This window comes from Brucella daejeonensis, from assembly GCF_014199265.1.
Taxonomy (GTDB): domain Bacteria; phylum Pseudomonadota; class Alphaproteobacteria; order Rhizobiales; family Rhizobiaceae; genus Brucella; species Brucella daejeonensis.
The window spans coordinates 1-56,655 of the sequence record NZ_JACIJG010000003.1 but is presented as its reverse complement, the minus strand read 5'-3'; the positions used below and the strand labels follow the sequence as shown (position 1 = coordinate 56,655).

Below are 56,655 nucleotides of genomic sequence, written 5' to 3'. Positions count from 1 at the left end.
CGCGCCGAGCGCACCGATATAGAGCAGGCAAAATCTGGTGAGTTCCTCGGTCCAGACCGGCGCGCTGCTCAGGAACGTACGCGCATAGACCTGCAACAGAACCGCACCGATCAGCACGAGAAATGCCGCAAGTATCAGAAGGCGGCATAGGCCTTCCAGCCCTTTGAATGCTTTTGTCATGGTATCCTCGATGGAGGAACTGCCGGAGCGGGTCCGGCAGCTCCGCTATCTCAGTCGTTGAAAACCTGCTCGACCAGCGGACGGATTTCCTGCGGTACGGAGGCGATGACGGCGTCACGCGCCTTGGCGGCGAAGGCAGCCTGATCGACATCGACAAATTTTACGCCTCGGCCTTCCAGATCGGCGACCAGCGATTTTTCGTCGGCGACGAACAGTTCGCGTTCATAAGCCTGCGTGACCTTGGCAGCTTCCTGCAACGCGGCCTGATCGGCCTCCGACAGCTTGCTCCAGCTCCGTTCCGATATAGCGAGATAAATCCAGGAGCGGACGTGTTCCGTTTTGTTTATGACCTTCTGGACTTCATAGAAACCGCCCGACTTGAAGAGGGCGAGCGGGTTTTCCTGCCCCTCGATAGTGCCATTCTGAAGCGAGGTGAAAACCTCCGAGAAGGCCATCGGCGTCGGGTTCGCCCCGAGCGCCTGCCATGCCGCCACGAAGATCGGCACATTCGGCACGCGAAGCTTGAAGCCCTTCAGGTCTTCGGGCTTGCTGATTTCGCGGTTGGCCGACAGATTGCGGGGGCCGCGCGCAAAATAGGTCAGCGGACGGATACCCGCCTTCTCGATGATTTCCGCCTCGATCTCTTTGCCGATCTCGCCGGAAGCGACCTTGTCCATGTGTTCAAGCGATTTGTATGCATAGGGCAAAGCCAGCAGCGCCGCCTTCGGCGCCCAGTTCTGCAGGCTTTCGCCGGTAATCGTCATATCGGCTGTGCCAAGCTGCATTCCGTTGATGACGTCGATTTCCTTGCCGAGCGATTCATTGGGATAGACTTCGACGGCGACGCGCCCTTCGGTACGCGACTTGACCTCGTCCGCGAATTTGAGCGCCGCCTTGTGCCAGATGTTTTCCTCATTTGCGAGGTGGCCGAGCTTGAGCGTGACCTCCTGTGCAAGCGATGTGCCGCCCATGACGGCAAGAACCGCGCAGGTTGCCGCCAGACGCGTAAGACTACGAAATTTCATTCTTTCCTCCTCCCGATGATGTCTTTGCTGTTGCTGTGTGCCCTACAGGAAATATTCGGCCCGAACGGCATCGCCTTGCGCGACAGCGCGATCAGGGCGCAATGCAGCGTAAAGCTGATCCACCACACTGATGTGCTTCTGTCGCAATGATGGGCTTTGCATGAACTGACTCCTCATCAACCTGCTTATGCCATACTACCATACCAGTCAACATCGAAATGCGCGGACTTCAAATCAGACAGGTTGCCTGGCTGGAGATTGCGTTACGCTGAGGTGTAGGGGATCGATGTGCGGCGCCTTGGTACAAGGATGCGGAGGCCGCTCCCGTGCCTGGGGGCGTGCCTTGGGGGCGGCGCGGCAGATATGCGCTCTATTCACATGGTTTGATGTGAATGGGGACGGCCTCGGCCTTGCCCAGTTCTATGCATTTCTGTTCGGCGCAGAAGGTCCATCCCCCGCCGGTCTTGCCGGATGCTGCGAGAACGATTTCCTTCCGGGGTGGAATGTTCGGGTGATAGCGGTACCAGCCGTTTTCGAGAACGGCATCTTCTGGCGGGTCCATGCCGGCGCCAGACCCTTTGATGCGCGCCTCGGCAAGAACCAGCCCCTCATGCGTAACGCTCCAGTATTCCTGCCACGGAATTTTCTCGACGCTATGGGTCCATGAGAGGATGAAGCTGGCGGCAGCTATCTTCATGATGCCGCCAGCCGTTGCAATACAGACAGGCATCAGTCCGCCGCCGTGACGGCGGACTGACGCGATTTCCAGAAATGCCAGGCAAGGAAGGCAGCGCAGGCAGCGAAGCCCAACTCGTCGCTGTATGGATAGGTGGCAAGCATGAGCGCTATGGCAGCAAAGGCCCAGGCGCGCTCCCACAGCTTGAGCGGCGTGCGCAGGTGGCCGATAACCGATGCCCCCCACAAGAGAATGCTCAGCAGCGCTTTGATCAGCATATAGACGAAGGCCAGCCAGAAACCGAATTTTTCGGCCAGGGGGCCGCCTTCCTGAAGCATGATCACCGGCTCATAGACAGCCATGAAAGGCACGGCAAAGCCCGCCACCGCGATGGAGATTGCCTGTACCCCGATCTTCATGCCCGATTCCCGCGCGATGGGTGCTGCGGCGAAAGCAGCAAGGGCGACCGGCGGCGTAAGGTCGGCCATGATACCGAAATAGAAGACGAACATATGCGAAACCAGAAGCGGCACGTCTAGATGGAGAAGCGCAGGTCCGGCTATCGAGGATGTGATGATATAGTTCGGGATCGTCGGGATGCCCATGCCGAGCACGAGGCAGGCAAGCATGGTGAGGATCAGCGAGAAAAACAGCGAATTTTCGCCAACGGTGACGATCACACGGGCAAATGTCGAACCCGCGCCGGTCAGTGCCAGAACCCCGATGATAACGCCTACAAGGGCGCAGGCGACGCCCACCGGCAGCGCATTCTTGGCGCCTTCTCCGAGGCTTTGCAGGCAAAGGTTCAATGTCTCGCGTCCGCCGCGTATCACGAAGTTTATCGCTACGAGGAGAGCGACGAGAACGATGATCAGCGTAATTCCGCGCAATGCATAGCCGAAGACGTTGAATGTGGAGCCGAACGCGGCAGCAGACATCACGCCGAGCGCGACCCAGAACAGAACTCGCAAGGGCAGCGACATGCTGCCGGAAATCGGTACGCCGAGAATGATCAGCGCGGTGAGACTGAGGCCGACGGTTCCCGCGAAAAGCGGCGTATAGCCCGAGAAGAGGAGCCAGACCAGAGCAGCAAGAGGCAGGACGAGAAACCAGCGCTTGCGGATGGCATCGAGCGCACTTGGCATCTCGTTCTTGTCGAGGCCCTTCATCCTGAGGCGGCGCGCTTCCAGGTCAACCATTACAAAGACGGTGATGAAATAGAGAACTGCCGGAACAATCGCGGCCTTGACGACTTCCACATAGGGAAGGCCGAGCGTTTCGGCCATGATGAAGGCCACGGCGCCCATGACGGGCGGCATGATCTGCCCGCCCATCGATGCCACTGCCTCGACACCGCCGGCAAAGGCGGGACGAAAGCCGGATCGCTTCATGAGCGGAATTGTGAATGCGCCGGTCGTCACAACATTGGCGACACCGGAGCCATTGATCGTTCCCATCAGGGCGGACGAAATCACCGACACCTTGGCAGGTCCGCCGCGTGAGGAGCCGACCGTTCCCATGGCAATGTCGTTGAAAAGCTGGATCATGCCTGCGCGTTCGAGAAACGCACCGAACAGGATGAAGAGGAAAATATAGCTCGACGAAACATAGATCGGCGTGCCGTAAATCCCCTCGGTTCCAAGAAAGAGAACCTCGACCACCTGTTCGAAATCATAGCCGCGATGATTGAACGGGTGCGGCAGATATTGGCCGAACAGGCCGTAAGCCAGAAAAATTAAGCAGATGAGCGGCAAGGTCCAGCCCATCATCTTCTTGCCTGCCCAGAAGACGAGCGCGACAACGAGAATGCCGATGACGATATCCGGCGTATTGGGCTCGCCAGCGCGGATCACCAGATCTTCGTAGAAGAACCAGTGATAGAGACTGAGCGCGAAAGCGATGACAGCGGCGCACCAGAAGACGGCGCGCTTCGCGAAAGCCGTCGACGCATTGGCGTAAAGGCCGAACAGCAGCAGAAGAAGAAAGCCGACATGAACGGAGCGAACGACCTGGCTCGGCAAAGGCGAATAGGCTGAAGTCCAAAGCTGGAAAACGGAAAATGCCACAGCTATGGCGAACAGGATTCTGGCGCCATAACCTGCGCCCCAGCCGGGGATATGTTCAGCCGATTCTACGGCGGAGTTCTGGCTCTCACTCATAAACGAACTTTCGTCGGGTCAGTCATCTGATAAAAATCGAAGAGCGCCCGGGTAGGTGCTACCCGGGCGTTTGCCGTGTGGACAGGCAACAAATCTCTCGGCACATGCCGGAGATTATTCGATGCCCTTTTCCTTATAGTAACGCATTGCGCCGGGATGGATCGGAACCGGTGAAACGATCGTGCTCTTGTCGAGCTTGATCGCCTTGGCCGATGCATGAGCGGCAGCCAGCTGATCGAGATTCTCAAACAGGCGCTTGGTCATCTGATAGACCAGCTCTTCGTCCATGTCCGGACGCACGATCAGATAATTGATCACCGAAGCGGTCACGACGTCCTTATCCTGCCCGCTATAGGTGTTGGCGGGGATCGTGTTGACCTGATAGGGAGAGCCGATTTTCTCGATCACCTCTGCCGGAACCTCAACCACATTGATATCCACCGAATTGGCAAGATCGCGCAGCGAGGCGACGCCAAGGCCCGAAGATTGCAGGGTGGCATCCAGTTGCCGGTTCTTCATCAGTTCGACCGATTCCGCGAAGGGCAGATATTCGATCTTGCCGAGGTCGTCGTAGGAAAGCCCGGCGGCTTCAAGTATGGTTCGCGCATTCAATTCGGTGCCGGATTTGGGCGCTCCGACGGAAAGCCGCTTCCCTTTCAGGTCGGCCAGCGTCTTGATGCCGGATTCCTTCGAGGCAACGATCTGGACATAGTTCGGATAGATCGCGGCCAGAGTGCTGAGATTGGTGAGCTTCTTCTTGAAACCCGCCGCCTCGTTGCCTTCATACGCATTGCGCAGGGAATCCCCGAGCGTGAACGCTACTTCTCCACGTCCACTGTTGATCAGGTTGATGTTTTCAATCGACGCTTTGGTCGCCTGAACCGACGGACGCACATCGGGGATGTCCGAGTAAATCTTCTCCATGGCAACGCCAAGAGGATAATAAACGCCGCTCGTGCCGCCCGTCAGAATATTCACGAATTCTTCGGCCTGCGCCTGAGCCGCACCGAGAACGAGCCCGAGCGCTGTCGCCAGGGACACCGCCACTTTCCTGTTAAAAAAATACATGTTTCCTCCTCACTTCAATAGCCGCTATCGCAGCGCAATGGCTATGGCAAAGCGGTGAATTGACAGACCGCCTCTTCACCGAAACCCCCATATATCCGCCTCCTGAATCGGCTGAAACCTACAGCATGATCCTAAGAATCCAAAATGTTTTTGGGGGTTATTATTTTTTTCCGGAGAATCCTTCAAATGCTGGCGAACGGGAGAAGAAAGGCTTCGGCAAGCGCCACGAAGTCTGAGTGCCTGTTCCAGAAATCGCCATGAGTGGCCGCAATTGGCAATCTGCTGCCTCCCGGCACCCGAAAATCACCATTTCGCATGCATAGGCCGCTTTTCGATTCAGGTTCGGGGTTCCTGCAATGGAGTATCGGTTCGTGTGAACAGAATTTTGGTTGACCTCAAGAAAGTAGTGGCGATTGATTTTTTATAATAAGTGATGCCTAAATAAAGAGATTATTAAATATATCCACATTTTTACAATAACAATATGTATTGATGGTGTCTAATGTTTATGATAATTTTTCAATCCTGTCTTTTTTATAGGATATGCAATCCATTGAGGGATTCGGCTTTAGAGCCTGAATCAAAAAGCGGCCTATGTGTGCGAAAATGGTGATTTTCGAGTACCGGAGCACAATGTACTGGACGTACATGAGCACCGGAACGCAAGAAATTGCCATTGCAGCCACTCATGGCGACTTTCGGAACAGGCTCTTGTATCTGGTGAATTGGTGAGAACTGATAGCACCGCTTGATTGGAAGCGGCGTTACATTCCTGCCCGCAAGGGGAAGGAAACTGTGCGGGAAGAATTTTTACTGCGGAAGGTGACTTCTATTATAGTTGAACAAGATTGGCGCGCCGTATTTGCAGTGAGAAAATTCCGCGCAGTTCCTCTCTCGGGGTGAACCGTGCGGGCTGTCTCCATGTCGTCGAGAACTTCCTGAAGGAGCGGAAGTAACAGATGGCAAACCAGATAATATCTTCCCGGCGAGGGAGAGTAGTCATTATCGGTTTGTTGCTCGCGCTGGTCGGGACCGTGGTTCCCATGGCTACGATGAGCTGGGTCTCCTATCACCTTGCAAGTCAGAAAGAACTGTCTCTTCTTTCGCAGATCGCTGAGCGAGCAGTTTTCCGCGCAAGGACGACCTTTCAGGATGCCCGGCAGGTGATGGAGGTGATGATACATGCGGACTTGCCTCCCTGTTCGGGAGAGCACATCGCGCTGATGCGCAGCCAGACGATCAATACCCCGGCCGTGGAAGAAATCGGCTATTTCGAAAATGGTCTTCTGAAATGTACTTCATGGGGCGTGACAACGCAGCATGTCGAAGGCCTGCCGGCCGACTTCACTACCCCGGACGGCTTGGGTGTCGTCTTGCGCGTAACGCCGGATGCCAGTCTCGGCCAACAGACGACGGCAGTGGCAATGGGAAGTTATAACGTTCTCATAACGCCATCCTATTTCATCGATCTCGTTATCGATGACGAAATCGCAATCGCCCTGCTGAACGATCGTGGCGAGATCATCAGTATGCGCAACAATCCGGACCGTGATCTGGTCGCATCGCTTGCCGCCAACGAGAAGAGCGGTATTTATGCTTCCTCATTGGCGGGCGTCGCTCAAAGTGACGGTCTGTCGGCGGTGGTAATAGAACCGCGTGCCAGACTTGTTCCCCGCCTGTGGCAGGAATTGATCGTTTTCCTGCCCGCCGGAGCACTGTTGTCGCTGCTTCTGCTTTGCGCGGTCTTCTGGCTTTCGAAGCGCCGCCTGTCGCTTCGGGCGGAACTCGATCTGGCGATCAGCAAACGCGAGTTCATGGTTCATTACCAGCCTATCGTCGATCTGAAGACGGGAATATGCGTCGGCGCTGAAGCACTGGTACGCTGGAAGCGGCCCGACGGCTCTCTGGTCAGGCCTGACCTGTTCATACCGCTGGCCGAAGAAACAGGGCAGATCGCGCCGATTACGGATCTCGTCATCGACGCGGTCATTGCCGATATGAGCTCGTTCCTGGCAGGGGACCGGACCCTTCACATCGCGATCAATGTGTGTTCTTCGGACATTCAATCGGGCAGGATCGTCGATCTGGTGGCGGAAAAACTGGACCGAACCGATATTCGCAAGGAGCAGATCTGGCTGGAGGCGACCGAGCGGGGGTTTCTCGACGTCAATTCCGCAAGCCACACGCTTGAAAGAGCCCGCAAGGCGGGCCATTCCATTGCCATAGACGATTTCGGCACCGGCTATTCCAGCTTGCAATACCTGCAAACACTGCCGCTGGACGCGCTCAAGATAGACAAATCCTTCGTCGATACGATCGGAACGCAGGCCGCGACGAGTTCCGTCATCCTGCACATCATTGAACTTGCCCATGCGCTTGGTCTGTTTTCAGTGGCGGAAGGTGTCGAGACGGAAGAACAGGCGGCCTTTCTTAAGGAGCGTGGCGTGCATTTCGCACAAGGGTGGCTGTTTTCCAAGCCGTTGCCGGCTGTGGATTTCATGCGCTATCACATAGAAATCAAGCAAAGTCGCGGTGCTGCTCCGGAAATTCTGTCGGCTGGAAAACACGCCTTGTCGGCCAATAAAGCTTAATAATATCGAGGCTCGGAGCGCCCTGCTTAGAGCATTTCCAGCAAAAGTGGAAACCGGTTTTGCGCCCGGAAATGCGTAAAAACAAATAGATAGAGCGGTTCCAACGATTCCATTTGAACCGGAACCGCTCTAGCCGGCATCGGCAAGGCTATCCCGCATGGCACTCAGGATTATAATGGCGGAAGCCGCCCCCGGATCGATATGCCCGAGCGAACGCTCTCCCAGTCGCGCGGCGCGGCCTCTGGTTGCGACCATGGAGCGGGTCGAATCCGCGCCCTTTTCCGCCGCATCGAGTATCCGGGCCCACATTTGCGAGCCGGAAAGACCGGACGACCGCGCTTTTTCCGCCGCTTCCGCAGCCGGTATCCAGGCATCGAGCATGGTCTTGTCGCCGCGCTGTCCTTTTCCGCGGTCCTGAATGCCCTGCGTCATCGCCTCGATGATGGCAACCTGTCCTTCGGTGTCCAGCGTCTCATGCGCTTTCAACGCTTTGGAGGCGCTGCGAAATGCAGAAGCGTATAACGGACCTGTCGACGCGCCCACGGCATCCAGGAAAGCCGAAGCGGCGATGGCGAAGATTTCAGAAGGCAGGGTCTGTTCCAGATCGGCCTTGGCAAGCGCGCCGGTTACAGCCGAAAAGCCGAGCGCCATGGTAATGCCGTGGTCTGCATCGCCGATGGCGCCGTCGAGGTCGGACAGGCGTTCCTTTTCCTCCTTGATGGAAAAGGCGATGAGTTGGAACATTCGGCTAAGGCGACGCGCTGCAGTTTCCTGCATTTTTACCTCCCAGACGATCTGGAATTCATGAAGCCGCCGGGGCGGCATAGTTCAGTTGACCCGAAGAAAAGCGGTATCGCAAGGGTGTGACAGAAGATCGGACAGTTCCTGATCGAGATGCATGATGGAGATGGACGCTCCATTCATATCAAGCGATGTGCAGTAATGCCCGACCCAGTTGGCTTCGATCCTTATCTGCTTGGCGCTCAGCCGCTGTTCGACCCGCCGGAACAGAATGTAAAGCTCCATCAGTGGGGTCGAGCCGAAGGAGTTGACGAGCACCGCAACCCTGTCTCCGGGCGAGGCATTCATTTCGGCAAAAATCCGGTCCATGATGTGATCGACGATGGCATCCGCGGGCATCATTTTTTCGCGGACGACCCCGCGCTCGCCATGAATACCCATGCCGATTTCCATTTCTTCGGCCCCGATCTCGAAATTGTGCCGCCGCGTCTGCGGCAGGGAACAGGGTTCGAGGGCGACGCCCATCGTATAGGTGCGCCGGTTGGCCTTGCGTGTCACCGCTTCGCACGCTTCCAGCGACAGACCGCGATCGCAGGCCGCACCTGCTACCTTGAAGATGAAGAAGTTTCCGGCGACGCCGCGGCGTCCGTCCCGGTCCTCTACCGGAGAGGAGGAGATGTCGTCGGTCGTCAACACTGTCCGTGTCGGTATGTCGGCTTCCTGCGCCATTTCGGCCGCCATTTCGAAATTCATGACATCGCCGACATAGTTGCCATAGACGAAGAGGATGCCTTCGCCGCCGGAAGCAGCCTTCGCGCATTCCAAAATGGGGGCGGGCGGAGGGGAGGAAAAGACATTGCCGATGGCCACCGCATCGGCAAGCCCTTTGCCCACATAGCCCAGAAAGCACGGCTCGTGGCCCGAACCGCCGCCGATCACCAGCCCCACCTTGCCCGGACGGGGACCGCAACGCGCGACAAGGGCGCGTTTCGCCCCGTTGATCGGGGTCAGGTAGGCTTGATGGGCCTTGGTGGCGCCGTCGAGCATTTCCTCTACCACGTCGTCGGGGCTGTTCAGGAACTTCTTGATGTGGGTGCGATAATGGCTGGATATGTTTGCCGCCGGCTCGGGGCGCAGTTTCTGGGACAGCTTGCTGTCGATCCCGGTCACGCCATCGGCATTGAGGATGCCCCGGCCTGTTGCGGCATCGGTAACCAGCACATTGATATAGCCACCGCGCAAAGCGGCGAGAATTGCCGGAACCTTGTCGAAGCCACCGGCGACTGCGATGCGCATCGAGATTTTATGCAGCATGTCGAGCGTTATGCCGATGGTCCTGTCATCGAGGGGGCCTGACACGGGTTGTCCGTAAGCGTCGATGAAACGCCCCGCCACGACACCGACGGCATTCTTGGCCAGATATTCCTGTATCGAAACATTTTCAAAGAAGCCGCTCGTATGGATCGTCGAGTTCGGGCGCAGCGAGGAAATCCCGAACAGCGCCTTGTTGGCGTGGTTCAGCGCTTCGAATTGCTCCGCGATGATCGGTTCGTCGAGAATGGCCGTCTTCAATTCGGGGCTGGATACGATGGCGGGGGCCGCGATGTTGACGAGACGGGCGTTCGTCGCCCGTGCCATGGCTGCTGCGCAAAGTTCGGGCGTATAGCTGAAACTGGCGCGTGTGCCGCCCGTCGCCTGCACGATGGTCACGTCCTGCAGGTTGGATATACGGGTATTCTCGGCAATGGAGAGAACAGTACGTCCCCAGGCGACGGCCAGCGTATCTCCTGATTTCAGGAGCCTGGAAATCGCCTGCGCGGCGGCTGTTCCAAGCCGGTCGATAAGCGCTCGCGAACCATCATCGTTCGGCACCACAAGGCAGTCGCTCAGCCCGAAATGGCGTTTGAGTTCCTGCGCGATGGCAAGGGAACTGAGACGTGCCGGTTCGATGGAAATATTGACGATGCCACGGCTGCGCGCATCCGCGAGATAACTGTTTACGGTTGCTCGCGATATGCCCATGATTTCGGCGATTTCGCCCTGTGTGCGCCCGTCTTCATAATAAAGCCAGCACGCCCAGACATAGGGATCGTCACCATATCGCAGCGGAATGCCTTCGGCCGGTTCTGCCTGTCCGGCTTTGCCTGCGGTTGTTTTTGCTGGTGACGCCATCTCGTTCGCGCTTGTCTCCCTGGTCTTTCTTCTATCGACCGGCTGGCCCCGCAATACAATGTTTTTGTTTGCGTCTGGCTGGCGCTAACTCTTTGTCTGGGCATGATCCCCAAAACGGCTCCCGCTTTTGGGGATCATGCTCTGAGTGTCGGAGAACCGGAAGGCCCTGCGATGCGGGCCTTTCGGAAATCTATTGCAGGCGTTCGCGTGCGCCGTTGGCAAGTTCTGTCAGAATGATCGCGCAGGAGGTCGCCCCTGCATCGAGAACGCCCAGCGAACGCTCGCCAAGGCGGCTGGCGCGGCCGATCTTCGCAACCAGGTCGATTGTGGAATCGCGGCCTTTTTCAGCCGCGGCAATAAGAGCCTGAAGCGCTTCTCCAAAGGACTTTCCACTGGCGTTGGCCTCATCGAAGGCTTCGACTGCGGGCACAAGCGTGTCCAGCAGGGTCTTGTCGCCCACCTTGGCGGAACCGATTGCCTGAATGCCTTCCAGTCCGGCATGAAGCATATGGCTGAAGGCGGCGGGGTCGATATTGTCCACGCCGTCGATTTTCTCGGCAAATTCGGTAAACATCACTCCGTAAAGCGGTCCCATCGAGCCGCCGATCTCGGTCATGAGCACGGTTCCGAGCGTATCGAGGGATGCGGAAAGGGTTTCGTTTTGCCCCTTCAGGCGTTCGGCGGCCATGTTGAAGCCCTTGGCCATGTTGACGCCGTGATCGCCGTCGCCGATCTTCCCGTCGATTTCGCTGAGATAGGCGCGGTTTTCGACAATGCGCTCCGCCATCGCCAGTACGATATCTCCGGCTTTCGCGTTATTGAGTGTTTGCACGGGTTCTCTTCCTTACAGAATGGCGGTGCACTTTACTTCGACATCGAGCAGTTCCTTCAGCTCATCGTCAAGCGCCATCACCGTCAGCGTGGCTCCGACCATTTCAAGCGAGGTGAAATAATTGCCGATATAGGTGCGGTGAATTTTCAGCCCGCGCCCACTGATTTCGGACTCGATCGTATCGTTGAGAATATAAAGCTCGTTGAGCGGCGTTGCGCCCAGGCCGGAAATGAGGACGGCCACTTCCGTGCCTTCGGCAAGCCCATGATCGTCGAGCACGATGTGACACATATCTCTGGCCACCTCGGCTGCCGATTTGAGCGGTTCGACCCGCACGCCCGGCTCGCCATGATGGCCGATGCCGACTTCCATCGTTCCCGGTGCGATCTCGAAATTGGGATGTCCCACGGCAGGCAGGGTGCACGGTCCAAGTCCGACGCCGATCGAGCGACAATTGTCGATGGCTTTTTGCGCCGTCGCGCGAACCTCATCGAGTGTGGCGCCTGTTGCAGCCTTCGCGCCGCCTGCCTTCCACATGAAGATTTCGCCCGCCACGCCACGACGTTTCTCGCGCTCGTCGGCCGGAGCGGAGCAGACATCGTCGTTCGCGACGACCGTCGCCACTTCGATACCGTCCTTGGCGGCAAGCTTGATCGCCATCTTCACGTTCATGTTGTCACCGGCATAGTTGCCGTAGAGAACGATAACGCCCTTGCCGCCGTTGGCCTCGCGGATGGCGTCGTAGAAGCTCTTGGCGGTTGGCGAGGAGAACAGTTCACCAACCGCGACGGCATCGAGCATGTTTTTGCCGGTATAGCCGATGAACGCCGGTTCGTGCCCCGAGCCGCCGCCCGTAACGACGCCGACCTTGCCTGCAATCGGCGCGCCTGTAGCGGCAATCACGCGCGGGTTTTCGGCAAGCCGAACGATGTCGGAATGAGCTTTGACAAAACCCTTGACCGTGTCCTCAACGACTTCGTCCGGATTGTTGATGAAGCGCTGCATGGTATCTCCTGTAAGATGAATGAGCGCTAATGTGGTGAATCTGAAATTCGTATCACTTTGGAGCAGTGTTGCGAACGAATTTCGGGTTCAAAGCCACACTAGGCTCAAAGAATGGTATAGCCGCCATCGATCAGAAGATCGGCGCCTGTAATCATATCGGCTCCAGCAGATGCGAGAAACACCGCGGCTGCCGCAATCTCTTCCGGGTAGGCAAAGCGGCCGGCGGGGATGCGCTTCCTCGCCGCCTCACCCTTTTCTCCGGCCCAGGCCTTTTTACCAAGTTCGGTGAGCACGATGGTCGGAGAAAGCGTGTTGACGCAGATGCCATATTTGCCCCATTCTGCCGCGAAGGTCTTCGACATGCCGATGACGCCGAATTTCGATGCACAATAGGCGACGTGTTCTTCGATGGCGACCGTTCCGGCCTGGGATGCGAGATTGATGATCTTGCCGCCTTTGCCCGCGGCGATCATGGCGCGGCCGACAGCCTGCGTGACAAGAAAGCTGCCTTTGAGATTGATATCGATCGTCTTGCCCCAGGAATCGAGCGAAATATCTTCCGCTGGAGCCAGATAGACGACGCCCGCGCTGTTGACGGCAATGTCGATGGAGCCGAATTGGGCGACGGCGGCGGCGATGGCTTCATTAACCGAATGCTGGCTGGACACATCGCAGACGAACGGTCTGGCGTTTTCGCCAAGCTCCTCGGCTTTGGCTTTCGCCATGTCGGCGCTGATGTCGAGTACCGCGACTTTGGCTCCCTTGGCAACGAAAGCCTTGGATATTGCGGCGCCAATGCCGGAAGCGCCTCCGGTCACGACGGCCACTTTTCCAGAAAGCGGGAAATTCAGGTCAATTTGGGGAGCTTGATCGGACATTTTAGCCTCGAATGTACAGATTGTGGGCTGACGCCCCGGTTCGGCGATAAGGCGCCGCGCCGGGGCGTCGGGGCATTTACTTGCGGCTTTCCAGGAGCTTGTCGACGTTCTCGGCGGTTACAGGCGTCCATGGAACATTGTAGTTCTTGTCCTTGCCGTCATTGAACGGCATGTCCGGGTACTGCGCCCAGATGTCGGCCTGCGGCTTGTAGTCGCCCTTTCTGGCATGGAAAATCGCAAGGTCGAGAGCGCCTTGCGCCTGAGCGTTGGCGTCCTGCAGAATGGAGGTCATCGTACCATCCTTGACCGCATGGAGAGCATCGGTGATGCCATCGATCCCGGCGATTGCGAAGTCGTCCACCTTGAGATTGGCGGCTTTGATCGCTTCGATTGCGCCAAGTGCCATTTCATCGTTCTGGCCGATCACGCCGTTGATCTGACCGGGATGGGCCGTCAGCCAGTTCTCCATCAGTGTCTGGGCTTCGGCACGGGACCAGTTTGCGGTCTGATCTTCGAGGACCTTCACATCCGGGCATTCGGCAAGCGCCTTCTTGTTACCCTCCAGACGGGAAATCTGCGCGGACTGGCCGATAGGCCCTTCAAGAATAACCACGTTGCCCTTGCAGCCGATCTTGTCGAGCACGGTCTTGGCTTCCATGTAGCCTGAAACCGTGTCGTCCGAGCCGACATAGGCCGCAAGCAGATCGGAGTTGACGCGGGTATTCGAGCCGACAACAGGGATACCGGCATCGCTTGCCGCCTGAACGGCGGTGGCGCCGGCTTCGATATCGATGGGAACGAAGATGATCGCATCGAATTTCTGGGTGATCATCGTGTTGAACTGCTCTTGCTGGACCAGCGCATCGTAGCGGCCGTCAAACACGGTCAGTTCAACCTCGCCGTTCTTTACTGCCGGGTGCTGCTTGAGAGCTTCCGACCAAATCTGCATGAACTCGGCGTTCAATCCATAGGGCGCGGCGCCAATCTTGAGCTTCGCTTCCTGGGCGAGTGAAGACGTGGCGAACAGTGCGGATGCCGCTGCCAGTGTGATCAAGAGTCTTTTCATTGTTATCTCCTCCTTGGTTGATGCGGCTAACCGACTGGCGCGCCGTTTATGCAAATGATTTGAACCGGCGGCGATCAGGCATCCTGATTGCGTTTCTGGTCGAGCATGACCGCGCCGACGATCAGCGCGCCCTTCAGGACCTGCTGGTAGTAGGACTGGATGCCCATCAGATCGAGGCCGTTGTTCATGACGCCGATGATGAGTGCGCCGATGAGCGTTCCGGTAATGCGGCCCACACCGCCGGAAAGACTGGTGCCGCCGATGACGACCGCCGCGATGGCGTCGAGTTCGTAGCTGATACCTGCTTGTGGGAGAGCCGAGCCGGTGCGTGCTGAAAGGATCATGCCTGCAAGACCGGCAAGACCGCCCGAGATGACATAGACCGAAAACCGGACCCGTGAAATGTTGATGCCCGATGTATTGGCCGCATGGGGATTGCCCCCGACGGCATAGATGTAGCGCCCGAACCGCGACCGGTTGAGCACCCACCAGGACACCAGAAACACGATTGCGAGCAGGACGACGGGGACCGGGATGCCCACAATGTTACCGGTTCCGATCCAGCGAAAATCCGGGATGAGCGCGGGCACCGGCTTGCCGCCGCCATAAATGAGCGTCAGTCCGCGTGCGGCCGACAGCATACCCAGCGTCGCGACAAAGGCCGGGACCGAAAAGCGCGATACGATCATGCCGACCAATGCACCGCAGCAGATGCCGACCAGCAGCCCGACGGGAATGGCCACGAATGGCGAGTAGGGCGCGCCCGCAATGCCCGCGGTTGCGGATGTGGTGGCGAAACTTGCGCTGACGATGCCGGCCAGGGCGACGACCGAGCCGACCGAAAGATCAATGCCGCGCGTCAGGATGACGAAGGTCATGCCGATGGCGAGGATGCCGTTGATCGAGGTCTGCAAGAGGACGTTGGAAATATTGCCCGCCGTCAGGAAATACTGGTTGGAGAATGAGAGGATCGTGGCCAGCAGCAGGAAGGCTATGAAGATTCCGTATTCCTGGATGACCAGTCTGCGGCGTTCGGAGCCAAACCAGTTCGTCGATGAATTGTTTTCGGTGGTGGACACTTGCTTTACCTCTCTAGTGGTCTGATTCCGACATTTGCATCCCTCTGATATAGTTGCCGAGCAAATGTCGGAATCGAAAGACCACTAGCAACTTCATGCATCTAGTGGATTTTTCGAATTTGACGTTTGAAACAGCATCTCATTCAGTCGGGATTCAAACGTCAAATTCAATCCACTAGAACCGGTTCCGCCTTTTTGCGGGCGCTTGCGGTCCTATCTCCCTGGTCTCGAACGAAACGCATTGCCTTCGGGCCGTTTCTCATGTGGAAAGATGCACGAGCGACTGCGCGTCCGCTTCCTGCCTGCGATAGATGCCTGCCGACTGTCCGCTGCGCATGACCATGATCCGGTCCGACATGCCGAGAACTTCATCGATTTCCGAAGAGATCATGACGACGGTGCCGCCTTCGGCAGCGAATTCGCAGATGATGCGGTAAATTTCCTGCTTTGCGCCAACATCGACACCGCGTGTCGGTTCATCGAGCAGCAGGACCTTCGGCTTCCGCAGGAACCACTTGCCCAGAACGACTTTTTGCTGGTTGCCGCCGGAGAGACCGGAGACAGCCATCGTGTCCGTGGCGACCTTGATCCTGAACCGTTCGATCATTTGCTTGCTGGCGGACATTTCCTCACGCCGCTTCATGGCGAAGCGGGGGCTCATTTCGGGAAGGCTCGCCAGACAGATATTGTTGCGGACGCTCTCGTCGAGATTAAGACCGGTGAGCTTGCGGTCTTCCGTCACGAAGGCCAGTCCAAGCGCCATCGCATCCGACGGGCGGCGCACGGAGACAGGTTCGCCTTCGAGGTGGATGGTGCCGCTCGAGGCTTTATCGAGGCCGAAAAGACAATTGAAAATTTCCGACCGCCCCGATCCCATCAATCCGTAGATGCCGAGAATCTCGCCCTTATGGGCCGTGAAGGATATATCGGCGATCTTGCCGGGAGCGCTTAGTCCCGAAACCTGCAAGCCGGGGATTTCGGTTGGAGCGTTTGTCTTGATATATTCTTCGCCGAGTTCCCGCCCGACGATCATGTGGATGAGTTCGGCGCGTGTGATATTCCCGAGTTCGCCGCTGTCGATATAGCTGCCGTCGCGAAACACGGTGTATGAATCGGCGATCTGGAAGATTTCCGACAGCCGGTGCGAGACATAGACGATGCCTTTTCCGCTTGCTCTCAGGTTCTGGATGGCGGCGAAGAGTTGCTGCGCTTCCTTTTCCCCGATTGCCGAGGTCGGTTCATCCATGAAAATGACCTCGGCATCGTGGCTCAGCGCCTTGGCAATTTCCACAAGCTGAATCTGGGCGACCGACAAGTTCATCATGAACTGGTTGGCGCGGATTTTGAACTCAAGCTGGTCCAGCAGCCGCTGCGCATTCCTGTTCATCGTCTTGAAGTCGATGCCGCCGAAGCGGCGAAGCGGTTCCCTGCCCAGATAGATATTTTCCGCGACTGTCATATGGGGAACGGGGCTTAATTCCTGTTCGATGATCGCGATGCCCGCCTGAAGCGCTTCTGCCGGGCTGGAATAGGTGACCTCTTTTCCGCGCCGCCGGATATGCCCGCCGTCACGCGCGTGAATTCCCATCAGGATTTTCAGGAAAGTGGATTTGCCTGCGCCATTGCCTCCGCACAGCGCGTGCACCGAACCTGCCCGCAATTGCAGCCGCCCGTCCCGCAAGGCGGCAACGCCGCCAAAGGACTTTTTGAGCCCTTCCACTTCCAGCAGAAATTCCAATGCATTTCCTCCGCGAGCGACATTGACCCGTCGCCAGTTTCGACTTCTCCCAGAGTCGTTTGACAATATTCGGCAAATGATCGACAAATGTCAACATGCATTATATGAGGGGCAAAAGAAGGTTGATAGCGCTGCTCTCCAGATGGGAAGCGCCAGCTCGATTTTTCGGCGATCGGGCGTGATGTTGAGGAGATCCGATGGTCGGGGAAAGGGCGTGACGCCGGAAATCTATATGCGCGGCAATCTCCTGAAACGCGAGGTCTCGGGGGAAGATGTCGCGGCGGCAGTCCTGCATCTCGTGCAGGCAAGGGCATCGACGGGGGCGGTGATCAGCGTCGATGGCGGCAATGTCGCCGCGATGATGCGATAGTTCTTCCGTTTTGGATCACATCCGGGATGCGGTGTCTCTAATCTCTCGGCAACTGCCTGCTGTTCCATTGGCTTTCCGGGATCGGGTGGCCGATGGAATAGCTGAAGGAACTGATGGCCAGGGTTGCGGGATCGACCTTGCAGGTGAAATCGATAGCATACCATTTGCCTTTGCTGCGATAGGCCCCATCGCTGACAGTCTGGCCGGAATCCGAAACGGAACCGCCTGTACGGGCCAGCATGTCCGGGAAAGCGCCCGGCTGGTGACGACGGACCTGCTCCAGCGCTTCAATGCCGCATAGCTGGATGACACGATCCTTCGCGGGCAGTTTTCCGATAGCCTGTCTCACGCGCGGGTCTGCCATGGCGTCTTTCGAGTAGATTTCGCGCGCTTTGGTCAGTCTTTTCGCCGGTTGTGCGGATAGTGGCTTTGCGGGCTGCAAAGCGGGCTTTTGATCGGGAACAGGCACTTTCTGTTTCGATGCCGCAGCGTCGGTTCCATTGTCCGCCCGCAGCAGATTGTCGGCAGACTGCTTTCCTGGTCGAGGTAGCTCGGCTGATGGTGCTGGGTCGGGTGGCGTTTCGTCTTTGTTTTTCCCGGTTTCGGGTGCGGCGGGCGGCAAATCCGCTCGTTCCGGCTTGGGCGTTTCCGTTTTGGCTGCTGCCGATTCGAAAGCCTGCGGGGCTGCGGCGGCAGGTGGTTGTTTCGGCTTTGCCTGTTCTTTCGGGGCCGGTTGGGGAACGATTTCCACATTGACGCTTTGTTCCGCCGAAGGTGCGGACAATGCGGGCAAACGCACGACGAGCAGCAATGCGAGCATCAGATGGAGGCCGACCGATGCCGGTACGCCCCATCCCGTCTCGCCCGTCAGTCTTCTCGCAAATTGCCGCATGGCCCGGATGATGACGGACTCGACGGTGTGAAGCTAGGGTCAGGACCTGTTAATCTGGTGAAAATCACCCCAAAAAAGAAAAACCCCGGCAGCAACGGATCCACAGCGCCGGGGTTAGGCTTCGGCGTGTTGAGGGTGTTAGCCGAAGCGAGTCCGACAGTATCCCCGCGGCTGCACGTTGAATATCCCCGTAAACAGGGGAGACAGGCAAAAATTTGTGATTTTGATGGCCGAAAATTGAGCGATTGGTCATGGGCGGGCCTATTAGGACAGGCGGGCCAGACCGGGTTTTACGGCCACTACCGACTCGAACGGCATGATGATAAGGCTGCGCTTCAGGAACGGGCTGTCAGCGTCATTGAGTGGGGAACATGCCGATCTATGAACTTGCAGCCTTCGGGTCTGCCATCTGCTGGGCGCTTACGGGGCTGATTTCCGCAGGGGCGGCAGGGCATCTGGGCGCGCTGTCATATAATCGCATTCGTCAGGTTTTCGTGACCTGTCTTCTGATCGCCTATGTCGCCTTCACCGGTTCGTGGCGGCAGTTGGACAGCGAAAATATTCTGCCTCTGATGTGTTCCGGCTTCATCGGCATATTTCTGGGAGATACGGCCCTGTTTGCGGCCGTTATCCGGCTCGGGCCGCGGCGCGCCGGTATTCTTTTCGCCATGAATGCGCCGATAGCGGCGCTTCTGGGCTGGACGGTTCTGGGCGAAATGCTTTCGATCCGTGCGGTCTTTGGCATGGCGCTCACCATTATCGGTGTGTGTCTGGCCATCTTCTTTGGAAAAAGATCTTCCCAGAAACATCCCTGGGAAGCCGTGAAAGGCGCATTGTGGATTGGAATTGCGTTCGGATTGCTTGCGGCGTCAGGCCAGGCAATCGGCTCGATCATCGTGCGTCCGGTCATGGAAACCGGGATCGATCCATTCGTCGGCTCGCTCATACGGGTCGGGGTGGCGGCGGCCTGTCTGAGCGCTCTTGCCCAATTGCCGGTTGCAGCGGTCAAATCGCGCAATCCGCCGACATTGCCGGTTGTTGCAATGACCGCTCTTTCAGGGTTTCTTGCGCTGGCGGTCGGTATGACCCTGTTGCTTTTCGCATTGTCTGGCGGCAAGACCGGTATCGTCTCCACCATATCGGCAACGACGCCGGTAATCATCCTGCCGCTTCTGTGGCTTCGGACGGGCGAGCGTCCGGCCGCCGGGGCGTGGATTGGAGCCGCTTTCGTCGTGATAGGGCTGGCATTCATCCTCTATCGGTAGCGCCTGCCGCTTGCAGCAGGCGCTTCTTCAGGATCAGGCAGCGAGTGACTGATCGTCCGTGGTTGGGACTTCCGAGATCGTGCGGAGAACCTGCGAAGCGATCTGGTAAGGGCAGCCCTGCGAATTCGGGCGGCGGTCTTCGAGATAACCCCGATATCCATTCGCGACGAAGGAATGCGGAACGCGGATCGAAGCACCGCGATCGCCGACGCCATAGGAGAACCTGTTCCACGGAGCGGTTTCGTGCTTGCCGGTCAGGCGAAGATGATTGTCCGGTCCATAGACGTCGATATGGGCGTCCAGATTCTTTTCGAACCGGGCCATGAGGGCCTCGAAATATTCCTTGCCGCCAACGTCACGCATGAATCTGGTCGAGAAGTTGCAATGCATCCCTGAGCCGTTCCAGTCCGTGTCGCCGAGCGGCTTGCAATGGAACTCGACATCGACGCCATACTGTTCGCAAAGGCGCAGAAGGAGATAACGAGCCATCCAGATCTGGTCGGCGGCGCGTTTCGAACCCTTGCCGAAAACCTGAAATTCCCACTGGCCCTTGGCGACTTCCGCGTTGATGCCCTCGTGGTTGATGCCCGCGGCGAGACAAAGGTCGAGATGTTCCTCGACGATCTTGCGGGCGATCGACCCCACGTTCTTGTAGCCGACGCCGGTGTAATAGGTGCCTTGCGGTGCGGGGAAACCCTGTGCCGGGAAGCCGAGCGGACGGCCGTTTTCATAAAGGAAATATTCCTGCTCGAAGCCGAACCATGCATCGTCGTCGTCAAGCACGGTGGCGCGGCTGTTGGTCGGATGCGGGGTGACGCCGTCCGGCAGCATGACTTCGCACATGACGAGCGCGCCATTGGTGCGCGCCGGGTCAGGATAGAGCGCGACCGGCTTCAGGACACAGTCCGAGCTATGGCCTTCCGCCTGCATCGTGGACGAGCCGTCGAAGCCCCAGAGCGGCAGTTGCTCAAGGGTCGGGAAAGCATCGAATTCCTTGATCTGCGTCTTGCCGCGCAGATTCTGTGCAGGCATGTATCCATCGAGCCAAATGTATTCGAGCTTGTACTTGGTCATCGGTCAGTCTCTCTGTCATCCTCAATTGATCGTTCACCGCAAGTCAGCAGTGCCGCCCGGCTCGGTGTTCGTTTCATGAGAAGCAAGGAGTATGCCAGTTTTCGTCGCGCCGGATTTGGCGGGTGGTCGGCATGGGCGGGTTTCGGAACAAGTGTGCTGGTGTGTATTGTGCGCGAGCATTGCGCAGACCGGTGCATAAAAAATGAGCAACTGGCTATAAATTCATCATGGATGCATCGTGCATTCACACCCGGTTCCGCCCTTTGACTTCCGGGCCCATTTTTATAGGGAACAAAACGCTTCCGAAATCATTTACTTCGAGCGCATTGTCGGGGAAGCTGCCCGGGCAATGTGCTGCGTCCGATTCCGTGCATCGCTGATGATGCATGTGCGGGCGCGTTAAGTTTTCAACGATCTGGAGACCGTGATGGGGATTTTCGACAAGATTAAGAACGCCATTTGGGGTGAAGCGCAAGCGGCAACGCCTGCAACCGAAGCGGCTGCGCAGCCGTCGCCGACCACTGCTTCAGCTTCGCCGGCTCCGGCCGAGGCCGCTCCTTCGTCCGCTTCTGCATCCGCGCAGTCGGTCGATATTGGCGCCATTCTGGACGCAGCGGTCGCCAAGAGCGGCCAGAAGCTCAACTGGAAGACTTCGATTGTCGATCTGATGAAGGCTCTCGGCCTCGATAGCAGTCTCGAACATCGCAAGCAGCTTGCAACCGAGCTTGGATATACCGGCGATACGGGTGACTCCGCCACCATGAATATCTGGCTGCACAAGCAGGTTATTCAGAAGCTCAAGGATAATGGCGGCAAGGTTCCAGTCGGCCTTTGATATTGATATGGCTGGCCGACTGGCGATCTGGCAAAAGGCGCCGCGAGGCGCCTTTTTCCTTGGTGCGCCGGGGATCAGGCTTCCGCCCAGAACAGAACGTAGATGATGCCGATCACCGCGCCCATCGCGGCTGCGGTCGGCACGTGACCAAGGGCCGTTCCGAACAGCGCCCCAAGCGCTGCGCCCCATATCATTGCGCTGATAATGTTCATGTCGGTTGAACGACAGACATTGCTTTTTTGTTCCGGGAAAAGGGGAAATGAGGGCCGAGTAGCTCTGGCGCTTCTAACGTGTTTATACGCTGCCAAAAAGCAAAAATCCCGGACAAAGCCGGGATTTTGTTGCCTGATACTGATCGGAAAACTGGAGCGGGCGAAGGGATTCGAACCCTCGACCCCAACCTTGGCAAGGTTGTGCTCTACCCCTGAGCTACACCCGCTCGCGCCAATCGTTTCCGTCAGGCAGGCGCTATATGAACCAACGTCCCGGAGATTGCAACAGGGAAATTACAGGAAAATGTCATTTCGTTGAGCGGAGCTGCGAAAACTTTCATAAGTATTTGATAATTATTGATATTACATGGTGTGATACTTGCTTTTCCGCCTGTGATTTTTGAACCGGATGTGGTGAAATCGTGAGCTGGAGGCGTGGAATCGGGCGCTGCGGCAGCGATTCAGTCCGACGTATTCGTACAGGCGATCCAATTCGTCCTGCCCGGTTTCTAAGCCTCGCCGCATGGTCTATAAGCGCTGTTGCGCGTCACCGAAGCATGAGGAATCTTCGATGGCGGGTTCGACAATTCATTGCTGAACAGGATGGGTGGAAACATGCCTTTATCGCCGAGCGAGCTTCACGATTATCTCCAGAAACTCGGTATCGAGGTGAAGACCGTCGAACATCCGCCCCTGTTCACGGTCGCGGATTCCCAGAATCTGCGCGGCGAGATTCCCGGCGGACACACCAAGAACCTGTTCCTGAAGGACAAGAAGGACAATTTCTTTCTTGTGACCGTCGAGGAGGATGCGACCGTGGACCTGAAATCGATCCACCACCTGATTGGCGCGGCAAGCCGTGTGTCGTTCGGCAAGCCGGAAAAGCTGATGGAATATCTGGGTGTGATTCCGGGCTCCGTGACCGTTTTCGGTGCCGTCAACGATACGGATCATCAGGTGCAGGTCATTCTTGATGCCGATCTGATGAAACACGACATCATCAACGGCCATCCGCTGACCAACGAAGCCACGACCGCGATCGGCCGCGAAGACCTGATCGCGTTTCTCAGGTCGACAGGTCACGAACCGCGCATTCTTGCGGTTTCCGAGGATGCCAAAGCCGACGCTTCGGTATAGACTGTTTTCGACAATCTTGTTTCTGCCGGCGAAGCCGTTTCCGACCGGCTGACTGCCTTGAAATCGGCTGCCGCAGACACAAACTGAAAAGAGCGATGCCGGCTTGCGCGCGGATGGCCGCACCGGCGGGAAAATGCGAGGAATTTCTATGACCAGCCAGAACAATCCCTATGCCGGCGCAGGCGGCCAGATGACGGCAAATGTTTCTTTCGGTTCAGCGCCTGCGGCAACGGGCGGGGCGGATCTTGTCAAGGATACAACCACCGCGACCTTTCAGGCGGATGTACTTGCGGAATCGCGCAAGCAGCCGGTGCTGGTGGACTTCTGGGCACCGTGGTGCGGGCCCTGCAAGCAGCTGACGCCGATCATCGAAAAAGCGGTTCGCGAAGCGGGCGGGGCGGTCAAGCTCGTCAAGATGAATATCGACGAACATCCCGCCATTGCGGGTCAGCTCGGCATTCAGTCGATCCCGGCGGTTATCGCTTTTGTCAACGGCCAGCCGGCCGACGGTTTCATGGGCGCCCTACCGGAATCCAAGGTGAAGGAATTCATCGCCAAGATTGGCGGGCCGAGCGATCAGGAGACGGCGCTCGCCGAAGCGATCACGGCTGCAAATGAACTGGTAACAGCCGGAGATTTCGTTCAGGCGTCGGAGATTTTCTCGTCCATTCTTCAGGCGGTGCCTGACAATGTGGACGCGCTCGTCGGGCTTACCACCTGCCTGCTCGAATCCGGCGACGCTGAAAAGGCGCGCGAAATCCTTGCGCAATTGCCCACCGACCAGCAGGATGCACCAGCCGCTCGCGCGCTGGAGGCGCGTCTCGCGCTGGCCGATCAGGTCAAGCTTATCGGCGATCCGATCGAGCTTGAAAGGCGGGTGCAGGCCGATCCGAAAGATTATCAGGCGCGGTTCGACCTTGCACAGGTGCGCAACGCGCAGGGCCGTCGCGAAGAAGCTGCAAACGAGCTGCTTTCGATCATGAAGCTGGATCGTACATGGAACGATGACGGAGCGCGCAAGCAACTGCTTCAGTTCTTCGAGGCTTGGGGCAATACGGACCCGGCGACGCTCGGCGCAAGGCGCAAGTTGTCATCGCTTCTCTTTGCCTGATTGCCCGTGACGCTGGTTCCTTTCAGGCGTTTCGGGCCTGTGTGACGCATAATCCGGTCGGTATGGAACAAGGTCGGGATTATGCCGGAAATCTAACTGTTAGGGTGTCTCTCGGCGAGAAGTCCTAAAGGGAGGTTGCAATGCAAGTGGGCAATGCCCGTTACAGGACCGGCACGGATATACCGAATGTCGTGCCGGTCTTCCCGCTGAAAGGAGCGCTGCTTCTGCCCGGCGGCCAGCTTCCGCTCAACATTTTCGAGCCGCGTTATCTGGCCATGATCGAGAATGCACTGGCCGGAAAGCGGATCATCGGCATGATCCAGCCGAAGATCGACGAACAGACGGACGACAGCGCGGACGAATTCGATGAAACGTTGCGTCCTTCGCTAAGCAATGTCGGCTGTCTGGGGCGCATCACGACCTTTGCCGAAACCGGCGACGGCCGCCTGCTCATCACCTTGCAGGGCATCTGCCGCTTCCGTGTTCGTGAGGAAATCAACTGCCGTCAGCCCTATCGCCAGTGCCGGATCATGCCTTTTCTCGCCGATCTGGCCGAGGCGCGGGACGCGGCGGAAATCGATCGCGAGGCGCTCCTTGGCGCATTCCGCGATTATCTTGAAGCGCATAATCTCGAAGCCGACTGGGACAGCATCGCCCGCGCCAATAATGAAACGCTGGTCAACGCGCTTTCCATCATGTCGCCTTTCGGTCCGGCGGAAAAGCAGGCGCTTCTGGAAGCGCCCGATCTCAAGACGCGCGCGGCCACTTTGATCGCCATCACCGAAATGGTATTGGCGAGGGTGAAGGAAGACGATTTTGGCTCGCGGCTGCAATAATGCCGGATCGGGCCGGGGAAATGACGATGACTGAAAAGACCGAAACCGGTACTATCGATGTTCGCTTGCTGGAGCTTCTGGTCTGCCCGCTGACCAAGGGCACGCTGGAATATGACGCCGAACGCAATGAACTGATCTCGCGCAAGGCAAAGCTTGCCTATCCCATCCGCGGCGGCATACCGATCATGCTGCCGTCCGAGGCGCGCAGCCTGAGCGAGTGACCAGCATGTCTCCCGAAAGTGGGAACCGCCTACGCGGGGAAATCAGTCCACTGGACTGATTTCTAGTCCCGCTTCGACGGGATAAAGACATGCGTTAAAACAAAAACTTAAAGCATGTTTCCCGAAAGTGGGGGCCGCCTTGGTATTCAGCGGAAGCGAGAGGCGTTTCCACGCACGGAAGAGACGGAAAAACCGAAACCGGGCATCGTTTCGCTCTGTTATATAATTTCTGCACAAGCCTTTATCTTTTTCATAAGTTTCGGCTCCGCTCATTGTTGCGTGTCGCACAACGGGGCTTTATAACCCTCGCGGAACCTGAAAAGACAATATCGGAAAACGCTTCGTCAGTCCGTATTGTGTATTAAAAAACAGAGGCTTGGCATTATGGCATCCAGAAAACTTCTTCTCCTGCCCGGCGACGGCATCGGTCCTGAGGCGATGAGCGAAGTCCGCAAGATCATTTCTTTCCTCAATTCCGGCCTCGGTCTCGGCTTTGAGACGGAGGAAGGTCTGGTTGGCGGCTGCGCCTACGATGCACACGGTCAGGCCATTTCCGATGCGGATATGGAGAAGGCGCTTGCCGCCGATGCCGTGCTGTTCGGCGCTGTCGGCGGTCCGAAATGGGACAGCGTGCCTTATGAAGTACGCCCGGAAGCCGGTCTTCTGCGCCTGCGCAAGGATATGCAGCTTTATGCAAACCTGCGTCCGGCCATTTGCTATCCCGCCCTTTCGCATTCTTCCTCGCTGAAGCCGGAAGTGATCGAAGGTCTGGACATCCTGATTCTGCGCGAACTGACTGGCGGCGTCTATTTCGGCGAGCCGAAGGAAATCATCGATCTGGGCAACGGCCAGAAGCGCGGCATCGATACGCAGGTCTACGACACTTACGAAATCGAACGCATCGCCGATGTGGCCTTCGAGCTGGCGCGCACGCGCCGCAACAAGGTCACGTCGATGGAAAAGCGCAATGTGATGAAGTCGGGCGTCCTCTGGAATCAGGTCGTGACCGCACGTCACAAGGAAAAGCATTCCGACGTGGAACTGGAGCATATGCTGGCCGATGCGGGCGGTATGCAGCTCGTGCGCCAGCCGAAGCAGTTCGACGTCATCGTGACCGACAATCTGTTCGGCGACCTTCTGTCGGACGTCGCATCGATGCTGACCGGCTCGCTGGGTATGCTGCCGTCCGCTTCGCTGGGCGCGGTGGACAGCAAGACCGGCAAGCGCAAGGCACTTTACGAACCGGTGCACGGTTCGGCCCCGGATATTGCGGGCAAGGGCATTGCCAACCCGATCGCGATGATCGCCTCGCTGGCCATGTGCCTGCGCTATTCATTCAACCTCGTTGAGGAAGCCGATCGCCTCGAAGCCGCCATCGCCGCCGTTCTGGACGACGGTACCCGCACCGCGGATATCTGGTCGGAAGGCATGGCCAAGGTTGGCACCGGCGAAATGGGTGATGCCATCCTCGCCAAGTTCTCGAAGCTTTCGGCGGAATAAACGCCGGGAAATCCGTTCGGAAAGCCCGTCATGCAATCGGCATGGCGGGCTTTCTTTTTTTGAGTAAGTGCCCGATTTGAGGCTGTAAATTTACATTGCGCCGCTTAAGAATAGCCGCATGTTGTTCACACCTCCTGACCAGAAAAAACTCTACGATGCGCTCGTTGCCCGCGATGCTTCCTATGAAGGCCGGGCTTATGTCGGCGTTATTTCGACCGGAATTTTCTGCCGCCTGACCTGTCCGGCGCGAAAACCGAAACCGGAAAACTGCCGCTTTTTCGCATCCGTTGCCGAATGCATGGCCGATGGTTTCCGGCCCTGCAAAAGATGCCATCCGCTACAGCCCGCCGCCGAGGCGGAACCATCCGTGAAGCAGCTTCTGGATGCGCTGGAAGCCGATCCCGAGCGCCGCTGGAGCGAAGATGACATCGTTCGCATGGGGCTGGACCTTTCCACCGTACGCCGCAGTTTCCGCCGTCATTTCGGCATGACATTTCTGGAAATGGCGCGTCAGGAACGTTTGCGCTACGGCTTTCAGGCGCTCGCCGACGGCGGGCGTGTCATCGATGCACAGATCGATGCCGGGTTCGGTTCGCCCGAAGCTTTCCGCAGCGCTTTTGCGCGGATTGTCGGCCTGCCACCTTCGAAGCTTCTCAAGGGCGGGCTGTTGCGCGCGGACTGGTTCAAGACGCCGCTTGGCACCATGATTGCGATCTGCGATGCAAAAAGCCTGCATCTTCTGGAATTCGTCGACCGCAAGGCGCTGCCGGGCGAATTGAAAAAGCTTTATGCCGCCTGTCACGGCGATCTCGGTACGGGCCGTTTCGACACGCACGATCTGGTCGAACGGCAGTTGAACGCGTTTTTCGAGGGCAGGCTGCCCGCCTTCGACCTGCCGCTTGTGCTGCATGGCAGCGCCTTTACGCAGGATGTCTGGCGTGAGCTTCTCAATATCAGGGCAGGGGAGACGCGCAGTTACAGCGAGATTGCCAGGGCTCTCGACAAACCGCTGGCCGTGCGGGCGGTGGCGCGCGCGAACGGAGCCAACCAGATCGGGATCATCATTCCCTGCCACCGTGTGATCGGCGCGGACGGTTCGCTGACCGGCTATGGCGGCGGCCTGTGGCGCAAGCAGAAACTGATCGAGATCGAAGCGCAATACCGCATATGAAAACGCCGCCCCGAAGGGCGGCGTCGTGTTTCCATTCCTGCCGAACGATCAATCGATGTGATGCAGGTCGACCCCCTTGGTTTCCTTCACGAACAGCAAGCCAACCACGAAGGTGATGGATGCGATGACGATCGGGTACCAGAGGCCGTAATAGATGTCGCCGCTGGCCGCGCTGAGCGCGAACACGCCAGCCGGAAGCAGACCGCCGAACCAGCCATTGCCGATGTGATAGGGCAGCGACATGCCGGTGTAGCGGATGCGGGTCGGGAACATTTCCACGAGGATCGCGGCAATCGGGCCATAGACCATCGTCACATAGATGACGAGAACGGTCAGGATGGCGATTGTCATGACCCAGTTCACCTGTGCCGGATCGGCCACCATCTTGAATGCGCCGGCATTCGGGATGGAGTAGACGGCCTGTTCGGCGCTGGTGCCAAGGCCCTCGGCTTCGGTCTGGGTCAGCAGCTTCTGCTTTACCAGATCGGCGGCCGGAACCATCGTCTTGTCGCCTGCGCGGACGGCTTCGGCGTTAAGCTCAAGTTCGGGATTGGCCGCGACGAAGGCGTCAAGCTTGGAATCAGGTACCTGTGCCGTGCCGCGGGCAAGCGGGAAGCCCGCCTTCTGCAGGGCGAGGTTTACGTCGTGGGACAGGGCCGACTGCTTGGCAGCGGCGTCTGCGCCAGCCTGCCCGGCGTCGTAAGACGAGATCGTGCTGTCGCCGAGCGTAATGGTTGCAGGCGTTCCGGCTGCTGCCGTCTGAACGATTTCGTAAGGCACCGAACTCTTGGCGAGGAAGCTTGTCGCGACATCGCAGGAGGTGGTGAACTTGGAAGTGCCGGTGGCGTTGAACTGGAAGTTACAGTCGCCGGGGGCCGCCGTAACGGTTGCCTTGACGGTCTGTTCGGCCTGGGCCAGTGCCGGATTGGCGGCATGGGTCAGCGCCTTGAACAGCGGGAAGTAGGTCACGGCTGCCAGAAGAAGTCCCGCCATGATGATGGGCTTGCGGCCGATCTTGTCCGACAGCCAGCCGAAGACGACGAAGAAGCCGGTGCCGATCACGAGGGCGATTGCCACCATGATATTGGCCGACTGGTTTTCGACCTTCAGGACGTTCTGCAGGAAGAACAGCGCATAGAACTGGCCGCAATACCACACCACGGCCTGACCGGCGGTGAGGCCGAAAAGAGCAATCAGGGCGATCTTTGCGTTTTTCCACTGGCCGAAAGCTTCCGAAAGCGGAGCCTTCGAGGTCTTGCCTTCTTCCTTCATGCGCTTGAATGCGGGCGATTCGCTCATCTGCATACGAATCCAGACGGAAATACCGAGCAGGATGATGGAGGCGAGGAATGGAATGCGCCAGCCCCAGGCGGCGAAGGCTTCCTTGCTCATGAAGGTCTGGATGCCGAGAATGACCAGCAGCGACAGGAACAGGCCGAGCGTGGCCGTGGTCTGGATCCAGGAGGTGAAGAAACCGCGACGATTGTCCGGCGCATGTTCCGCGACGTAGGTTGCCGCACCGCCATATTCACCGCCGAGCGCCAGCCCTTGCAGCATTCGCAGCGCGATCAGGATGATCGGAGCGAAAATGCCGAGCGTGGCCGAGCCGGGCAGGATACCCACGAGGAAGGTGGATGAACCCATGATGACGATGGTCACGAGGAACGTGTATTTACGGCCGACAAGGTCGCCGATGCGTCCGAAGACGAGCGCGCCGAAGGGGCGCACCAGAAAGCCCGCCGCAAAGGCCAGAAGCACGAAGATATTGCGGGTGGCTTCGGGATATTCGTTGAAGAAGGTTGCGCCGATGAAGGCGGCAAGCGTTCCGTAGAGATAAAAGTCGTACCATTCGAAAACGGTGCCGAGCGAAGATGCAAAGATGACCTTGCGCTCTTCCCCCGTCATTCTTTGTGTGCCGATCTCGGCACTTGACGAGACTGTCATTTATCTGTCCTCCCAAACAGAGCTATATGAGACGGTCCCATTCCGCCATGTAGACGGAGACCGTCTGGTGCGCGGAACAGTTCCTCTCAACTGTTCAGGCGCTCTCCTCACGCTTGCATGATGAACGGAAAAAGGGGATTCGGGCAGTAGTCTTTAGTATGAGACAGAACTGGCAGGTGGAAATACTGTTCGCTGCACCAGGGCAGAACGGATTTCGCTCCCGGATTTCGGTGTTTTTCCAAAGGTCGTCACGCCGGTGCGCAGGTTAATTCGCCGCTACGGTCTAAAAACGCGCATCTTGCACCGCTGGAGAATTGACTCCATCTATAAACTGCGTAAAAGCAAAGCCGAACGAAGGAGAACTCGCGTGGATCGCGTCAACGTAGCGTCAGTTTCGCTTGGAACTGCCGGCATTCTTGCCGGGGCGATACGTATGCCTTCGATTATCAAAAAAATCACGGCCATTACTAAAACGACCACGAAAACGGTCTGATTCCCTTGGCCTGCTCGCCCTCTCCCCGGGTCTGGCCCGGGGACGGAAGACCCGCGTGGCCTGCGGGGTTCCGGATCTGGAAGCGGAGAGGGACAGGAGACGAATAATGGGTTTCAAGGTTGCAGTTGTCGGCGCTACCGGAAATGTCGGGCGTGAAATGCTCAATATTCTCGAAGAGCGCGGTTTCCCCGCCGATGAGGTCGTGGCGCTTGCTTCGCGCCGCAGCCAGGGCACGGAAGTGTCCTATGGCGACAAGACGCTGAAGGTCAAGGCGCTCGATACCTATGATTTTTCCGACACGGACATCTGCCTGATGTCGGCTGGCGGTTCGGTGTCGCAGGAATGGTCGCCGAAGATCGGCAAGCAGGGCTGCGTCGTCATCGACAATTCGTCGGCCTGGCGCTACGACGCCGAAGTGCCGCTGATCGTGCCGGAAGTGAACCCCGACGCGGTCGAAGGTTTTCGCAAGAAGAACATCATCGCCAATCCGAATTGCTCGACCGCGCAGCTCGTCGTGGCGCTGAAGCCGCTGCATGACGCGGCGAAAATCAAGCGCGTCGTCGTTTCGACCTATCAGTCGGTTTCGGGCGCGGGCAAGGAAGGCATGGACGAGCTTTTCGAGCAGTCGCGCGCTGTTTTCGTGGCCGATCCGGTCTCGGTGAAGAAGTTCACCAAGCGTATCGCCTTCAACGTTATCCCGCATATCGATACCTTCATGGAAGACGGCTACACCAAGGAAGAATGGAAGATGGTGGCCGAAACCAAGAAGATGCTCGATCCCAAGATCAAGCTGACGGCGACCGCTGTCCGCGTTCCGGTCTTCATCGGCCATTCCGAAGCGGTCAATATCGAGTTCGATAAGCCGATCACGGCGGAAGAAGCACGCGAGATTTTGCGCGAAGCGCCGGGCTGCCAGGTTGTCGACAAGCACGAAAACGGCGGCTACATCACGCCTTATGAATCCGCTGGCGAAGATGCGACCTATATCAGCCGTATCCGTGAGGATATTACGGTTGAAAACGGTCTGGCCCTGTGGGTCGTTTCCGACAATCTGCGCAAGGGTGCCGCACTCAACACGATCCAGATCGCCGAGCTTCTCGTTGCTCGCGGCCTGATCAAGCCCAAGGCGCTCGCCGCCTGATCGAAGTTGCAGTTTGACATGAAAAGCGCCGCTTTGCCGGCGCTTTTTTCTTCCGATGCAGGCGGGGCTTATCAAGCCTTCGGATAAGAAGTGATGGGGAGGGGCACAGATGAGTTTGATCCATAACGAGCGAACAAAGTTGTTGGCCAACAATCTCGATCGCCTGTCCACGGCGTTCCTGGCCGTCGGCGTTTTGGGCAAGACCTTTAATTTTACGCCGGGCAGCGGCTTGTTCGTGTCTTTTCTCGTCCTCGCAGCTTGGATTTTGCCTGCGATAGTACTACATTTTATGGCAAGACGAGTGTTAGGGAGATTGAAGCGATGACTTCCGAGATCTTCTTCTGGTATATTTTCCCGCTGATCATAGCCGCAGCCGGTCTCGGCTGGCTCTGGTACGACAAGCATTATAATAACCACTTTCGCTGATCCGGCTTTGCCTTATCAGAAGTCTGAGCGCCGCTTTGTCGGCGCTCTATTCTTTTGTTTTTACGCGCATCTTATCCGAAAACCGTTTCACACTTTTCGGGACGCTCTCTAAAATCATCCCGCTCTAGCGAGGGAGGCTGTCGGCGAGATTGCCGCGTATGTCGAGCAATCGCGCACGCAGATCTTTCAGCTCATCGATCGGCTGGCCCAACGCACAGAAAACCTGCTCGGGAACGGTTTCCGCGGCTTTGCGCAATTCGCGGCCCTCTGCGGTCAGGGTGATGCGAACCTGACGCTCGTCCTGCGGATCGCGTCGGCGCATGATGCGCCCCGCTGCTTCCAGACGTTTCAAAAGCGGTGTCAGCGTACCGGAATCGAGATTGAGCTTCGCACCGATCTCCGAAACGGTCCTGTCGTCTTCTTCCCACAGCACGATCATCACCAGAAACTGCGGATAGGTCAGGTCCAGCCCGGCGAGGATCGGCTGGTAAGCGCGCGTCAACGCATTTGCGGTCGAGTAGATCGCAAAGCAGACCATGTTCGAAAGCCCGAGGGCGGATTTTTGATCGTCGCGCTTCATCTGTGTTCTCCGTGGCAGATATATACATCAAATGCAATTGGATTGCGTGTCACATAATTGTGATAATAAATTTTACAGAATTAAATTGTGCGCAATGCAAATAGATGCCACCTTGTGCGTGAAGTTAAGCCCGATCAAGGAGAAATCGAAATGCCTATTCTCTATACGACCCAGTCGACTGCAACCGGCGGACGGACCGGCAGCGCGAAGACCGCCGATGGACGCCTCAGCGTTGTTCTGGATACGCCCAGGGAACTTGGCGGTCAGGGCGGCGAGGGCACCAATCCCGAACAGCTCTTCGCTTCCGGCTATGCAGCCTGTTTCCTCGGTGCGCTGAAATTCGTCGCAGCCAGGGAGAAAGTGACCGTCTCCGCAGACAGCACGGTTACCGCAACGGTCGGCATCGGCCCACGTGAGGACGGCGGCGGCTTCGGTCTCGATGTCGCGCTGGAGATCGCCCTTCCGGGCGTGGACAAGGCGAAGGCCGGGGAACTGGTTAAGGCGGCGCACATCGTCTGCCCATATTCGCACGCGACACGCGGTAATATCGACGTTCGCCTGAGTGTGGCCTGATATTCGCTCGCCAAGAATCTGAATCAGTCAAGGGCGTCTCTTGGGACGCCCTTCGCATTTCATCGCGGTTTTCGGTTATTCGACCTGCGCTTCGATATTCTCCATATCCTCGTCGGAGAGGCCGAAGTGGTGGCCGATTTCGTGAATGAGGACATGGGCGATAATGTCGCCCAGCGTTTCCTCGTTCTCGGCCCAATAGTCGAGAACGGCGCGGCGATAGAGCGTGATGCGGTTGGGGCCTTCACCGGTTTGTAGCGTGAAGCGCTCGCCGATGCCGCGCCCCTCGAACAGACCGAGCAGGTCGAACGGCGTGTCCAGCCCCATATCCTCGATGACCTGCTCGTCCGGGAAATCGGCGATCTGGATGATGAGGTCGCCGCAGAGCGTACGAAAATCCTCGGGCATATGCGCCAGAGCTTCGATCGCGATGGATTCTATTTCGTCCAGCGAGGGCGAGAAACGTCTCGCCCATTCGCCGCTTTGATCTTCTTTGGCCATGTGAGCCAATCGTGTCCTATTCAATTGTTCAGGCCACCGGGCTCTTGTGAGCGCAGCCCGCAGTTCGCGGGCGGGATGCGCGGTTCAAAACAAATAGATAGAGCGCGGCTCGTCCTGATTCAATCGAAACGAACCGCGCTCCATGTGCGTTATGCGCGTTGGCCGCACCGGGCAATATCATGCCCAGGGGCGCAGTTCGGCGCGTTTTGCCTCAAAAGTGTCGATGCTGCCGGCTTTTTCCATGGTCAGGCCGATGTCATCAAGGCCGTTCAGGAGGCAGTGACGCTTGAAATCGTCCAGATCGAAGGCGATCGTGCCGCCATCGGGACCATGGATTTCCCTGGTTTCGAGATCGACGGTCAGGGTCGCATTGGCGCCGCGCGAAGCGTCGTCCATCAGCTTGTCGAGATCTTCCTGGCTGACCTTGATCGGCAGGATGCCGTTCTTGAAGCAGTTATTGTAGAAGATGTCGGCGAAAGAGGTCGAAATCACGCAGCGAATACCAAAATCGAGCAGGGCCCATGGTGCATGTTCGCGCGAGGAGCCGCAGCCGAAATTGTCGCCCGCGACCAGAATCTGCGCGTTGCGATAGCCGGGCTTGTTCAGGACGAAATCCGGGTTCTCCGTGCCGTCTTCGTTGAAGCGCATTTCGGCGAAAAGGCCCTTGCTCAGACCCGTGCGCTTGATCGTCTTCAGATAATCCTTCGGGATGATCATATCCGTATCGATATTGACGATCGGCAGGGGGGCGGCGACGCCCGTGAGCTTGGTGAACTTATCCATGTCCTGAACCTGTCGGTTGGCATTTTGCAATTTTGCAAACTGGTTTACATCAGCTTGACCGAGAGTCAACGTTTGAGGCCTAAGAGCCTGAATCAAAAAGCAGCGTGTGTGTGCGAAAATGGTGATTTTCGAGTACCGGAGCGCAATGTACTTAACGTACATGAGCACCGGAACGCAGAAAATTGCCATTTGCAGCCACACAGGGCGACTTTTGGAACAGGCTCTAAACTGCCCAATAGGTCGAACTCCCGACCTTCATGACGGACCATCCGGGCGGTTTTGAGGCCGACCGGACAGTTCGCCTGTCAGGTAATGCGCATAATCCTGTCGGAAAGCTGCGTCAAGCTTCACGGATCATGCGTGTCCGATGCGCTTTGCGCAATTATGCAACCTTCAGTGCGATGCCGCCTGCCTCGCTGCCGGTCAGGCGGCGGGATTTGCCGTCGTCGCCGACGACAGCGGTAAAGCGCCTGCGCAGCATCGAAAGGTTCGGCGAAACCGCCACGTCGATGGCGGGATCGAACTGAAGCGTGATACGCCACAGGTCGGGCTTGATCGTTTCTTCCACGGCGATGATGCGCGCATCGAACGGCGTGGTGTGAAACAGGCCGGAAATGCGCTGGCCGACGCGATAGGGCGCAGTGTCGTCCTGCGGTGAGGCTTCGGTTCTGCCTTCGGCGGCGGCAAGCGTGTTCCAGTCGCGCGTACCGGACTGGCGGGCGACGAGGTCGAGCGCCTTGCCATGGCTGATCTGGATGCCTTCCTCGCTCAGGGCCTGGCGCAGGCGGCGGGCCCGATGCTTGAAGTCAGCATTATTGTTCCCAGCGATGATAGCTGCGGTCATTGTTTTCGCTCCTGATTGTGAGCGGCGTTTTCGTGAACGGGCGCCCGCATTGCCGTTTCTGCCGTCACCGGAACAAAAACGAAGATTCAGAATGCTTTACCGTGGCCTTGCGGCTGCGGGCGGCGGGTGCATTCGACCGAAGGGTGGAAAATAGGCAGGCACGGTGCGGATTTCAAGTCCCGCACCCGGAGGCGCCCTGGAAGCGAAGCCGGACCCCGTATATGAGCCAGCATACAAGCCAGCATACAAGCCAGCCTACAGGCCAGCATACAAGCCAGAATACAAGATCGCGCCGGAGCGTCTGCCCGGCCTTGCGTGCCCGGGCGGTTCGGTGCACAAATCGGGTCATGAAAACAGTTGTTCGTCCGCGCCGTTCCGTCCTGTTCGTGCCCGCAGCCAATGCGCGCGCGCTCGAAAAATCCCTGATCCTCGCCGCCGATTGCGTGATCTACGATCTGGAGGATTCCGTCGCCCCGGAAGCCAAGCAATCGGCACGGGAAGCGCTTGCCGCTCATTTCGCCGCCAATCCGGCGGTCGGTTTCGAACGCATCGTGCGGGTCAATGCTGCGGAGACGCCGTGGGGCAGGGACGATGTTGTCGCGGTGGCGAAGACGGGCGCGGATGCAATCCTTCTGCCCAAGGTGGAGCGTCCGCAGGACGTTATCGATGCGGCCAGACTGCTTGACCGTGACGATGCCGATCCGGCGGTCGGCGTATGGGCCATGATCGAGACGCCGCGTGGGATTCTCAATGCCGACCAGATCGCCATGCTGGGCTATCGTTCCGCGATGCGGCTTGCCGGTTTCGTGGTCGGGCCTAACGATATAGCGCGGGCGACGGGCGTGCGTCCGCAGCCTGGGCGCCCCTATCTGGTGCCGTGGTTGATGCAGATCGTGCTTGCGGCGCGGGCTGGTGGAATCGCGGTTCTCGACGGCGTCTTCAACGATTTTCGCGACAGCGCCGGTTTCGAAGCGGAATGCGCACAGGGCGCGGCCATGGGTTTCGACGGCAAGACGCTGATCCATCCGGGGCAGATCGAAGCGGCAAACCGGGCCTTTTCTCCGACGGAGGAGGAGGTCGCCCATGCGCGCGCCATCGTCGAAATCTTTGCCCGACCGGAAAACGCCGAAAAGGGCGTCGTTTCGCTGGACGGGCAGATGATCGAGCGGCTGCATCTCGAAATGGCCGAGCGCCTGCTCGGCAAGACAGGTGTAAAGTTATAACAGAGGAAGTGACATCATGAAGTTATACCGTTTCATTACAGGGCCGGACGATTCCGCATTCTGCCACCGCGTCACGGCGGCGCTGAATAAAGGCTGGCAGCTCTACGGCTCGCCCACCTATTCCTTCAATGCGGCCACGGGCGTCATGCATTGCGGCCAGCCGGTGGTGAAGGAAGTCGACGGCGTGGATTATACGCCCGACATCAAGCTCGGCGAATATTGATGGCTGTCCGCCGCATCGTTGCCAATATAGCCGCTGCCGATCTGGCAGCCGCAAAGCGTTTCTACGGAGACTTGTTGGGCCTCGATGTGGGGATGGACCTTGGCTGGATCGTCACCTATGTGGCGGATGCCAGCGCGCGCGTGCAGATCAGTATCATGAGCGAAGGCGGATCGGGCACGCCGGTCCCCGACCTTTCCATCGAGGTCGATGATGTGGATGCGGTGTTGGAACGCACGATCGCGGCGGGTTTCCCCGTCGAATACGGCCCGGCCGATGAAGAATGGGGCGTGCGCCGCTTCTTTGTGCGCGACTCCTTCGGGCGGCTTGTGAACATATTGTCCCACAGAGACTGAGCACGATTTTGCTCGCGTCGGCATGGCCTTAAGGCTGACTTAAGCTGGGCCTTCTTTGTCTCGCGCATCTGTCATTGCTAGAGATTCAGTATGCCGCTTAAAAACTCCCAGGGCGACCTTGCGCAAGACATTGCGAAGGCCGCGTTCAGCCGCCGGGGCCTTCTCATCGGCCTCGGCGGTCTCGTGCTTTCGGGCTGTGTTTCGACCGCGCGGCCACCGCAGCCGATCAAGAAAACCGTCCCGACGGAGCCGGCGCGCGAGGTTCCGCTCATGTATCGGGCCATGCCGGAGGAACAATTTCCGATTCCGGCTGTCGATACGCGCAAGGTCAATCCCAAATTCTGGCGGCAGGAAGTCGATTATCCGACGAACGAGGTCAAGGGCGCCGTCATCGTCGATACGCCGAACAAATATCTCTATCATGTCCTCGGCAATGGCCGGGCCATGCGCTACGGCATCGGTGTCGGGCGCGACGGCTTTTCATGGGCTGGCCGCGCAACGATCGCCTATAAGCGTCAATGGCCGCGCTGGACTCCGCCGGACGAGATGGTGGCGCGCCAGCCATCGCTTGCGCCCTATAGCATCGCCAATGGCGGTATGCCGCCCGGCCTGAAAAATCCGCTCGGCGCCCGCGCCATGTATATCCACAAGGACGGTCGCGATACGCTCTATCGCATTCACGGTTCGCCCGAAGCGTGGAGCATCGGCAAGGCGGTCTCGTCCGGCTGTATCCGTATGCTCAATCAGGACGTGATCGATCTCTATAACAATGTCCGCGATGGCAGCGCCATCGTCGTGATCCCCGATCCGACCAAGGGACAACAGGTCTCAAGCTGAAAAGAAAGGGCGCGGTGATCGCGCCCTTTTCATTTGCGGAACCTCGATACCCGATAGGCGTTCAATAGGCATATTCGAGGAAGATCGGATCGACCGAACCCGCCCAGACGCTGTGATAGGCTTTCAGCATACGTTCGGCATCGGTGACGCCCGCGGCGACGATTTCTTCCAGCGGCGCGAGGAAATGCGTCTCGTCATAACCGTCGCTGTTGAGCTTCTTGCGGTTCAGCAGGCCCAGACGCGAGATTTTCAGCGTTTCACGCGCGATCTGTTCCAGCGGCTTGCCACGGAAGCTCGTGTTCAGCGCCTTCACCGGAACCTCGTTGCGAAGCGCCAGAACTTCCTCATAGGTCCAGTCCTTGGTCAGGAGTTCGGCGGCGGTCAGGGCCTCCTCGTCGTAAAGCAGGCCGACCCAATAGGCGGGAAGGGCGCAGATGCGGCGCCATGGACCGCCGTCCGCGCCGCGCATTTCCAGGAAGCGCTTCAGGCGGACTTCCGGGAAAAGCGTCGAAAGATGGTTGGTCCAGTCGCCCATATTGGGCACCGGATCGCTCACTTCGCCTTTCAGCGCGCCATTCATGAACTGGCGAAAGGTTACATGCGTGCAGTCGTGATAATGGCCGTCGCGCAGGATGAAATACATCGGCACGTCGAGCGCCCATTCGACATAATCGGCAAAACCGAAATTTTCCGAGAAGACGAAGGGAAGCACGCCGGAACGCTGGTTGTCCGTGTCGCGCCAGATGTTGGAGCGCCAGGACAGAAGGCCGTTCGGCTTGCCTTCCGTGAAGGGCGAGCTTGCGAAAAGCGCCGTTGCCACCGATTGCAGTTTCATCGAAACCTGCATCTTGCGGCGCATGTCGCGCTCGGACGAGAAATCGAGATTAACCTGAATGGTCGAGGTGCGATACATCATGTCCAGACCTTCATGACCGACTTTCGGCATGTAGTTGGTCATGATCTTGTAGCGCGACTTTGGCATGATGGGCGTTTCGGCCAGCGTCCATTTCGGGCTGCCGCCGACGCCAAGAAAACAGATGCCCAGCGGTTCGGCGATTTCGCGTACCTGGCTCAGATGCGCATTCATTTCGCGGCAGGTCTGGTGAATGGAGGTAAGCGGCGCGCCGGAAAGTTCGAACTGGCCACCGGGTTCAAGCGAAATCGCGCCCTGTCCCGTGGGTTCCACCAGTCCGATGATCTTGCCTTCATCGATGATCGGCTCCCAGCCGAGCTTCGCCTGCATACCCTCCAGTATGGCTTTGATGCCGCGCGACCCTTCATAGGGAACAGGGCTGTTATCGGCTTTGTAGAACGGGAATTTCTCGTGTTCGGTGCCGATGCGCCACGCATCCTTGGGCTTGCAGCCACCGGCCAGATAGGTTGCGAGCTGCTCTACGCCCGTCAGTGCCGTTTCATCAGTCGTATCGCGCGCCATGCAGTCCGTCCCTGGTCGATTTATCGCTTTTCAGCGTGATTGGACAAATTTGTCAAATTCCGCAAGTCAATTTCATTGAACATGGAAGTCAGGAGAACTTCATTCCACATTTCCCCAGTCGCCGAGCACGGATTGTACCAGAGCCATGGCGGCGACGGCAGCGGTATCGGCCCGCAGGATTCGCGGTCCGAGCGGAATGGCGGTGACGAAAGGAAGACGCCTGAGCGTCTGGCGTTCGTCCTCCGAAAAACCGCCCTCCGGTCCGATCAGAAGACCGACGGGGCCGGGCTTCAACCCTTGCAGGATGGCGAGCGGATTGTCCGATTCATGGCCCTCGTCGCAGAAGATCAGGCGGCGGGATGTGTCCCACTGGTCGATGAAACGGTCGAAGCGCACCGCATCGCGGCATTCGGGAAGGGAGAGGACGCCGCATTGTTCGGCGGCCTCGATAGCGTTGGCCCGGATCCGGTCTACCCCGAGCTTCGGCACCTGCGTGTGCTGCGTGATGACGGGTTGCAGCACGCCCGCGCCCATCTCCACGGCCTTCTGGACCATGTAATCGAGCCGCCCCTGTTTCAGGGGTGCGAAACAATAGACGAGGTCGCTCGGGGCCGGTTGCGGGCGGGTCTGCTCGATCGGTTCCAGAAAAAGCCGCTTCTTGCCTTCCGGCCTGAGCCGTGCCTTCCATTCGCCGTCACGTCCGTTGAAGGCGAGGATTTCATCGCCGTCCTTCAGCCGCAGGACGTGTGAAAGATAATGAGCCGCCTGTGGACCGGCCTCGACCGGCGCACCGGCCGCGAGGTCGTTTTCCACGTAAAGTCTCTGCATTCTGTAATTTGCGCGCATGGCTGCATCGATGGCAGAGGGCGGGGGCGGCGGTCAAGCGCCTTGGCGACGCAGCCATCCACAATCATGACGATGTTTTTCGCGGCAATCCTACACAAACAATTGATGAACAAGCGAGGCGGGTTGTAATCAAATAGATTGTATCCATATAGATATGAAGCTATCTATTTGAATGGAATGATATGATGAAACAGGCATGGGTCGAGTTCGCACCGCTTCTTGCAAGCACCGCCAGAGGCTGGCGGAAAGCGTTTGACGCGGCGATGGCGGAACATGGTCTTTCGGATGCGAAAGCCATACCGCTGATGATCCTCCTGCGGCGTGGAGATCGTATCCCCCAGGGTATGCTGGCCGAACGCGTTGGCATCGAGGGGGCGACGATTGTCCGGGTCGTCGATGAGCTGGAAAAGGACGGCCTGATCCAGCGTGTCGCCGACGATGCCGATCGTCGCATCAGGCTCATTCAACTGACAGAAGACGGCCGCGCGCTTGCCGCCGAGGTGGAAAAGTCGGCGGCGCGTCTTCGCGCATTGTTTCTTGGCGATCTCGATGCCGATTCGGTCGATGCCGCCATGGAAGTGCTGCGCAGGCTGAATGAGAAACTTCAAACGCAGTCTTTCTGATCGGCTTTCTGACCGGAAAGATGCAATGCATTGAACCGGTGCCCCCGAAACCATGACGAAGCTGGCCGAAACAACACCGAAATTCTGGGACGTGGTCTTTTCGCTGAAGACCTTCGCTGCGGCCATGCTCGCCTTGTGGATTGGCCTGATGGCGGACCTGCCCAATCCGTACTGGTCCATCGCGGCGGTCTATATCGTTGCGCATCCGCTGTCGGGCGCCACCACGTCAAAGGGTTTCTATCGCTTGATAGGAACGATCATCGGCGGTGCGGTGACGATTGTCTTCGTTCCGCATCTGGTCAACTCGCCGGAGATTCTCACGCTGGCCATCGGGCTTTGGATGGGGCTTTGCCTTGTCGTCAGCCTGCTCGACGGCACGCCGCGCAGCTATCTCTTCATGCTGGCAGGCTATACCGTCGCCATTGCAAGCTTTGCGGTCGTCTCCGCGCCCGAAACGACATTCGACTATGCGGTCGGCCGCGTGGAAGAAATAGCCGTCGGCATCATCTGCGCCGCCGTCGTCAACCGCATCGTCTTCCCGCGCCATAGCGGGCCGGTGCTGGTGGCGCGCATCGACAACTGGCTGCGCGACGGGGCGAAGCTCGTGGTTGCAAGTATGCGCGGGGAGGGCGCGACGCCGGAATTCCTGCGCGACCGCCAGCGCCTTGCCGCCGATGCGCTGGAACTGCGCAACCTGACCACCCATGTCGCCTACGACACGTCCTCGATCAGAAATGTCGGAACGCTGCTTCATGTGCTGCAACAGCGCATGGTGGCGGTACTGCCGATCATATCGAGCCTGCAAGACGTGCTTGCGCTGAAGCCGGGCGAGACTGAAAAGCCCTGGCATCCGGCTGTCCAGAAATTGCTGGATGAGGCCTGCTCATGGATCGAGAGCGGAGAAAACCTCTCCGAGGAGCGCCGCGCCGCGCTGCTGCGACTGATCGAGGAAATCGACCGGCACGGCGGGGATGCGTCGAGCTGGGGCGAGCTTCTGCCGTTCAACGTGGCGGCGCGTGTCCGCGATCTGGTCCAGATATGGAGCGATTGCATCACGCTGCGCCAGGATATTCTCTCCGGCTCGCGCCATTCGCTGCGCTGGCGCCGTTATGACGCGCATCTGAAGGGGCGGCCCAGACACCGCGATTTCGGCATGGCTTTCCTGTCGGGCTTTTCCGCCTTTCTGGCGACCTGCATCGCGACGGCATTCTGGATCGCGACCGGCTGGTCGCAGGGCAGCGCCGCGGCCATGATGGCGGGCATCTTCTGCTGCATCTTCGCGACCACGGACGATCCGGTTCCGGTCATGCGCAAGTTCAACTGGCTGCTCCTGATCGTGATCGCCGCAGCCTTCGTGTTTGAATTCGCGCTCCTGCCCCTGGTGGACGGTTTCTTTCCGCTGGTGCTGGTTCTGGGCCTGTTTCTGGTGCCCGCAGGTCTGCTTCTGGCGATTCCGTCGCGGTTTCTGCTCGGCATGGTCCTGTGCGTGAACCTGCCGAACATGCTGATGCTGCAAGGACACCTGACGCATGATTTCGTGAGCTTCGCCAATGCCAATCTGGCCACGGTGCTGGGCATCGTCATCGCTGCCGTCGTGACCTCCATCGTGCGTTCGGTCGGCGCGGAATGGAGCGTGCGCCGCCTGATCAAGGCCGGCTGGCACGATATCGCGCTTGCCGCCGAACGCCGCCCCGACCGTCATCGCCGCCAGCGCATGAACCGCCTCCTGCTGCGCATGATCGACCGCATCGGCATGATGACGCCGCGTCTGGCAACAGTGCGTTCTTCCGATGTGGCGAAGGTGGACCTGCTGCGGGACCTGCGCAACGGGATGAACATCATCGACCTCCAGCAATATCGCTCCAAGCTGCCTTCGTCCTGCCGCATGGCGGTCGATGAGGTGCTGGACGGTGTGGGCGCGCATTACCGCGCCCTGTCGAACAGGCCACACGAGGCGGACGAGATCGACAGGAAGCTGCTCGCCTCCATCGACGGTGCGATCACGACAATTATCGAAAGCGGCTCGCCCACGGTGGCCAGACGCACACGGATGGCGCTGGTCGCGCTTCGCTTCAACCTTTTCCCCAAGGCTCCGCCTTTTGCCCTGCCGCCGCGTCCGCGGCTGGAACTGCCGCAAGCCGCCTGAACAACCATGTGAAACAGTGATGCAACCTGAACTCGACATATACGGAATCTATATTCCGACCCTCGGCGTGCTGGCGCTCGGCGCCTATTTCGCCAACACGCTCATGCAGCGGCTTCTTGCCCGTGTGCGTTTCTACCGTTTCGTCTGGCATCGCCCCCTGTTCGATACCGCCATGTATTTCTGCATTCTCGGCGCCGCCGCCATCGTTCTCAATGGAATACCGTTATGAAAAAGCTCTTTGCCTATTCCGGCCGGGTCCTTCTCACCGTCGCCATGGTTGCCATGGCGGGTCTGCTCGGCTGGCACCTGTGGGACTACTACATGAATGCGCCGTGGACGCGCGACGGCAAGATTCGCGCCGACGTGGTGCGTCTCGCACCGGACGTTTCCGGTCTCGTCGGCGAGGTGATGGTGCATGACAACCAGCCGGTTCATCAGGGAGACGTGATCTTCCGCATCGACCAGGCGCGCTACAGGCTCGCCTTGCAGACGGCGGAAGCGAAGGTGGACAGCAGCAAGGCCGCGCTCGACATGGCCAATCGCGATCTTGTCCGCTATCGCCAGCTCAACGACACCACCGTGACGCGCCAGAAGCTGGAGCAGGTCGAAACGACAGCGCAGCAAGCCGAAGCCGCCTATCGTCAGGCGCAACTCGACCGCGATCTTGCCGCGCTCAATCTGGACCGTTCCTCGGTCAAGGCGCCGGTCAACGGCGTCATCACGAACTTCTCGCTGCAACCCGGCGACTATGTTTCCGCAGGTTCGCCCGTGACAGCGCTGGTCGATACGGATTCCTTCTACGTCGCCGGTTATTTCGAGGAGAACAAGCTCGAGCGCATTCGGATCGGCGATCCGGTCGTGGTCGATATCATGGGCAGCAAGGCCCGGCTCACCGGCAGGGTAGAAGGCATTGCGGGCGGCATCGAGGATCGCGAACGCAGCGATTCCTCCAGCCTCCTCGCCAATGTGTCGCCAACCTTCAACTGGGTGCGCCTCGCGCAGCGTGTGCCGGTGCGGGTCAAGCTCGAAAACGTGCCTGAAAACGTCCACCTCGTCGCAGGCCGAACGGTGAGCGTTTCCGTATTGAATTGAAACCACACTAGTTAAGGCCGCGTTTTTCGATCATGGCGTCCGGCGTCGGCATCTTGCCGCGGAAGGCCTTGTAAAGCTCTTCCGGGTCACGGCTTCCGCCTGCCGAATAGATGTGCTGCTTCAGCTTCGCCGCCAGTTCGGGGTTGAAGGCGTCGCCCGTTTCCTCGAATGCCGAGAAGGCATCGGCGTCGAGCACTTCCGACCACATATAGGAATAATAGCCCGCCGAATAACCGTCGCCGGAAAATACGTGCGTGAAATGCGGTGTGCGGTGACGCATGACGATTGCATCCGGCATTGAAAGTTTCGACAGGGTCTGCGCTTCGAATGCCAGCGGATCGGCAATCTTTTCCGCGCCCGTATGGAAAGCCATGTCCACGAGCGCCGAAGAGGTGAATTCGACCGTATCGAAACCGGCATTGAAGGTGCGTGCGGCCAGAACCTTCTCCAACAGCGCCTTCGGCATGGCGTCGCCGGTGCGGTAGTGCACGGCATATTTTTCGAGCACGGCCGGGACGGTCAGCCAGTGTTCGTAAAGCTGCGACGGCAGTTCCACGAAATCGCGCGAGACGGCGGTGCCGGAAACGGCGGGCCATGTCACGTCCGACAGAAGGCCGTGCAGGGCATGACCGAATTCATGGAACAGCGTGCGCGCGTCGTCGAGCGAGAGCAGGGCGGGTTCGCCCGCCTTGGGCTTGGCGAAGTTCATGACGTTATAGATGATCGGCTTCTGGCCGTCGCCGAGCTTGTGGCTCGATTGCAGCGCGCTCATCCATGCACCGGAGCGCTTCGAGGTGCGGGCGAAATAATCGCCGAGGAAAAGGCCGCGTTCGCTGCCGTCGGGATTGAATACCTGAAACACCCGTACATCCGGGTGCCATGCGGCTATGCCCTTCTTTTCCTCGAAGCGGATGCCGAACAGGCGGCCCGCCACGTCGAAAGCGGCCTCGACGATCTTCTCCAGTTGCAGGTAGGGCTTCAGTTCGGCTTCGTCGAAAGCGAAACGTTCGGCGCGCAGCTTTTCCGCGTAGAAGCGCCAGTCCCATGGCGCCACCTTGTGGTTGCCGCCATCGGCTGCGATCAGCCGCTCCAGTTCGGCCTGTTCCTCCGCCGCCTTGGCGCGCGCCTTGTCCCATACGGGTTCGAGCAGGTCCATGACGGCCTTCGGTGTCTTGGCCATGGTGTCGTCAAGCTTGTAGGCGGCAAAATTGGCATAGCCGAGCAGATGCGCCTTGCGCTCGCGCAGTTCCACCATTTCGCGCACAATGTCGCGATTGTCGGTCTCGCCGCCATTTTCACCGCGCTTCGCCCAGGCGCTGAACGCCTGTTCGCGGAGCGCACGGTTCTGCGAGAAGGACAGGAATGGTTCCACAATCGAACGCGACAGCGTGACCGCCCAGGCCTCCGGCCTGCCGCGTTCAGTGGCAGCACCCTGCATGGCGTTTTTCAGGAAATCCGGCAGACCGGCAAGGTCGGCTTCGTCGGTGATGAACAGCGCCCAGCCCGACTCGTCCTTCAGCACGTTCTGGCCGAAACGCGCGCCAAGCCCGGCAAGCTTCTCATTGATGGCGGCAAGCTCGGTCTTGCCCGCCTCGTCAAGCTTCGCGCCGGACCGGACAAAGCCCTTCCAGGTCTTTTCCAGAACGCGCTTCGTTTCGATGTCGAGGTCCAGCATGTCGCGGTTTTCGTAAAGCGCGTCGATGCGGGCGAACAGTGCCGGGTCCATCATGACGCGCGAATAATGACGCGACATTTTCGGCGCGATCTCGCGTTCCAGCGCCTGGATCGCATTGTTGGTATGCGCGCCCGCGCGCATCCAGAAAACGGCGGAGACGCGTTTGAGCGCCTTGCCGGTCAGTTGCAGGGCTTTCAGCGTGTTGTCGATGGTCGGTTCGTCCTTCGCTCCGGCGACGGCTTCCACTTCGGCTAGGTCCCGCGCCAGCGCCGCCTCGAAAGCGGGCGCGAAATCGTCATCCCTGAAAGCGGTGAAATCCGGCAGGCCCAGCGGTCCGTTCCATTCGGTCAGCGCATGATTATAAACGGGCTTGTCGGACATGATGAGGCTCCAGATCAAATGCTTCGATATGCACCAGACTTAGGCGCTGCCTCGCGGGCGGGCAAGGGGGCGCGAACCGCTGACACCGGCTTTCGGGAAAAAGCGTTTTACATTTTCCGGCAGGGCTTGACTTTGGCGGTCGCGGGGCGCACATCACGCCCGCTGCCAGTTTCCGTGGCGGCAATTTCAATCGGAGTTTTATTCTCTTATGCCCAGCGACAGTCATAGTCGATTGTTTCAGCCGTCAAGGCAGTTCGTGATCTGATCGCTCGCGGTCGGCTTGCACGGTCTGCCTTCGACGGCGGATCGACAGAAAGGCAAGCCCATGACCGGCCTCAAGCCCGACAACAACTTCCTTGCGGAAGATCTCAATGTTGCCGATCTTCCCGCCGCCGCCATCGCAAGCCGCATTGCGGATATGCGTACCGGCGACGCGGTGGAACTCGTCAACGAACTCGATGCCGATGATGCAGTCGCCGTCACCGCGCAGCTTTCGCACGAGGATGCCATCCGCCTGCTCGACCAGCCGGAACTGCATCGTGCGACCGAAATCCTCGCAACCCTCCCGCCCGGCCTCGCAAGCCTTCTGCTCGACGGCATGTCGGCGGACCGCGCCACCGACGTCTTTCAGGACATGGAAGACGAGGACCGCGCGCGCCTCTTTCCCGTTCTCGCGCCCGAAACCAAGGTCGCGCTGAAGAAGCTCATGGGCTATCCGCCGAATACGGCGGGTTCGCTCATGACCATCGAATTCATTGCCGTGCCGACGAACTGGAATGTCGGGCAGACGCTGGATCATATCCGCAAGGTCGAGCGCACGCGTGAAACGGTCTATGCGATCTATGTGATCGACCCGATCACACGGGTTTTGCAGGGCGTGGTCAGCCTGCGCCGCCTCATCATTCGTGAACCCGACGAGCCGATCCTGTCGATTGCGCGTGACGACGAGCCGATCACCATTTCGCCGCTGGCAAGCCGCGAGGAGGTAGCGCGCCTGTTCCGCAAGCATGACCTTCTGGCCGTGCCGGTGGTCGATGAAGGCCGCCATATCATCGGCATCGTGACCGTGGATGACGTGCTTGACGCGATGACGGAAGAAGCGAGCGAGGACGCCTATCGCTTTGGCGGCATGGAGGCGCTGGACAAGCCCTATATGCGGCTCGGCTTCGGTGAGATGCTGAAAAAGCGCGCCGGCTGGCTCGGCATTCTGTTCCTCGGCGAAATGCTGACGGCAAGCGCCATGCAGTATTTCGAGGGAGAACTGGAAAAGGCGCTGGTGCTGACGCTGTTCATCCCGCTCATCATGTCCTCGGGCGGCAATTCCGGTTCGCAGGCGACCTCGCTCATCATCCGCGCGCTGGCCTTGCAGGAAATCAGGCTCAAGGACTGGTGGCGCGTCGCGCTACGCGAAATCCCTTCCGGTCTGGCGCTCGGCAGTTTTCTGGGTTGCATCGGCATTCTGCGCATCGTCGCATGGCAGACGCTCGGCATCTACGATTACGGCGAACACTGGATGTTGGTCGGGTTCACTGTCGGCATGGCGCTGGTCTGCATCGTCACCTTCGGTTCGCTGACCGGCTCCATGCTGCCTTTCGTGCTGCAAAGGCTGGGCTTCGATCCGGCAAGCGCATCCGCGCCATTCGTGGCGACGCTTGTCGACGTCACGGGGCTGGTGATTTATTTCAGCGTGGCGCTGGTCATTTTGTCCGGCACGTTGCTCTGAACCGTTCCGACACAGACAAAAAACTGTCAGATTGACGGTGTAAAAGCGCGGTGAAATGCAGGTTTCCTCGCGAAATACGGGGCAGTTTCGCGCTGCCCCTTTCTAAAACGCAAAAAAACCTGTAAGAGCGCCGCATTGTTTTTCCGCGCGGGTCTGTTGGCGCGGCTCCCAACTCATACAGAAGTGATCTCCATATGGAATTGCGTAATATCGCTATTATCGCACACGTCGATCATGGCAAAACCACACTGGTCGACGAACTCCTGAAGCAGTCCGGCTCGTTCCGCGAGAACCAGCGCGTTGCAGAACGCATGATGGACTCCAACGATATTGAAAAGGAACGCGGGATCACCATTCTCGCCAAGGCGACCTCGGTTGTCTGGAAAAACACCCGCATCAATATCGTCGATACGCCCGGCCACGCCGATTTCGGCGGTGAAGTTGAACGTATCCTTTCGATGGTGGACGGCGCCATCGTTCTCGTGGACGCCGCCGAAGGCCCGATGCCGCAGACGAAATTCGTCGTCGGCAAGGCGCTCAAGGTCGGCCTGAAGCCCATTGTCGCGATCAACAAGATCGACCGTCCCGATGGCCGTCACGAGGAAGTCGTCAACGAAGTCTTCGACCTCTTCGCCAATCTCGACGCAACCGACGAGCAGCTCGACTTCCCGATCCTCTACGGTTCCGGCCGTAACGGCTGGATGGCGCTGAACCCGGAAGGCCCGAAGGATGAAGGCCTGTCCCCGCTGTTCGATCTGGTGCTCAAGCACGTTCCGGCCCCGAAGGTTGCCGAAGGCCCGTTCCGCATGATCGGCACGATCCTCGAAGCTGATCCGTTCCTTGGCCGCATCATCACCGGCCGCATTCATTCCGGCTCGATCAAGGCGAACCAGGCCGTCAAGGTTCTGGGGCAGGACGGCTCGCTGCTCGAAAACGGCCGTATCTCGAAGATCCTCGCTTTCCGCGGTATCGAGCGTCAGGCTATCGACGAGGCGCAGGCAGGCGACATCGTTGCCATCGCCGGTCTGTCCAAGGGCACGGTTGCCGACACGTTCTGCGATCCGTCGGTCAATGCGCCGCTGGAAGCCCAGCCGATCGATCCGCCGACCGTCACCATGTCCTTCATCGTCAATGACAGCCCCTATGCGGGCACCGAAGGCGACAAGGTGACGAGCCGCGTCATTCGCGATCGTCTGCTCAAGGAAGCCGAGGGCAATGTCGCGCTGAAGATCGAGGAATCGAGCGAAAAGGATTCCTTCTTCGTGTCCGGTCGCGGCGAATTGCAGCTTGCCGTTCTGATCGAAAACATGCGCCGTGAAGGCTTTGAACTTGGCGTCTCGCGTCCGCGCGTCGTCATGAAGGAAGGCGACAATGGCGAAATGCTGGAGCCGGTCGAGGAAGTCGTCATCGACGTCGATGAGGAATATTCCGGCACGGTCGTGCAGAAAATGTCCGAGCGCAAGGCCGAAATGGTCGAGCTGCGTCCTTCGGGCGGCAACCGCGTGCGCATGGTTTTCTACGCGCCGACCCGCGGCCTGATCGGCTACCAGTCGGAACTTCTGACCGATACGCGCGGCACGGCGATCATGAACCGCCTGTTCCACGACTACCAGCCTTTCAAGGGTGAGATTGCCGGACGCAACAACGGCGTTCTGATCTCCAACGATCAGGGCGAAGCGGTTGCCTATGCGCTCTTCAACCTTGAAGATCGCGGCCCGATGATCATCGATGCGGGCGTCAAGGTCTATCAGGGTATGCTGATCGGCATCCACAGCCGTGACAACGATCTTGAAGTCAATGTCCTGAAGGGCAAGAAGCTCACCAACGTGCGCGCCGCCGGCAAGGATGAAGCCGTGAAGCTGACCCCGCCGATCAAGATGACGCTGGAACGCGCCTTGTCGTGGATTCAGGATGACGAACTGGTGGAAGTGACGCCGAAGTCGATCCGCCTGCGCAAGCTCTACCTCGATCCGAACGAGCGCAAGCGTTTTGAAAAGAGCGGCAAGGCAAGCGTTGCCTGATCGACACTGCGATAGTGAATTGGAAACGGCGCCTTCGGGCGCCGTTTCTTTTTTACTTTATTTATTGAATATTAGAATAGGATAATATTATAGAAATTAATCATATATATAGACTTCATTGGAAATAAATTACACCATCTGTAATATTGAGGCGTCATTCGGGAGTATTTTCAGATGTGTTTAGCCTGCAATCCAGGAATGCTTGCTGTTGTCCGGCACGCGGCAACCAGACGTGATTTTCTGAAATATATGGGTGGAGCTGCAGTTTCGGCCTTTGCCGCGACTGCCGTGGAACCGGCGCTTGGTATCGGTCGCGCTTATGCAGCAGACGATCCGGCCGATGTGATCTTTCGCGGTGGGCCGATCCTGTCCATCAACCCTGCCGCGCCGCGCGCCGAGGCGCTGGCCATTCGCGGCGAGCGCATATTGGCGATAGGTTCCATGGACGAAGTCGATGCCTATCGCGGTAGCGCAACGCGCATTGTCGATCTGGATGGCCGAACGCTGATGCCGGGGCTGATCGATCCGCACATGCATTCGACTTTTGTCGCCATGGACGACTGGCTGGATGTCGGCCCGATTTCCACGCCGACTTTCGATCAGGTCTGGAACAAGCTGCGCGATGCGGTGGCCAGGGCCAAGGAAGGCGAGTGGGTCCGTGCCCAGTTGTTCGATCCGAGCATCACCAAAGGCGCGCATGTTCCCACGCTTAAGGAACTGGATGAACTTGCTCCGAACAATCCATTTTTCATGATGGAGAGCAACGGGCATATCTCCTATGTCAACAGCAAGGCGCTGGCTATTGCAGGCGTTTCGGACTCCTCAGCCGATCTTCCCGAATCCCGTTTTGTCAAAGATGCAAACGGCAAGTTGACGGGGCGTCTGGAAGAGCCGCCGTCATTCATGCCGTTCCTGGGCAAGATGCCCATGCCGACGGCCGTCCAGTTGCAGGAATATACCCGCAGGATGATGGATCACGCCGCTTCCGTGGGCTGCACCTCGCTGCACGATTGCGGCGTTGGCATGTTGGCGGCAGAACATGACGTGGCGCTTCTGGACGCTGTCATGGCAAAGAAGCCGCCAATCCGTTATCGCGGCATGTTGGTGTCAACCGCCATGGATCAGTGGGAGAAGCTTGGCTTCAAGCCCGGTCGCGGAACGGATATGTATCGCCTTGATGGCATCAAGGCATGGGCGGATGGCTCCAATCAGGCCAAAACCGGCTATCAGCGCGAGAACTATCTGGGCACGGATAGTCGTGGAGCGATGAATTATACGCCAGAAGAGCTGACGGAAGCCATTCGCCGCGCGCATAAGGGCGGCTGGCAGGTCGGCGTTCATGCCAATGGCGATGCGGCGATCGATGCGACGATTGCCGCCTACGAAACCGTGTTGAAGGAAACGCCGCGCGACGATCACCGCCACCGCATCGAACATTGCAGCGTCTTTCACCCCGAACAGATGGCGAAGATGAAGGAGCTGGGTCTGTCGCCAAGCTTCCTGATCGGTCATGTGCACTGGTGGGGCAAGGCATTCCGGGACGAAATTCTGGGGCCGGATCGTGCGAAATTCTACGACCCGTGCGCTTCGGCACTGGCGGCCGGGCTGATAATCTCGTTCCATTCCGACTGGAACGTGACGCCTATCGAACCGCTGCGTTATGTCGAAAACGCCGTGACCCGCATTATGAATGACGGCGGGGATGTGTTCTTTCCCGATGAGCGAATTCCGGTCGATGCTGCGTTACGCGCCGTGACCATCGATGCCGCGTGGCATTGCCGCATGGATGACATTGTCGGCAGTCTGGAACCCGGAAAATATGCCGATCTGACCATTCTGGAGCAGGACCCGACCACCGTTGATCCGGCGACGATCAGCAAGATCAAGGTCAGCGAAACATGGCTCTCCGGCGAGGAGCGTCATAGCGCTTGAAAACAGAGAGCCGCCAGATGCCATGATCTGGCGGCTTCTTCTATCTCTCGCCGCGCCGATAGGGCTGCATCAGCGCCTGCGGCACGCGCGCGCGCCGCGCCATGACGATCAGCGCGACAATCGACATGATATAGGGGATCATCAGGAAAAGCTGATAAGGCACAGCCTTGCCGTAAACGGTTTGCAGGCGAAGCTGGAAGGCATCGAAAAGCGCGAACAGCAGAGCGCCCAGAAGGGCGCGCGCCGGTTTCCATGATGAAAAGACCACCAATGCAATACACACCCAGCCACGTCCCTGCATCATCGTCGGGAAGAACGAATTGAACGCGGAAAGCGTCAGGAATGCGCCGCCCACCGCCATCAGCGCGCTGCCGAACATGATCGTGAAAATGCGTACGCGGATGGGATCGATGCCTTGCGCTTCCGCCGCATGGGGATTTTCGCCGGTCATGCGGATGGCAAGGCCGAGCGGCGTGCGGAACAGCACATAACCAAGCAGCAGGGCCAGCGGAATGGCGATCCATGTCAGCGCGGTTTGAGAGCCGAGCACCTGTCCGATGAAGGGAAGGTCAGTGAGCCATGACGGATTGACCGGCTGGAACGGGGTGATCGTCGGTGGTGTCGAGGAAAGCGGCACCAGAAGGCGGAACAGGAAATAGCTGAGACTCGATGAAAACAGCGTGATGCCGAGGCCGACCACATGCTGCGACAGGCCGAGCGGCACGGTAAGTGCGGCGTGAAGCAGGCCGAACAGCGCGCCGGAAGCTGCCGCTGCCAGAACGCCCACCCACAGGTCCGCGCCGTTGAACACGGTCAGCCAGCCAATCATCGCGCCGAAGGTCATGATACCTTCGATGCCGAGATTGAGCACACCGGCGCGTTCGCAATAAAGCGCGCCAAGCGTGCCGAAAATCAGCGGCGTCGCGATGCGCAGGACCGAAACCCACAGGCCCGCGGAGAGCAGGATATCCATCAGCGCGTTCATCGGGCGATCCTGTATTGAGTGAAGAAGAGTGCGACCAGCATGGTCAAGAGCGACAGCGCCACGGTGACGTCGGCAATGAAGCTTGGAATGCCGATGGCGCGGCTCATGCCGTCGGCGCCGACGAACATGGCGGCGGTGAAAAGCGCGGAGAAGATCGCGCCGATGGGGTTCAGATTGGCGAGCATGGCGACAATGATGCCGGAATAGCCAAAGCCCGGCGAAAGATCGGTCGTGACATAGCCTTTCACGCCCATGACCTGTATCGCGCCCGCAAGCCCGGCCAGCCCGCCGGAAATGCAGGCGACTTTTATGAGCGTCTTGCCCAGCGGCACACCGGCAAACCGCGCCGCCGCAGGGTTGAGCCCCGCTGCCTTGGTTTCAAGGCCGAAGACGGTACGCTTCTGCACATAGGCGATGACAAGCGCCAGCACGATGGCGATGACGATGCCGATATGAAGCCGCATGCCGGACATGATCTTGGGCAAGACGGCGGTGTCTGGCACCGGTTCGGATTGCGGCCAGCCAAAGGCGAGGGGATCCTTCATCGGTCCCTCGATCATCATGGAAACAATGAGCACGGCGATGAAGTTCAAAAGAAGCGTGGTCACGACTTCATCGACACCGAAGCGCAGGCGAAGCCCGAGCGGTATCAGGAGAAAAATCATGCCCGCGATTGCCCCGACCACAAGCAGGAGCGGGATCAAAAGCGGGGCGGGAAGCTGCAATTGCGCGCCGACAGCCACCACGGCCAGCGCGCCCATATAAAACTGGCCTTCTGCGCCGATGTTCCAGAGCTTTGAGCGGAAGGCGACGGCGGCGGCAAGACCGGTCAGCATCAGGGGCGCTGCGCGGGTCAGCGTTTCGGTGATCGAAAGCTTATTGCCGAAAGCGCCGATGGCGATCTGACGGAAGGCTTCCAGCACCGGCGCTCCGGCGGCGGCGATCAGCAATCCGGCCAGAATGAAAGCGGCCAGAACGGCGATGACCGGCGCAGTTGCAACCAGTGCCATGGGACGTGTTTCGCGTAGCTCGATCCGCATCAGTTCAGCCCCTTCGTATTTGCATGCCATTCACCGGCCATCATCAGTCCGAGCTTTTGCGCATTGACTTCAGCCGCGTCGATAGGCGGTGACAGACGACCTTTAACAATCGCTTGAACCCGATCCGCCAAGCCAATGATTTCATCGAGATCTTCCGAGATTAGCAGAACGGCGGCACCCTTGGCGCGGGCTTCCAGAATACGGGCATGGATCGCAGCGACCGCGCCTTCATCGAGGCCGCGCGTGGGCTGCGCGGCGATCAGAATACGCGGGGCGGTTTCCAGATTACGACCCAGAATGAGTTTTTGCATATTGCCGCCCGAAAGCAGGCGGATGCGGCTATCGGGCGTGCCGCCGCGTACATCGAAATCCTTGATGATGCGGTCGGTAAATGCACGCGCCGCATTGCGATTGACCAGAAAACCGTTCGAGAATTCCGGATCGCGCACGCGCTCCAGAATAGCGTTTTCCCACAGCGTCAGGTCACCGATGACGCCCTCGGCATTGCGGTCTTCCGGGATGCGCCCAATACCATCGGCCACAAAGCGGCGCGGATCAAAGGTTGTGACTTCTTTCCCAAATAGGGTGAGCGCGCCTTTGGTGGGCTGGCTGAGACCGGAGACCAGCCGCCCCAGTGCCGCCTGCCCATTGCCGGATACGCCGATGATGCCGAGCGTTTCACCTGCGCGTAAATGAAAATCGAGGTCGGAAAGACGGGTGATACCGTCTTCGACAACGGTGATGTTCTTGGCTTCCAGCAAAGTCTCGCCGGGCGTCGCAACGGCGCGGGTGGGGCGCGACACGCGCCGGCCGACCATCAATTCCGCCAGTTCTTCCTTCGAGGTTTCCGATGTTCGGCGTTCGGCGACCACCTTGCCGCCGCGCAAAATCACGACGCGGCCTGCCGCCGACATGACTTCGTGCAACTTGTGCGAAATGAAGATCAGCGACAGGCCCTGACGCGCCATTTCCTTCAAGGTGGCGAACAGGCTCTCCGCTTCCTGCGTGGTCAAAACGGCGGTCGGCTCATCGAGGATCAGAATATCGGCGTCGTTATAGAGCGCCTTGAGAATTTCCACACGCTGTTGCTCACCGACCGACAGATCGCCGAGCCGCGCATCGGGATCGACTTTCAGGCCGAAACGGTCGGCAATTTTTGTGATTTTTGCCCGTGCTGCACGATCGGCGGATTTGAGTTTCCAGAGATTTTCCGTGCCGGTGACGATATTTTCCAGAACCGTCAGATTGGGCGCGAGGGTAAAATGCTGATGCACCATGCCCACGCCCGCATCGATGGCCGCACGCGGCTTGCCCTGCGGGATTTCCGCGCCCTTGACGAAAACGCGGCCCTCATCCGGCACATAATGGCCGAACAGGATATTCATCAGTGTCGTTTTGCCCGCGCCGTTTTCGCCAAGAAAGGCGAGAATTTCGCCGCGTCCGAGCTTTAGCGAAATATCGTCATTGGCGGTCAGGTGGCCAAAACGCTTGGTGATGTTTTGCAGTTCAAGGACGGTGGAGGTCATGAGGTGCCCGTGCAGGAGGCGCGCCGATGTTTTGGCATCGGCGCGGAGGCATGATTATTTCGGCTCATCAGCGTTGAGCTTGAGCGTGAATGCGCCGGATTTGATCTCGGCGCGGCGCGCTTCCATCTTTGCCTCGGCTTCCGCAGGCGCGACGCCCTTGACATAGGCGATGTCGTTGCCGCCTTCCTTCATCATGCTGAATGGCGTGTAGTCCTTGCCGGTCGGCTGTCCGGCCTTCGCATCTGCGACGGCTGCATTGAGGATCGGGCCAAAATTCCAGATTGCATTGGCAAAAACCGTATCCGGGTAACGCGACGTATAGTCGGTCAGCGAGCCGATCGCCTTGATGCCGCGTTCCTTGGCGGCGTCCGCCGTGCCGATGCGCTCGCCGAACAGAATATCCGCGCCGGAATCGATGGCCGCAAGACCGGCCTCACGCGCCTTCGGCGGGTCGAAGAAGGTGCCCATGAAGGAAGCGACGAATTTCGCATCGGGCCGCGTTTCACGCACACCGTCCTGAAAGGCGTTAATCAGCATGTTGATTTCGGGGATCGGCACCGCGCCGACCGAACCGAACACGCCCGACTTGCTCATGGCGCCGGCCAGCATTCCGGTCAGATAACCGGCTTCGAAATTCCAGGTGCCGAACACGCCGAAATTGTCGCCCTGCGGTTTGCCCGACGAACCCATGACAAAGGCGGTCTGCGGATAGTCGCCCGCAACCTGACGCGCTTCGCGTTCGACGGCATAGGCTTCGCCGATAATCAGCTTGACGCCCTGTTCGGCATATTCGCGCATGGCGCGGGGATAGTCGCTTGCCGAAACGCCTTCAGAGAAAACATACTCGATGACGCCTTCGTCATTGGCCTGCTTGAGCGCTTCATGAAGGCGGGAATTCCAGGCATTTTCAACCGGCGAGGCATGAATGCCTGCGACTTTCAGCTTTTCGCCAGCGGCAAAAACGCGGGTCGAGATTGCCGTTGCGCCCAGTGCCGCCGACATTGCGAGAATATCGCGGCGTGTGAAGTTCGATGTCTTGATGATTTTGGTCATGGACCCCTCTTGGATGTTTTCGGCGCGCGGATGCGCGCAGCCGGTTGCTTCGTTTTAAACACGCACGGTCATGAGCAACGATTTGCATCATTGCCTAAACCATCGTGAATTCAAGTGGTTTCTGGGGTTAGCCGCTAGTGTGGTGGATTTGAGGTTCCTATTATTTGCATGGCATCTACGTTTAGGAACGTCAATCCATAAACCACATTAGATTCAATATATTACTAGTGTGGCTTTGAATCCGAAATTCGTTCGCCACATTATTGATCTGACGCCGACATTTGCATCCCTCTGATACAGGCGCCGAGCAAATGTCGGAATCGAAAAGATCACTAGGGCGTGGTGACGATTTAACTATCGAAGCCATATTGCCAGGGCGGCGAGTTTGACGAAGCCCATGAAGTTGACGAGCAGCTTGTCGTATC

General features: G+C 58.6%; 51 protein-coding genes, 1 tRNA gene and 1 pseudogene (1 of these 53 only partly in view). 24 read left to right on the top strand and 29 right to left on the bottom strand.

Going from position 1 to position 56,655, the window contains the following annotated elements:
- The 5 genes from FHS76_RS04250 to FHS76_RS04230 all read right to left on the bottom strand — a co-directional run.
- Positions 1 to 180, bottom strand: the start of a protein-coding gene (locus tag FHS76_RS04250; protein ID WP_183648586.1) for a TRAP transporter small permease. It extends 321 nt beyond the left edge of the window; the window shows 180 of its 501 coding nt (coding positions 1–180); it begins with the start codon at positions 178 to 180; its stop codon lies beyond the left edge, outside the window.
- A 50-nt stretch (positions 181 to 230) separates the two neighbouring features.
- Positions 231 to 1,205: a TRAP transporter substrate-binding protein gene (locus FHS76_RS04245; protein ID WP_183648583.1), complete on the bottom strand. Its 975-nt coding sequence runs from the start codon at positions 1,203 to 1,205 to the stop codon at positions 231 to 233.
- Positions 1,206 to 1,575: 370 nt separating this feature from the next.
- A complete protein-coding gene (locus tag FHS76_RS04240; protein WP_183648580.1) occupies positions 1,576 to 1,935 on the bottom strand; it encodes a DUF1850 domain-containing protein in 360 nt (119 codons plus the stop codon).
- Positions 1,935 to 4,040, bottom strand: coding sequence for a TRAP transporter permease (locus FHS76_RS04235; protein WP_183648576.1), 2,106 nt, complete (start codon positions 4,038 to 4,040; stop codon positions 1,935 to 1,937). The genes FHS76_RS04240 and FHS76_RS04235 overlap by 1 nt, the downstream gene beginning before the upstream one ends.
- A gap of 114 nt (positions 4,041 to 4,154) precedes the next feature.
- The gene (locus tag FHS76_RS04230) at positions 4,155 to 5,108 is read right to left on the bottom strand and encodes a TAXI family TRAP transporter solute-binding subunit (protein ID WP_183648573.1); all 954 of its coding nucleotides are present in this window, start codon (positions 5,106 to 5,108) and stop codon (positions 4,155 to 4,157) included.
- Between the two features lie 1,043 nt (positions 5,109 to 6,151).
- Between FHS76_RS04230 and FHS76_RS04220 the strand changes: the two genes are divergently transcribed.
- The gene (locus FHS76_RS04220) at positions 6,152 to 7,699 is read left to right on the top strand and encodes an EAL domain-containing protein (protein ID WP_235992565.1); all 1,548 of its coding nucleotides are present in this window, start codon (positions 6,152 to 6,154) and stop codon (positions 7,697 to 7,699) included.
- 129 nt (positions 7,700 to 7,828) lie between these two features.
- On the opposite strand, the gene dhaL (FHS76_RS04215) is transcribed toward FHS76_RS04220, so the two are convergent.
- The 8 genes from dhaL (FHS76_RS04215) to FHS76_RS04180 all read right to left on the bottom strand — a co-directional run bounded on the left by dhaL (FHS76_RS04215) (position 7,829) and on the right by FHS76_RS04180 (position 17,210).
- Entirely contained in the window at positions 7,829 to 8,476 is a 648-nt protein-coding gene (dhaL, locus tag FHS76_RS04215) for a dihydroxyacetone kinase subunit DhaL (RefSeq protein ID WP_183648571.1), read from the bottom strand.
- Between the two features lie 51 nt (positions 8,477 to 8,527).
- Complete coding sequence (locus FHS76_RS04210) at positions 8,528 to 10,612, bottom strand: bifunctional sugar-binding transcriptional regulator/dihydroxyacetone kinase subunit DhaK (RefSeq protein ID WP_183648569.1); 2,085 nt, start codon at positions 10,610 to 10,612, stop codon at positions 8,528 to 8,530.
- Positions 10,613 to 10,802: 190 nt separating this feature from the next.
- Positions 10,803 to 11,444 (bottom strand): dihydroxyacetone kinase subunit DhaL, encoded by a 642-nt coding sequence (dhaL, locus tag FHS76_RS04205; protein ID WP_183648567.1) that lies wholly within the window; start codon positions 11,442 to 11,444, stop codon positions 10,803 to 10,805.
- A gap of 12 nt (positions 11,445 to 11,456) precedes the next feature.
- Positions 11,457 to 12,449, bottom strand: a complete 993-nt coding sequence (locus tag FHS76_RS04200; protein ID WP_183648565.1) for a dihydroxyacetone kinase subunit DhaK — start codon at positions 12,447 to 12,449, stop codon at positions 11,457 to 11,459.
- A gap of 104 nt (positions 12,450 to 12,553) precedes the next feature.
- Entirely contained in the window at positions 12,554 to 13,327 is a 774-nt protein-coding gene (locus tag FHS76_RS04195) for an SDR family oxidoreductase (protein WP_183648563.1), read from the bottom strand.
- Between the two features lie 76 nt (positions 13,328 to 13,403).
- Entirely contained in the window at positions 13,404 to 14,393 is a 990-nt protein-coding gene (locus FHS76_RS04190) for a substrate-binding domain-containing protein (protein ID WP_183648561.1), read from the bottom strand.
- 74 nt (positions 14,394 to 14,467) lie between these two features.
- A complete protein-coding gene (locus tag FHS76_RS04185) occupies positions 14,468 to 15,472 on the bottom strand; it encodes an ABC transporter permease (protein WP_183648558.1) in 1,005 nt (334 codons plus the stop codon).
- A gap of 259 nt (positions 15,473 to 15,731) precedes the next feature.
- A complete protein-coding gene (locus FHS76_RS04180; RefSeq protein WP_183648555.1) occupies positions 15,732 to 17,210 on the bottom strand; it encodes a sugar ABC transporter ATP-binding protein in 1,479 nt (492 codons plus the stop codon).
- Positions 17,211 to 17,391: 181 nt separating this feature from the next.
- On the opposite strand from FHS76_RS04180, the gene FHS76_RS04175 reads away from it, so the two are divergent.
- Positions 17,392 to 17,580: a hypothetical protein gene (locus tag FHS76_RS04175; protein ID WP_183649342.1), complete on the top strand. Its 189-nt coding sequence runs from the start codon at positions 17,392 to 17,394 to the stop codon at positions 17,578 to 17,580.
- A gap of 37 nt (positions 17,581 to 17,617) precedes the next feature.
- Here FHS76_RS04175 and FHS76_RS04170 read toward each other — a convergent pair whose 3' ends face one another.
- Complete coding sequence (locus tag FHS76_RS04170) at positions 17,618 to 18,472, bottom strand: DUF930 domain-containing protein (RefSeq protein WP_183648552.1); 855 nt, start codon at positions 18,470 to 18,472, stop codon at positions 17,618 to 17,620.
- Positions 18,473 to 18,843: 371 nt separating this feature from the next.
- Between FHS76_RS04170 and FHS76_RS04165 the strand changes: the two genes are divergently transcribed.
- On the top strand, positions 18,844 to 19,737 hold the full coding sequence (locus tag FHS76_RS04165) for a DMT family transporter (protein WP_183648549.1): 894 nt from the start codon (positions 18,844 to 18,846) through the stop codon (positions 19,735 to 19,737).
- A 33-nt stretch (positions 19,738 to 19,770) separates the two neighbouring features.
- Here FHS76_RS04165 and FHS76_RS04160 read toward each other — a convergent pair whose 3' ends face one another.
- Positions 19,771 to 20,811, bottom strand: a complete 1,041-nt coding sequence (locus tag FHS76_RS04160; protein WP_183648547.1) for a glutamine synthetase beta-grasp domain-containing protein — start codon at positions 20,809 to 20,811, stop codon at positions 19,771 to 19,773.
- 427 nt (positions 20,812 to 21,238) lie between these two features.
- Here FHS76_RS04160 and FHS76_RS04155 point away from each other — a divergent pair, with 427 nt between their 5' ends.
- A complete protein-coding gene (locus FHS76_RS04155; RefSeq protein ID WP_183648545.1) occupies positions 21,239 to 21,646 on the top strand; it encodes a DUF3597 domain-containing protein in 408 nt (135 codons plus the stop codon).
- 74 nt (positions 21,647 to 21,720) lie between these two features.
- Here FHS76_RS04155 and FHS76_RS04150 read toward each other — a convergent pair whose 3' ends face one another.
- Together FHS76_RS04150 and FHS76_RS04145 are read right to left on the bottom strand one after the other, a co-directional pair.
- Positions 21,721 to 21,858: a hypothetical protein gene (locus FHS76_RS04150; protein ID WP_183648543.1), complete on the bottom strand. Its 138-nt coding sequence runs from the start codon at positions 21,856 to 21,858 to the stop codon at positions 21,721 to 21,723.
- A 152-nt stretch (positions 21,859 to 22,010) separates the two neighbouring features.
- Positions 22,011 to 22,085: transfer RNA gene (locus tag FHS76_RS04145), tRNA-Gly, on the bottom strand.
- 388 nt (positions 22,086 to 22,473) lie between these two features.
- On the opposite strand from FHS76_RS04145, the gene FHS76_RS04140 reads away from it, so the two are divergent.
- The 6 genes from FHS76_RS04140 to FHS76_RS04115 all read left to right on the top strand — a co-directional run bounded on the left by FHS76_RS04140 (position 22,474) and on the right by FHS76_RS04115 (position 27,834).
- Entirely contained in the window at positions 22,474 to 22,995 is a 522-nt protein-coding gene (locus FHS76_RS04140) for a prolyl-tRNA synthetase associated domain-containing protein (RefSeq protein ID WP_183648541.1), read from the top strand.
- Between the two features lie 133 nt (positions 22,996 to 23,128).
- Positions 23,129 to 24,106 (top strand): thioredoxin, encoded by a 978-nt coding sequence (gene trxA / locus FHS76_RS04135; RefSeq protein ID WP_183648539.1) that lies wholly within the window; start codon positions 23,129 to 23,131, stop codon positions 24,104 to 24,106.
- Between the two features lie 140 nt (positions 24,107 to 24,246).
- Entirely contained in the window at positions 24,247 to 24,942 is a 696-nt protein-coding gene (locus FHS76_RS04130) for an LON peptidase substrate-binding domain-containing protein (RefSeq protein ID WP_183648536.1), read from the top strand.
- 26 nt (positions 24,943 to 24,968) lie between these two features.
- Positions 24,969 to 25,163 (top strand): Trm112 family protein, encoded by a 195-nt coding sequence (locus tag FHS76_RS04125; protein WP_183648534.1) that lies wholly within the window; start codon positions 24,969 to 24,971, stop codon positions 25,161 to 25,163.
- Between the two features lie 384 nt (positions 25,164 to 25,547).
- Complete coding sequence (gene leuB / locus FHS76_RS04120; protein WP_183648532.1) at positions 25,548 to 26,663, top strand: 3-isopropylmalate dehydrogenase; 1,116 nt, start codon at positions 25,548 to 25,550, stop codon at positions 26,661 to 26,663.
- Positions 26,664 to 26,781: 118 nt separating this feature from the next.
- Positions 26,782 to 27,834 carry a bifunctional transcriptional activator/DNA repair enzyme AdaA gene (locus tag FHS76_RS04115; RefSeq protein WP_183648528.1) on the top strand — a complete coding sequence of 351 codons (1,053 nt, stop codon included), beginning with the start codon at positions 26,782 to 26,784 and terminating at the stop codon, positions 27,832 to 27,834.
- A 48-nt stretch (positions 27,835 to 27,882) separates the two neighbouring features.
- Here FHS76_RS04115 and FHS76_RS04110 read toward each other — a convergent pair whose 3' ends face one another.
- On the bottom strand, positions 27,883 to 29,778 hold the full coding sequence (locus FHS76_RS04110; protein WP_183648526.1) for an MFS transporter: 1,896 nt from the start codon (positions 29,776 to 29,778) through the stop codon (positions 27,883 to 27,885).
- A gap of 599 nt (positions 29,779 to 30,377) precedes the next feature.
- Here FHS76_RS04110 and FHS76_RS04105 point away from each other — a divergent pair.
- Both FHS76_RS04105 and FHS76_RS04100 read left to right on the top strand, forming a co-directional pair.
- Positions 30,378 to 31,412, top strand: coding sequence for an aspartate-semialdehyde dehydrogenase (locus tag FHS76_RS04105; protein ID WP_183648523.1), 1,035 nt, complete (start codon positions 30,378 to 30,380; stop codon positions 31,410 to 31,412).
- Between the two features lie 109 nt (positions 31,413 to 31,521).
- Positions 31,522 to 31,737: a hypothetical protein gene (locus FHS76_RS04100; protein ID WP_235992564.1), complete on the top strand. Its 216-nt coding sequence runs from the start codon at positions 31,522 to 31,524 to the stop codon at positions 31,735 to 31,737.
- 225 nt (positions 31,738 to 31,962) lie between these two features.
- Here FHS76_RS04100 and FHS76_RS04095 read toward each other — a convergent pair whose 3' ends face one another.
- Positions 31,963 to 32,418, bottom strand: coding sequence for a MarR family winged helix-turn-helix transcriptional regulator (locus FHS76_RS04095; RefSeq protein WP_183648520.1), 456 nt, complete (start codon positions 32,416 to 32,418; stop codon positions 31,963 to 31,965).
- A 150-nt stretch (positions 32,419 to 32,568) separates the two neighbouring features.
- On the opposite strand from FHS76_RS04095, the gene FHS76_RS04090 reads away from it, so the two are divergent.
- The gene (locus tag FHS76_RS04090) at positions 32,569 to 32,991 is read left to right on the top strand and encodes an organic hydroperoxide resistance protein (protein ID WP_183648517.1); all 423 of its coding nucleotides are present in this window, start codon (positions 32,569 to 32,571) and stop codon (positions 32,989 to 32,991) included.
- Positions 32,992 to 33,066: 75 nt separating this feature from the next.
- Here the strand turns inward: FHS76_RS04090 and FHS76_RS04085 are convergent, their stop codons facing one another.
- From FHS76_RS04085 to FHS76_RS04075, 3 genes are all read right to left on the bottom strand, one after another.
- Positions 33,067 to 33,489 (bottom strand): metallopeptidase family protein, encoded by a 423-nt coding sequence (locus tag FHS76_RS04085; protein ID WP_183648514.1) that lies wholly within the window; start codon positions 33,487 to 33,489, stop codon positions 33,067 to 33,069.
- Positions 33,490 to 33,666: 177 nt separating this feature from the next.
- Positions 33,667 to 34,272: a 3-isopropylmalate dehydratase small subunit gene (leuD, locus tag FHS76_RS04080; protein ID WP_183648510.1), complete on the bottom strand. Its 606-nt coding sequence runs from the start codon at positions 34,270 to 34,272 to the stop codon at positions 33,667 to 33,669.
- A 382-nt stretch (positions 34,273 to 34,654) separates the two neighbouring features.
- Entirely contained in the window at positions 34,655 to 35,116 is a 462-nt protein-coding gene (locus tag FHS76_RS04075) for a glyoxalase superfamily protein (RefSeq protein WP_183648508.1), read from the bottom strand.
- 310 nt (positions 35,117 to 35,426) lie between these two features.
- On the opposite strand from FHS76_RS04075, the pseudogene FHS76_RS04070 reads away from it, so the two are divergent.
- From FHS76_RS04070 to FHS76_RS04055, 4 genes and pseudogenes are all read left to right on the top strand, one after another.
- Positions 35,427 to 36,339: pseudogene (locus FHS76_RS04070) on the top strand (HpcH/HpaI aldolase/citrate lyase family protein); the annotation flags it as partial.
- A gap of 16 nt (positions 36,340 to 36,355) precedes the next feature.
- Positions 36,356 to 36,562, top strand: a complete 207-nt coding sequence (locus tag FHS76_RS04065) for a DUF1737 domain-containing protein (RefSeq protein ID WP_183648502.1) — start codon at positions 36,356 to 36,358, stop codon at positions 36,560 to 36,562.
- On the top strand, positions 36,562 to 36,915 hold the full coding sequence (locus tag FHS76_RS04060; protein WP_183648499.1) for a VOC family protein: 354 nt from the start codon (positions 36,562 to 36,564) through the stop codon (positions 36,913 to 36,915). Before FHS76_RS04065 ends, FHS76_RS04060 begins: the two co-directional genes overlap by 1 nt.
- A gap of 90 nt (positions 36,916 to 37,005) precedes the next feature.
- On the top strand, positions 37,006 to 37,752 hold the full coding sequence (locus FHS76_RS04055) for a L,D-transpeptidase (RefSeq protein WP_183648496.1): 747 nt from the start codon (positions 37,006 to 37,008) through the stop codon (positions 37,750 to 37,752).
- 61 nt (positions 37,753 to 37,813) lie between these two features.
- On the opposite strand, the gene FHS76_RS04050 is transcribed toward FHS76_RS04055, so the two are convergent.
- Both FHS76_RS04050 and FHS76_RS04045 read right to left on the bottom strand, forming a co-directional pair.
- A complete protein-coding gene (locus FHS76_RS04050) occupies positions 37,814 to 39,187 on the bottom strand; it encodes a glutamate--cysteine ligase (RefSeq protein ID WP_183648493.1) in 1,374 nt (457 codons plus the stop codon).
- 99 nt (positions 39,188 to 39,286) lie between these two features.
- The gene (locus FHS76_RS04045; RefSeq protein WP_328700433.1) at positions 39,287 to 40,033 is read right to left on the bottom strand and encodes a 16S rRNA (uracil(1498)-N(3))-methyltransferase; all 747 of its coding nucleotides are present in this window, start codon (positions 40,031 to 40,033) and stop codon (positions 39,287 to 39,289) included.
- 185 nt (positions 40,034 to 40,218) lie between these two features.
- Here FHS76_RS04045 and FHS76_RS04040 point away from each other — a divergent pair, with 185 nt between their 5' ends.
- The 4 genes from FHS76_RS04040 to FHS76_RS04025 are packed head-to-tail and all read left to right on the top strand — an operon-like array spanning position 40,219 to position 43,894.
- Positions 40,219 to 40,656: a MarR family winged helix-turn-helix transcriptional regulator gene (locus FHS76_RS04040; RefSeq protein WP_183648487.1), complete on the top strand. Its 438-nt coding sequence runs from the start codon at positions 40,219 to 40,221 to the stop codon at positions 40,654 to 40,656.
- A 52-nt stretch (positions 40,657 to 40,708) separates the two neighbouring features.
- A complete protein-coding gene (locus FHS76_RS04035; RefSeq protein ID WP_183648484.1) occupies positions 40,709 to 42,802 on the top strand; it encodes an FUSC family protein in 2,094 nt (697 codons plus the stop codon).
- Positions 42,803 to 42,821: 19 nt separating this feature from the next.
- Positions 42,822 to 43,031, top strand: a complete 210-nt coding sequence (locus FHS76_RS04030; protein ID WP_183648481.1) for a DUF1656 domain-containing protein — start codon at positions 42,822 to 42,824, stop codon at positions 43,029 to 43,031.
- Entirely contained in the window at positions 43,028 to 43,894 is an 867-nt protein-coding gene (locus FHS76_RS04025; RefSeq protein ID WP_183648478.1) for an efflux RND transporter periplasmic adaptor subunit, read from the top strand. Before FHS76_RS04030 ends, FHS76_RS04025 begins: the two co-directional genes overlap by 4 nt.
- 7 nt (positions 43,895 to 43,901) lie before the next feature.
- On the opposite strand, the gene FHS76_RS04020 is transcribed toward FHS76_RS04025, so the two are convergent.
- Entirely contained in the window at positions 43,902 to 45,950 is a 2,049-nt protein-coding gene (locus tag FHS76_RS04020; RefSeq protein WP_183648475.1) for a M3 family metallopeptidase, read from the bottom strand.
- Positions 45,951 to 46,275: 325 nt separating this feature from the next.
- On the opposite strand from FHS76_RS04020, the gene mgtE reads away from it, so the two are divergent.
- From mgtE to FHS76_RS04005, 3 genes are all read left to right on the top strand, one after another.
- Complete coding sequence (gene mgtE, locus FHS76_RS04015) at positions 46,276 to 47,673, top strand: magnesium transporter (protein WP_183648472.1); 1,398 nt, start codon at positions 46,276 to 46,278, stop codon at positions 47,671 to 47,673.
- A gap of 194 nt (positions 47,674 to 47,867) precedes the next feature.
- Positions 47,868 to 49,694, top strand: coding sequence for a translational GTPase TypA (typA, locus tag FHS76_RS04010; protein WP_183648469.1), 1,827 nt, complete (start codon positions 47,868 to 47,870; stop codon positions 49,692 to 49,694).
- A 174-nt stretch (positions 49,695 to 49,868) separates the two neighbouring features.
- A complete protein-coding gene (locus FHS76_RS04005; protein ID WP_183648466.1) occupies positions 49,869 to 51,626 on the top strand; it encodes an amidohydrolase in 1,758 nt (585 codons plus the stop codon).
- A gap of 40 nt (positions 51,627 to 51,666) precedes the next feature.
- Here FHS76_RS04005 and FHS76_RS04000 read toward each other — a convergent pair whose 3' ends face one another.
- The 4 genes from FHS76_RS04000 to FHS76_RS03985 are packed head-to-tail and all read right to left on the bottom strand — an operon-like array spanning position 51,667 to position 56,221.
- Positions 51,667 to 52,611: an ABC transporter permease gene (locus tag FHS76_RS04000; RefSeq protein WP_183648463.1), complete on the bottom strand. Its 945-nt coding sequence runs from the start codon at positions 52,609 to 52,611 to the stop codon at positions 51,667 to 51,669.
- On the bottom strand, positions 52,608 to 53,651 hold the full coding sequence (locus FHS76_RS03995; RefSeq protein ID WP_183649287.1) for an ABC transporter permease: 1,044 nt from the start codon (positions 53,649 to 53,651) through the stop codon (positions 52,608 to 52,610). The genes FHS76_RS04000 and FHS76_RS03995 overlap by 4 nt, the downstream gene beginning before the upstream one ends.
- On the bottom strand, positions 53,651 to 55,177 hold the full coding sequence (locus FHS76_RS03990) for an ABC transporter ATP-binding protein (protein WP_183648460.1): 1,527 nt from the start codon (positions 55,175 to 55,177) through the stop codon (positions 53,651 to 53,653). The genes FHS76_RS03995 and FHS76_RS03990 overlap by 1 nt, the downstream gene beginning before the upstream one ends.
- A 54-nt stretch (positions 55,178 to 55,231) precedes the next feature.
- Positions 55,232 to 56,221, bottom strand: a complete 990-nt coding sequence (locus FHS76_RS03985) for a BMP family protein (protein WP_374828573.1) — start codon at positions 56,219 to 56,221, stop codon at positions 55,232 to 55,234.
- Positions 56,222 to 56,655: the final 434 nt, after the last annotated feature.

What these genes read in the sequence shown, in the direction of transcription:
- FHS76_RS04245 (WP_183648583.1), bottom strand. Translation starts at nt 1,205, where the DNA reads ATGAAATTTCGTAGTCTTACGCGTCTGGCGGCAACCTGCGCGGTTCTT.
- FHS76_RS04240 (WP_183648580.1), bottom strand. Translation starts at nt 1,935, where the DNA reads ATGCCTGTCTGTATTGCAACGGCTGGCGGCATCATGAAGATAGCTGCC.
- FHS76_RS04235 (WP_183648576.1), bottom strand. Translation starts at nt 4,040, where the DNA reads ATGAGTGAGAGCCAGAACTCCGCCGTAGAATCGGCTGAACATATCCCC.
- FHS76_RS04230 (WP_183648573.1), bottom strand. Translation starts at nt 5,108, where the DNA reads ATGTATTTTTTTAACAGGAAAGTGGCGGTGTCCCTGGCGACAGCGCTC.
- FHS76_RS04220 (WP_235992565.1), top strand. Translation starts at nt 6,152, where the DNA reads ATGGCTACGATGAGCTGGGTCTCCTATCACCTTGCAAGTCAGAAAGAA.
- dhaL (WP_183648571.1), bottom strand. Translation starts at nt 8,476, where the DNA reads ATGCAGGAAACTGCAGCGCGTCGCCTTAGCCGAATGTTCCAACTCATC.
- FHS76_RS04210 (WP_183648569.1), bottom strand. Translation starts at nt 10,612, where the DNA reads ATGGCGTCACCAGCAAAAACAACCGCAGGCAAAGCCGGACAGGCAGAA.
- FHS76_RS04200 (WP_183648565.1), bottom strand. Translation starts at nt 12,449, where the DNA reads ATGCAGCGCTTCATCAACAATCCGGACGAAGTCGTTGAGGACACGGTC.
- FHS76_RS04195 (WP_183648563.1), bottom strand. Translation starts at nt 13,327, where the DNA reads ATGTCCGATCAAGCTCCCCAAATTGACCTGAATTTCCCGCTTTCTGGA.
- FHS76_RS04190 (WP_183648561.1), bottom strand. Translation starts at nt 14,393, where the DNA reads ATGAAAAGACTCTTGATCACACTGGCAGCGGCATCCGCACTGTTCGCC.
- FHS76_RS04175 (WP_183649342.1), top strand. Translation starts at nt 17,392, where the DNA reads ATGTTGAGGAGATCCGATGGTCGGGGAAAGGGCGTGACGCCGGAAATC.
- FHS76_RS04170 (WP_183648552.1), bottom strand. Translation starts at nt 18,472, where the DNA reads ATGCGGCAATTTGCGAGAAGACTGACGGGCGAGACGGGATGGGGCGTA.
- FHS76_RS04165 (WP_183648549.1), top strand. Translation starts at nt 18,844, where the DNA reads ATGCCGATCTATGAACTTGCAGCCTTCGGGTCTGCCATCTGCTGGGCG.
- FHS76_RS04160 (WP_183648547.1), bottom strand. Translation starts at nt 20,811, where the DNA reads ATGACCAAGTACAAGCTCGAATACATTTGGCTCGATGGATACATGCCT.
- FHS76_RS04155 (WP_183648545.1), top strand. Translation starts at nt 21,239, where the DNA reads ATGGGGATTTTCGACAAGATTAAGAACGCCATTTGGGGTGAAGCGCAA.
- FHS76_RS04150 (WP_183648543.1), bottom strand. Translation starts at nt 21,858, where the DNA reads ATGAACATTATCAGCGCAATGATATGGGGCGCAGCGCTTGGGGCGCTG.
- FHS76_RS04140 (WP_183648541.1), top strand. Translation starts at nt 22,474, where the DNA reads ATGCCTTTATCGCCGAGCGAGCTTCACGATTATCTCCAGAAACTCGGT.
- trxA (WP_183648539.1), top strand. Translation starts at nt 23,129, where the DNA reads ATGCGAGGAATTTCTATGACCAGCCAGAACAATCCCTATGCCGGCGCA.
- FHS76_RS04130 (WP_183648536.1), top strand. Translation starts at nt 24,247, where the DNA reads ATGCAAGTGGGCAATGCCCGTTACAGGACCGGCACGGATATACCGAAT.
- FHS76_RS04125 (WP_183648534.1), top strand. Translation starts at nt 24,969, where the DNA reads ATGACTGAAAAGACCGAAACCGGTACTATCGATGTTCGCTTGCTGGAG.
- leuB (WP_183648532.1), top strand. Translation starts at nt 25,548, where the DNA reads ATGGCATCCAGAAAACTTCTTCTCCTGCCCGGCGACGGCATCGGTCCT.
- FHS76_RS04115 (WP_183648528.1), top strand. Translation starts at nt 26,782, where the DNA reads ATGTTGTTCACACCTCCTGACCAGAAAAAACTCTACGATGCGCTCGTT.
- FHS76_RS04110 (WP_183648526.1), bottom strand. Translation starts at nt 29,778, where the DNA reads ATGACAGTCTCGTCAAGTGCCGAGATCGGCACACAAAGAATGACGGGG.
- FHS76_RS04105 (WP_183648523.1), top strand. Translation starts at nt 30,378, where the DNA reads ATGGGTTTCAAGGTTGCAGTTGTCGGCGCTACCGGAAATGTCGGGCGT.
- FHS76_RS04100 (WP_235992564.1), top strand. Translation starts at nt 31,522, where the DNA reads ATGAGTTTGATCCATAACGAGCGAACAAAGTTGTTGGCCAACAATCTC.
- FHS76_RS04095 (WP_183648520.1), bottom strand. Translation starts at nt 32,418, where the DNA reads ATGAAGCGCGACGATCAAAAATCCGCCCTCGGGCTTTCGAACATGGTC.
- FHS76_RS04090 (WP_183648517.1), top strand. Translation starts at nt 32,569, where the DNA reads ATGCCTATTCTCTATACGACCCAGTCGACTGCAACCGGCGGACGGACC.
- FHS76_RS04085 (WP_183648514.1), bottom strand. Translation starts at nt 33,489, where the DNA reads ATGGCCAAAGAAGATCAAAGCGGCGAATGGGCGAGACGTTTCTCGCCC.
- leuD (WP_183648510.1), bottom strand. Translation starts at nt 34,272, where the DNA reads ATGGATAAGTTCACCAAGCTCACGGGCGTCGCCGCCCCCCTGCCGATC.
- FHS76_RS04075 (WP_183648508.1), bottom strand. Translation starts at nt 35,116, where the DNA reads ATGACCGCAGCTATCATCGCTGGGAACAATAATGCTGACTTCAAGCAT.
- FHS76_RS04065 (WP_183648502.1), top strand. Translation starts at nt 36,356, where the DNA reads ATGAAGTTATACCGTTTCATTACAGGGCCGGACGATTCCGCATTCTGC.
- FHS76_RS04060 (WP_183648499.1), top strand. Translation starts at nt 36,562, where the DNA reads ATGGCTGTCCGCCGCATCGTTGCCAATATAGCCGCTGCCGATCTGGCA.
- FHS76_RS04055 (WP_183648496.1), top strand. Translation starts at nt 37,006, where the DNA reads ATGCCGCTTAAAAACTCCCAGGGCGACCTTGCGCAAGACATTGCGAAG.
- FHS76_RS04050 (WP_183648493.1), bottom strand. Translation starts at nt 39,187, where the DNA reads ATGGCGCGCGATACGACTGATGAAACGGCACTGACGGGCGTAGAGCAG.
- FHS76_RS04045 (WP_328700433.1), bottom strand. Translation starts at nt 40,033, where the DNA reads ATGCGCGCAAATTACAGAATGCAGAGACTTTACGTGGAAAACGACCTC.
- FHS76_RS04040 (WP_183648487.1), top strand. Translation starts at nt 40,219, where the DNA reads ATGAAACAGGCATGGGTCGAGTTCGCACCGCTTCTTGCAAGCACCGCC.
- FHS76_RS04035 (WP_183648484.1), top strand. Translation starts at nt 40,709, where the DNA reads ATGACGAAGCTGGCCGAAACAACACCGAAATTCTGGGACGTGGTCTTT.
- FHS76_RS04030 (WP_183648481.1), top strand. Translation starts at nt 42,822, where the DNA reads ATGCAACCTGAACTCGACATATACGGAATCTATATTCCGACCCTCGGC.
- FHS76_RS04025 (WP_183648478.1), top strand. Translation starts at nt 43,028, where the DNA reads ATGAAAAAGCTCTTTGCCTATTCCGGCCGGGTCCTTCTCACCGTCGCC.
- FHS76_RS04020 (WP_183648475.1), bottom strand. Translation starts at nt 45,950, where the DNA reads ATGTCCGACAAGCCCGTTTATAATCATGCGCTGACCGAATGGAACGGA.
- mgtE (WP_183648472.1), top strand. Translation starts at nt 46,276, where the DNA reads ATGACCGGCCTCAAGCCCGACAACAACTTCCTTGCGGAAGATCTCAAT.
- typA (WP_183648469.1), top strand. Translation starts at nt 47,868, where the DNA reads ATGGAATTGCGTAATATCGCTATTATCGCACACGTCGATCATGGCAAA.
- FHS76_RS04005 (WP_183648466.1), top strand. Translation starts at nt 49,869, where the DNA reads ATGTGTTTAGCCTGCAATCCAGGAATGCTTGCTGTTGTCCGGCACGCG.
- FHS76_RS04000 (WP_183648463.1), bottom strand. Translation starts at nt 52,611, where the DNA reads ATGAACGCGCTGATGGATATCCTGCTCTCCGCGGGCCTGTGGGTTTCG.
- FHS76_RS03995 (WP_183649287.1), bottom strand. Translation starts at nt 53,651, where the DNA reads ATGCGGATCGAGCTACGCGAAACACGTCCCATGGCACTGGTTGCAACT.
- FHS76_RS03990 (WP_183648460.1), bottom strand. Translation starts at nt 55,177, where the DNA reads ATGACCTCCACCGTCCTTGAACTGCAAAACATCACCAAGCGTTTTGGC.